General features: G+C 33.7%; 63 protein-coding genes and 4 pseudogenes (1 of these 67 running past the window's edge). 59 read left to right on the top strand and 8 right to left on the bottom strand.

Annotated elements, in window-relative coordinates:
• Positions 1-864: RNA-guided endonuclease InsQ/TnpB family protein (locus BR72_RS24260; protein ID WP_035437965.1), on the top strand; the 864-nt coding region annotated here is incomplete at its 5' end.
• A gap of 161 nt (positions 865-1,025) precedes the next feature.
• Positions 1,026-1,676: pseudogene (locus BR72_RS24255) on the top strand (alpha/beta fold hydrolase); the annotation flags it as partial.
• Positions 1,677-1,743: 67 nt separating this feature from the next.
• On the opposite strand, the gene adhP reads toward BR72_RS24255, so the two are convergent.
• Positions 1,744-2,787, bottom strand: coding sequence for an alcohol dehydrogenase AdhP (gene adhP / locus BR72_RS24250; RefSeq protein ID WP_035437962.1), 1,044 nt, complete (start codon positions 2,785-2,787; stop codon positions 1,744-1,746).
• Positions 2,788-3,481: 694 nt separating this feature from the next.
• The gene (locus tag BR72_RS24245) at positions 3,482-4,834 is read right to left on the bottom strand and encodes a patatin-like phospholipase family protein (protein WP_035437960.1); all 1,353 of its coding nucleotides are present in this window, start codon (positions 4,832-4,834) and stop codon (positions 3,482-3,484) included.
• 1,120 nt (positions 4,835-5,954) lie between these two features.
• On the opposite strand from BR72_RS24245, the gene licT reads away from it, so the two are divergent.
• From licT to BR72_RS24150, 20 genes and pseudogenes are all read left to right on the top strand, one after another.
• Complete coding sequence (licT, locus tag BR72_RS24240; RefSeq protein WP_081904993.1) at positions 5,955-6,899, top strand: BglG family transcription antiterminator LicT; 945 nt, start codon at positions 5,955-5,957, stop codon at positions 6,897-6,899.
• Positions 6,900-7,066: 167 nt separating this feature from the next.
• Positions 7,067-8,989 carry a beta-glucoside-specific PTS transporter subunit IIABC gene (locus tag BR72_RS24235; protein WP_035437958.1) on the top strand — a complete coding sequence of 641 codons (1,923 nt, stop codon included), beginning with the start codon at positions 7,067-7,069 and terminating at the stop codon, positions 8,987-8,989.
• A 43-nt stretch (positions 8,990-9,032) separates the two neighbouring features.
• Positions 9,033-10,469, top strand: a complete 1,437-nt coding sequence (locus BR72_RS24230) for a 6-phospho-beta-glucosidase (RefSeq protein ID WP_035437957.1) — start codon at positions 9,033-9,035, stop codon at positions 10,467-10,469.
• A gap of 83 nt (positions 10,470-10,552) precedes the next feature.
• Complete coding sequence (locus tag BR72_RS24225; protein WP_035437955.1) at positions 10,553-11,998, top strand: glycoside hydrolase family 1 protein; 1,446 nt, start codon at positions 10,553-10,555, stop codon at positions 11,996-11,998.
• Positions 11,999-12,504: 506 nt separating this feature from the next.
• Positions 12,505-13,257 carry a class I SAM-dependent methyltransferase gene (locus tag BR72_RS24220; protein ID WP_035437953.1) on the top strand — a complete coding sequence of 251 codons (753 nt, stop codon included), beginning with the start codon at positions 12,505-12,507 and terminating at the stop codon, positions 13,255-13,257.
• A 422-nt stretch (positions 13,258-13,679) separates the two neighbouring features.
• Complete coding sequence (locus BR72_RS24215) at positions 13,680-13,985, top strand: TIGR04197 family type VII secretion effector (RefSeq protein WP_035437951.1); 306 nt, start codon at positions 13,680-13,682, stop codon at positions 13,983-13,985.
• A gap of 34 nt (positions 13,986-14,019) precedes the next feature.
• Entirely contained in the window at positions 14,020-14,382 is a 363-nt protein-coding gene (locus tag BR72_RS24210) for a DUF3958 family protein (protein ID WP_035437949.1), read from the top strand.
• On the top strand, positions 14,379-15,914 hold the full coding sequence (locus BR72_RS24205) for a T7SS effector LXG polymorphic toxin (protein ID WP_051957425.1): 1,536 nt from the start codon (positions 14,379-14,381) through the stop codon (positions 15,912-15,914). Before BR72_RS24210 ends, BR72_RS24205 begins: the two co-directional genes overlap by 4 nt.
• A gap of 19 nt (positions 15,915-15,933) precedes the next feature.
• Positions 15,934-16,530 carry a pentapeptide repeat-containing protein gene (locus BR72_RS24200; RefSeq protein WP_035437947.1) on the top strand — a complete coding sequence of 199 codons (597 nt, stop codon included), beginning with the start codon at positions 15,934-15,936 and terminating at the stop codon, positions 16,528-16,530.
• 328 nt (positions 16,531-16,858) lie between these two features.
• Positions 16,859-17,386: pseudogene (locus BR72_RS27540) on the top strand (polymorphic toxin type 50 domain-containing protein); the annotation flags it as partial.
• A 16-nt stretch (positions 17,387-17,402) separates the two neighbouring features.
• Positions 17,403-17,741, top strand: a complete 339-nt coding sequence (locus BR72_RS24190) for a hypothetical protein (protein WP_035437943.1) — start codon at positions 17,403-17,405, stop codon at positions 17,739-17,741.
• Between the two features lie 369 nt (positions 17,742-18,110).
• Positions 18,111-18,323 (top strand): annotated as a pseudogene (locus tag BR72_RS26110) (CPCC family cysteine-rich protein); the annotation flags it as partial.
• Positions 18,324-18,398: 75 nt separating this feature from the next.
• Positions 18,399-18,980 (top strand): suppressor of fused domain protein, encoded by a 582-nt coding sequence (locus tag BR72_RS24185; RefSeq protein ID WP_035438022.1) that lies wholly within the window; start codon positions 18,399-18,401, stop codon positions 18,978-18,980.
• A gap of 19 nt (positions 18,981-18,999) precedes the next feature.
• Positions 19,000-19,395 carry a ribonuclease toxin immunity protein CdiI gene (gene cdiI, locus BR72_RS24180; protein ID WP_035437941.1) on the top strand — a complete coding sequence of 132 codons (396 nt, stop codon included), beginning with the start codon at positions 19,000-19,002 and terminating at the stop codon, positions 19,393-19,395.
• A 60-nt stretch (positions 19,396-19,455) separates the two neighbouring features.
• Positions 19,456-19,806, top strand: coding sequence for a hypothetical protein (locus BR72_RS24175; RefSeq protein ID WP_035437939.1), 351 nt, complete (start codon positions 19,456-19,458; stop codon positions 19,804-19,806).
• On the top strand, positions 19,807-20,163 hold the full coding sequence (locus BR72_RS24170) for a hypothetical protein (RefSeq protein ID WP_035437938.1): 357 nt from the start codon (positions 19,807-19,809) through the stop codon (positions 20,161-20,163). It begins immediately after the preceding gene.
• Positions 20,164-20,295: 132 nt separating this feature from the next.
• Complete coding sequence (locus BR72_RS24165; protein WP_035437936.1) at positions 20,296-20,583, top strand: hypothetical protein; 288 nt, start codon at positions 20,296-20,298, stop codon at positions 20,581-20,583.
• A gap of 11 nt (positions 20,584-20,594) precedes the next feature.
• On the top strand, positions 20,595-21,188 hold the full coding sequence (locus BR72_RS24160; protein ID WP_035437934.1) for a pentapeptide repeat-containing protein: 594 nt from the start codon (positions 20,595-20,597) through the stop codon (positions 21,186-21,188).
• 411 nt (positions 21,189-21,599) lie between these two features.
• Positions 21,600-22,514, top strand: a complete 915-nt coding sequence (locus tag BR72_RS27275) for a hypothetical protein (protein WP_051957423.1) — start codon at positions 21,600-21,602, stop codon at positions 22,512-22,514.
• A gap of 4 nt (positions 22,515-22,518) precedes the next feature.
• Positions 22,519-22,998, top strand: coding sequence for a DUF2247 family protein (locus BR72_RS24150; protein WP_035437932.1), 480 nt, complete (start codon positions 22,519-22,521; stop codon positions 22,996-22,998).
• 168 nt (positions 22,999-23,166) lie between these two features.
• Here BR72_RS24150 and BR72_RS27705 read toward each other — a convergent pair whose 3' ends face one another.
• Positions 23,167-23,292, bottom strand: coding sequence for an IS3 family transposase (locus BR72_RS27705; protein ID WP_371261872.1), 126 nt, complete (start codon positions 23,290-23,292; stop codon positions 23,167-23,169).
• A gap of 32 nt (positions 23,293-23,324) precedes the next feature.
• Here BR72_RS27705 and BR72_RS24145 point away from each other — a divergent pair, with 32 nt between their 5' ends.
• From BR72_RS24145 to cdiI (BR72_RS24065), 19 genes and pseudogenes are all read left to right on the top strand, one after another.
• Positions 23,325-23,828 carry a hypothetical protein gene (locus tag BR72_RS24145; protein WP_035437930.1) on the top strand — a complete coding sequence of 168 codons (504 nt, stop codon included), beginning with the start codon at positions 23,325-23,327 and terminating at the stop codon, positions 23,826-23,828.
• A gap of 338 nt (positions 23,829-24,166) precedes the next feature.
• Positions 24,167-24,805 (top strand): DUF5984 family protein, encoded by a 639-nt coding sequence (locus BR72_RS24140; RefSeq protein ID WP_231559768.1) that lies wholly within the window; start codon positions 24,167-24,169, stop codon positions 24,803-24,805.
• A 103-nt stretch (positions 24,806-24,908) separates the two neighbouring features.
• Complete coding sequence (locus tag BR72_RS24135) at positions 24,909-25,385, top strand: hypothetical protein (protein WP_035437927.1); 477 nt, start codon at positions 24,909-24,911, stop codon at positions 25,383-25,385.
• A 529-nt stretch (positions 25,386-25,914) separates the two neighbouring features.
• Positions 25,915-26,277, top strand: a complete 363-nt coding sequence (locus BR72_RS24130; protein WP_035437925.1) for a hypothetical protein — start codon at positions 25,915-25,917, stop codon at positions 26,275-26,277.
• A gap of 123 nt (positions 26,278-26,400) precedes the next feature.
• On the top strand, positions 26,401-26,598 hold the full coding sequence (locus BR72_RS27400) for an HNH/endonuclease VII fold putative polymorphic toxin (protein WP_269320434.1): 198 nt from the start codon (positions 26,401-26,403) through the stop codon (positions 26,596-26,598).
• A 15-nt stretch (positions 26,599-26,613) separates the two neighbouring features.
• A complete protein-coding gene (locus BR72_RS24125; RefSeq protein WP_035437923.1) occupies positions 26,614-27,294 on the top strand; it encodes a hypothetical protein in 681 nt (226 codons plus the stop codon).
• Between the two features lie 304 nt (positions 27,295-27,598).
• Positions 27,599-28,168, top strand: coding sequence for a hypothetical protein (locus BR72_RS24120; RefSeq protein WP_035437921.1), 570 nt, complete (start codon positions 27,599-27,601; stop codon positions 28,166-28,168).
• A gap of 285 nt (positions 28,169-28,453) precedes the next feature.
• A pseudogene (locus BR72_RS27395) lies at positions 28,454-28,582 on the top strand (polymorphic toxin type 50 domain-containing protein); the annotation flags it as partial.
• A 16-nt stretch (positions 28,583-28,598) separates the two neighbouring features.
• On the top strand, positions 28,599-28,937 hold the full coding sequence (locus BR72_RS24110; protein ID WP_035437919.1) for a hypothetical protein: 339 nt from the start codon (positions 28,599-28,601) through the stop codon (positions 28,935-28,937).
• 279 nt (positions 28,938-29,216) lie between these two features.
• Positions 29,217-29,558, top strand: a complete 342-nt coding sequence (locus BR72_RS24105; RefSeq protein WP_035437918.1) for a hypothetical protein — start codon at positions 29,217-29,219, stop codon at positions 29,556-29,558.
• A 62-nt stretch (positions 29,559-29,620) separates the two neighbouring features.
• Positions 29,621-29,761, top strand: coding sequence for a hypothetical protein (locus tag BR72_RS26895; protein ID WP_197059969.1), 141 nt, complete (start codon positions 29,621-29,623; stop codon positions 29,759-29,761).
• A gap of 24 nt (positions 29,762-29,785) precedes the next feature.
• Positions 29,786-30,199 (top strand): hypothetical protein, encoded by a 414-nt coding sequence (locus BR72_RS24100; RefSeq protein ID WP_035437916.1) that lies wholly within the window; start codon positions 29,786-29,788, stop codon positions 30,197-30,199.
• 228 nt (positions 30,200-30,427) lie between these two features.
• Complete coding sequence (locus tag BR72_RS24095) at positions 30,428-30,925, top strand: hypothetical protein (RefSeq protein ID WP_035437914.1); 498 nt, start codon at positions 30,428-30,430, stop codon at positions 30,923-30,925.
• 328 nt (positions 30,926-31,253) lie between these two features.
• The gene (locus BR72_RS24090) at positions 31,254-31,769 is read left to right on the top strand and encodes a hypothetical protein (RefSeq protein ID WP_051957422.1); all 516 of its coding nucleotides are present in this window, start codon (positions 31,254-31,256) and stop codon (positions 31,767-31,769) included.
• 166 nt (positions 31,770-31,935) lie between these two features.
• Entirely contained in the window at positions 31,936-32,469 is a 534-nt protein-coding gene (locus BR72_RS24085; protein WP_035437912.1) for a hypothetical protein, read from the top strand.
• 343 nt (positions 32,470-32,812) lie between these two features.
• A complete protein-coding gene (locus BR72_RS24080) occupies positions 32,813-33,205 on the top strand; it encodes an immunity 50 family protein (RefSeq protein WP_035438018.1) in 393 nt (130 codons plus the stop codon).
• Positions 33,206-33,354: 149 nt separating this feature from the next.
• Positions 33,355-33,744 (top strand): Imm50 family immunity protein, encoded by a 390-nt coding sequence (locus BR72_RS24075; protein ID WP_035437910.1) that lies wholly within the window; start codon positions 33,355-33,357, stop codon positions 33,742-33,744.
• A 345-nt stretch (positions 33,745-34,089) separates the two neighbouring features.
• Positions 34,090-34,614, top strand: a complete 525-nt coding sequence (locus BR72_RS24070; protein ID WP_035437908.1) for a hypothetical protein — start codon at positions 34,090-34,092, stop codon at positions 34,612-34,614.
• A 76-nt stretch (positions 34,615-34,690) separates the two neighbouring features.
• Positions 34,691-35,095 carry a ribonuclease toxin immunity protein CdiI gene (cdiI, locus tag BR72_RS24065; protein ID WP_035437906.1) on the top strand — a complete coding sequence of 135 codons (405 nt, stop codon included), beginning with the start codon at positions 34,691-34,693 and terminating at the stop codon, positions 35,093-35,095.
• Positions 35,096-35,580: 485 nt separating this feature from the next.
• Here the strand turns inward: cdiI (BR72_RS24065) and BR72_RS24060 are convergent, their stop codons facing one another.
• From BR72_RS24060 to BR72_RS27265, 3 genes are all read right to left on the bottom strand, one after another.
• Positions 35,581-36,279, bottom strand: coding sequence for an ABC transporter ATP-binding protein (locus BR72_RS24060; RefSeq protein WP_035437904.1), 699 nt, complete (start codon positions 36,277-36,279; stop codon positions 35,581-35,583).
• Positions 36,279-37,343, bottom strand: coding sequence for an ABC transporter permease (locus BR72_RS24055; protein ID WP_035437902.1), 1,065 nt, complete (start codon positions 37,341-37,343; stop codon positions 36,279-36,281). The genes BR72_RS24060 and BR72_RS24055 overlap by 1 nt, the downstream gene beginning before the upstream one ends.
• A 664-nt stretch (positions 37,344-38,007) precedes the next feature.
• Positions 38,008-38,184: an MFS transporter gene (locus tag BR72_RS27265; RefSeq protein ID WP_231559766.1), complete on the bottom strand. Its 177-nt coding sequence runs from the start codon at positions 38,182-38,184 to the stop codon at positions 38,008-38,010.
• 793 nt (positions 38,185-38,977) lie between these two features.
• Here BR72_RS27265 and BR72_RS24045 point away from each other — a divergent pair.
• From BR72_RS24045 to BR72_RS23960, 18 genes are all read left to right on the top strand, one after another.
• Positions 38,978-39,349, top strand: coding sequence for a hypothetical protein (locus tag BR72_RS24045; protein WP_035437900.1), 372 nt, complete (start codon positions 38,978-38,980; stop codon positions 39,347-39,349).
• Positions 39,350-39,716: 367 nt separating this feature from the next.
• Positions 39,717-40,022, top strand: a complete 306-nt coding sequence (locus BR72_RS24040; RefSeq protein WP_051957421.1) for a hypothetical protein — start codon at positions 39,717-39,719, stop codon at positions 40,020-40,022.
• A 137-nt stretch (positions 40,023-40,159) separates the two neighbouring features.
• The gene (locus BR72_RS24035; protein ID WP_035437897.1) at positions 40,160-40,576 is read left to right on the top strand and encodes a tetratricopeptide repeat protein; all 417 of its coding nucleotides are present in this window, start codon (positions 40,160-40,162) and stop codon (positions 40,574-40,576) included.
• 11 nt (positions 40,577-40,587) lie between these two features.
• Complete coding sequence (locus tag BR72_RS24030) at positions 40,588-41,010, top strand: hypothetical protein (RefSeq protein WP_051957419.1); 423 nt, start codon at positions 40,588-40,590, stop codon at positions 41,008-41,010.
• 186 nt (positions 41,011-41,196) lie between these two features.
• Positions 41,197-41,553 carry a hypothetical protein gene (locus tag BR72_RS24025; RefSeq protein WP_035437895.1) on the top strand — a complete coding sequence of 119 codons (357 nt, stop codon included), beginning with the start codon at positions 41,197-41,199 and terminating at the stop codon, positions 41,551-41,553.
• 344 nt (positions 41,554-41,897) lie between these two features.
• A complete protein-coding gene (locus tag BR72_RS24020; RefSeq protein ID WP_035437893.1) occupies positions 41,898-42,350 on the top strand; it encodes a YrhA family protein in 453 nt (150 codons plus the stop codon).
• 423 nt (positions 42,351-42,773) lie between these two features.
• Complete coding sequence (locus BR72_RS24015; RefSeq protein ID WP_035437891.1) at positions 42,774-43,031, top strand: hypothetical protein; 258 nt, start codon at positions 42,774-42,776, stop codon at positions 43,029-43,031.
• Between the two features lie 222 nt (positions 43,032-43,253).
• The gene (locus BR72_RS24010; RefSeq protein WP_035437889.1) at positions 43,254-43,562 is read left to right on the top strand and encodes a hypothetical protein; all 309 of its coding nucleotides are present in this window, start codon (positions 43,254-43,256) and stop codon (positions 43,560-43,562) included.
• A gap of 218 nt (positions 43,563-43,780) precedes the next feature.
• Positions 43,781-44,038 carry a hypothetical protein gene (locus BR72_RS24005; RefSeq protein WP_035437888.1) on the top strand — a complete coding sequence of 86 codons (258 nt, stop codon included), beginning with the start codon at positions 43,781-43,783 and terminating at the stop codon, positions 44,036-44,038.
• Positions 44,039-44,347: 309 nt separating this feature from the next.
• Positions 44,348-44,872: a suppressor of fused domain protein gene (locus BR72_RS24000; protein ID WP_051957418.1), complete on the top strand. Its 525-nt coding sequence runs from the start codon at positions 44,348-44,350 to the stop codon at positions 44,870-44,872.
• Positions 44,873-45,461: 589 nt separating this feature from the next.
• On the top strand, positions 45,462-46,490 hold the full coding sequence (locus BR72_RS23995; RefSeq protein ID WP_035437887.1) for a hypothetical protein: 1,029 nt from the start codon (positions 45,462-45,464) through the stop codon (positions 46,488-46,490).
• Positions 46,491-46,948: 458 nt separating this feature from the next.
• Positions 46,949-47,353 carry a PH domain-containing protein gene (locus tag BR72_RS23990; RefSeq protein ID WP_035437886.1) on the top strand — a complete coding sequence of 135 codons (405 nt, stop codon included), beginning with the start codon at positions 46,949-46,951 and terminating at the stop codon, positions 47,351-47,353.
• Between the two features lie 67 nt (positions 47,354-47,420).
• Complete coding sequence (locus BR72_RS23985) at positions 47,421-47,843, top strand: hypothetical protein (RefSeq protein ID WP_035437885.1); 423 nt, start codon at positions 47,421-47,423, stop codon at positions 47,841-47,843.
• A 242-nt stretch (positions 47,844-48,085) separates the two neighbouring features.
• Positions 48,086-49,027, top strand: a complete 942-nt coding sequence (locus BR72_RS23980) for a DUF7018 domain-containing (lipo)protein (protein ID WP_035437884.1) — start codon at positions 48,086-48,088, stop codon at positions 49,025-49,027.
• Between the two features lie 32 nt (positions 49,028-49,059).
• Positions 49,060-49,599, top strand: a complete 540-nt coding sequence (locus tag BR72_RS23975; RefSeq protein ID WP_035437883.1) for a DUF7018 domain-containing (lipo)protein — start codon at positions 49,060-49,062, stop codon at positions 49,597-49,599.
• Positions 49,600-49,633: 34 nt separating this feature from the next.
• Positions 49,634-50,614: a DUF7018 domain-containing (lipo)protein gene (locus tag BR72_RS23970; protein WP_231559764.1), complete on the top strand. Its 981-nt coding sequence runs from the start codon at positions 49,634-49,636 to the stop codon at positions 50,612-50,614.
• An 18-nt stretch (positions 50,615-50,632) separates the two neighbouring features.
• Complete coding sequence (locus BR72_RS23965) at positions 50,633-50,821, top strand: hypothetical protein (RefSeq protein ID WP_035437880.1); 189 nt, start codon at positions 50,633-50,635, stop codon at positions 50,819-50,821.
• 67 nt (positions 50,822-50,888) lie between these two features.
• Positions 50,889-51,623 (top strand): DUF975 family protein, encoded by a 735-nt coding sequence (locus BR72_RS23960; RefSeq protein ID WP_035437878.1) that lies wholly within the window; start codon positions 50,889-50,891, stop codon positions 51,621-51,623.
• Between the two features lie 215 nt (positions 51,624-51,838).
• Here the strand turns inward: BR72_RS23960 and BR72_RS23955 are convergent, their stop codons facing one another.
• Positions 51,839-53,704 (bottom strand): ABC transporter ATP-binding protein, encoded by a 1,866-nt coding sequence (locus BR72_RS23955; protein WP_035437877.1) that lies wholly within the window; start codon positions 53,702-53,704, stop codon positions 51,839-51,841.
• Positions 53,701-54,430 carry the 3' portion of an ABC transporter ATP-binding protein gene (locus BR72_RS23950; RefSeq protein WP_035437875.1) on the bottom strand. Its footprint extends 1,490 nt past the window's final position, so 730 of the gene's 2,220 nt are visible here — the last part of the coding sequence; the start codon falls outside the window, past its right edge; the stop codon is at positions 53,701-53,703. The genes BR72_RS23955 and BR72_RS23950 overlap by 4 nt, the downstream gene beginning before the upstream one ends.

Below are 54,430 nucleotides of genomic sequence, written 5' to 3'. Positions count from 1 at the left end.
TTTGATCATTTCTTTCGTAAAGATGCAAAGTATCCAAAACAGAAAAAGTATAAAGACTACAATAGTATGACGTTTCCGCAATTTGGATTCAAACCAAACGGAAAGCATCGTTATGCAATGTCTTTCTCTGATCACGGTAAGTTATACAATAAAAAATTGGGAGAAATAGAAATCCTACTTCATAGACCACTCGAAGGAGCAATTAAGCAACTGATTCTCAAACGTCAAGGGAAAAGATGGTACGCTATTTTCTGTGTCGAAAGACAAGTGGTACCATCTGATATCGATACCAATCGTGCGATAGGAATTGACGTGGGATTACATAAGTATGCCGTTCTTTCTAATGGTTCAGAGTTTGAAAACCCTAGATTTCTCCGTGAAAAAGAAAAGCAACTACAGAAAGCACAGCGAAAACTTTCTAAGAAGAAAAAAGGTTCTGCTAATTTCATAAAACAAGCCCGGCGTGTTCGCAAGCTACATGAAAAAGTAGCGAACCAGCGCAGAGATTTTCTTCATAAACTCAGTTATAATTTAGCGAAAGAGCATTCTGTTATTGTTGTAGAAAATCTTAATATTCGTAACATGGTTAAAAATAGAAAATTATCGAAGTCTATTTCTGATGCTGGGTGGGGAATGTTTCGAAACATGCTTGCTTACAAATGTGAAAATCATGGCGGTGTACTCATTAAAGTAGAACCGCAGTATACTTCACAGGACTGTTCTGTTTGTGGGAATCGTGTGAAGAAGTCTCTCTCTATTCGTACTCACATTTGTACAAAGTGTGGAACGGTATTGGATCGGGACTATAACGCGAGCCGTAACATCTTACAAAAAGGATTAGAAGAATTGCTTGCCACAAACTAAAGTCTACAAACTGTAGGGCAAGGTTATGTCCGAACAGTATAATCTACGCCTGTGGAGACTGTGTAAGACGCAGTGGGTCCCCCTGCTATGCAACGGTCTATGAAACAGGAAGCCTCTTCTTCAATCAGACCGTAAGGTGGATAAGGAGGGGTTATTCACCAAATTGGGTAGTAGCATTACTCGAGAAGATTGGAAGAGAGACATTTCATATAGTAGCACATTCATGGGGAGCGAGTGTTGCGCTTCACTACGCAGCGGAATGTCCGAAAAAGGTTCGTAAAATGGTTCTTTTAGATGGCGGTTATCATCATGGTGAGATGAATAGGAATTATTTTGCGGAATTATATAAAGAGGCAAAAGAGGGAGACGTTCCACCGCGCTCGTTAGAAGAGGAAATTACCCACTACGAAAAAGATTTTGATGAATATATTTTTGATAGTAAAGAAGAATTTATCCAATCAGAAAAAAAGGCTTACAGCAGATGGTCACCATTGATAGAAAGTGCTGTGTATGATTTAATGCGAGAAGAAGATGGGAAAGTGAAATGGCACGCTACTGGTAATACGGCTAGAGGTGTAGTTAAATTTCAGTATACAGTGTATAAAACGTTGAAGTTGCACAAGGTTAAGAGTGACATACTCTTATTGTATTGTGATCTTCCTCATGATTATTTAAAAATAAGAGAATTGCAGGTTGCTGAATTTAAGAAACATATCGATATAACGACTAAGTTGTACAAAGAAACGGGGCATTTAATGCACTGGGATAGACCGAATGAAGTTGCTGAAGATGTTGTCAATTGGTTGAGATAACGAGAAAAAAGTACGGTGTTCAAAATTGAAACCGTACTTTTTGTTTTTTGATCATATTGTTTATAAATTATTTACAACCGCAATTACATTTGTTTTGTTTAAAGTCGATTACCATACGACCTTGGATCTTACCTTGTTCCATGTCTTCGAATACATTTTGTACGTCATCTAGTGGGCAAGTTTGAACAACTGGCACGACTTTGCCTTCTGCACCGAACATAAATGCCTCTTCTAGGTCCATACGAGTACCAACTAGAGAACCAACTACTTCAATTCCGTCTAGTACAAGTCGTGGAATGTTTAAGTCCATCGTTTCTACTGGTAAACCGACCGCAACTATTTTACCGCAAGCACGTACTGCATCAACTGCTGAGTTGAAGGCTACTTTAGAAACCGCTGTTACGACAGCAGCATAAGCGCCGCCAAGCGTCTCTTGAATCATTTTATCAGCAGGACCTTGCGTAATTGGATTGATTGTTATATCAGCACCAACTTCTTTAGCTAATGCTAATTTGTCGTCATTAATATCTACTGCAATTACCTTTGCACCAAATACATTTTTAGCATATTGGATCGCAAGGTTACCTAATCCACCACAACCGTAGATTACGATAGGTTGACCAGGTTTAATGCCTGATACTTTAATAGCTTTGTATGTAGTTACGCCTGCACATGTAATTGATGATGCCTGGGCAGGATCTAATCCTTCTGGTACTTTAACCGCATAATCAGCAGTAACGATACATTGTTCAGCCATGCCGCCATCTACTGAATAACCAGCATTCTTAACTTCACGACAGAATGTTTCTCTACCAGTTACGCAATACTCACAACGGCCACAAGATTGGAACATCCATGCGATACTTACACGATCACCAACTTTAAGTGAAGTAACATCATCAGCAATTTTCGTTACAATACCAATACCCTCGTGACCAAGGATGCGGCCATCTGTGTTACCAAAATCATGATTCGCAACGTGTAAGTCAGTGTGACAAACTCCGCAATACTCTACATCTACTAATGCTTCCCCTGAGCATAACGGACGCAATTCTTTATCAATAACTTCAATGTTTGCTTTTTTGTTTTTATTAACGACTACTGCTTTCATATGTAATCTCCCCTTTAATGTGTTAGAAATGTAATGAGTTCATCTCACAACTTTTGTTCTCACTTATGGCCAATTATTGTACCAAGTTCAAGTGTTTACTCATCATTACCAATTAATCGTAGCATAAAATTTGGAAAAATGAGTTATGGAATATTGAACAAATTTTGAAATATTATGTAAAGTGTCATATTGGCACTTTCACGAAATATCGACCGCTTTTTAAAATATATCGGCGCTTTTTACGAAATATCGACCACTTTTTGAAACATATCAGCGCTTTTCACAATATATCGGCGCTTCGACACGATATAAAGACGCCTCGACGATATTCGACACGAAAGTGGTCAATCCGCTGAACTGAATCATATCGAAAAGTGAAGGAGCTGACTAAAAAGTCCACTTTTCGGTTAGTTCCTTATATATGAAAAAACATACTAATTTTAGTATGTTTTTTATAAATTATCAGTCTTTATTTATCCCGCATTAACGGGCAGTAATACTCCCACCTCAAAATTCGGCAAAAGCAAAGAAGTTAGGTGGGAGATAAACTGCCCGTAAAAGCCCGATTGGTTCAACTAATAATCAGTGGGGGATGAAGAAAACCCCCACTGATTAAAGTTTCACTTTATCTATATCCTCTTTTTCACACGCCAATTGCCTATATGTTATGTAAGAATAATTTCCTTACCTTCCCTCAATCTTCCCTCATATCATGAAGTTTTTGAAAAAGGCTGCCAGCTAAGCGATGTTTTCCACCTGACCGTAGTGTGTCTGAAAGTTGTTTCATATCTTCCGATGCGAATGTAGGGACTGATATGTTTTGTAAACTCTTCATATAATCTGGTAGTAATGTTCGCAAGGCAATGTCCATTCGAATTTCACCGGCACGTATTAATGTTTGAATTTCACTATCATGGAATCCATCCAAATCCGTTCGAAGTCCCGCTAATAATTTTTCGATATGTTCTTGATCAGAAGAAGGCGAATAAAAATGGTAGTCTGGTAAGGAAACATTTTCAGTATAAAAAGGGTTGTTGCTTGAGTCTAATAAAGTTTGAATTGGCTTGCTAAGAATAAGCTGTAATCCTGAATATGTATCGGGATCTAGGTTACGCAGCATTTTCCTTCTTAATGTCACAATTTGACTATTCGATGTATCGAAAATGCGTTTGTTTAATTCAAAATGTGTTGGTTTTTCAGTTTCTTTCCACTCTTTTTCAGCTGCAGAAGCATCTAACACTAAGTATATTTCATTGGGGTTTTTAGGGATAAATTTCATAGGTTCTTTTCGATGCTTTGCTAGATGAGGATAGCTATGTTTCGTATTATCAGATACGTCCTGATCTGATAATATCAATGGTTCCGTTCCAATATTATCGAAAACGCCTCCGTCGGAAAACCAAAGGGTGTCATATTTTTCTAATGGCCTTCCTTGCATGCGATTGTCTGGATCGGTAAAGATTCGATTTGCTGCTGATAAAGACATAGGAGCAAATAATAACGGAAAAGCCGCTGAAGTAGCTACAGCATAAGAAACGGAGATATCATCTATTTGATTTGTTTGTCCTATAAATGTGCCATACATATGATCACTTGAAAAATAAAACATCCGCATCGTATCTAAACAAGTTGTATTACAATACCAGGTGATCGGAAGGTTTTGTAGTTCCTCCATTCGGACGCCGCCGCAAAGGTATTCATCAAGTAATGTTGGAAGTGCGTTACTACATTTCTCACGAAGAGATTTCAAAGATAAAATCTGCTTTGTAAAAGAGTCTGTAATCAATTTTGTGCGAAGATCGACCTGTCCTAATTTAACTAAGGGAGTAATCACACGCTCTTCAAAATCAATCCCATTTCGAAATTCGCCCCCTTTATATAAGGCAAGCATAATAGCTGCAGCAGTAATACTCCCTCCAGAAACAGAACTGATGCTAGATACATGTCTGTCCAACTTACATTCAACTAGCCGTTTATATCCCCCTAATGCATAAAATGAAGCCCGAAACCCACCGCCAGAAAATGCTAATTTTAGTTTTTTATCCAAAATGAATCCCCTTCTTTCATTGCTCAAATCTGTATATTTGAAATAATCTCCAACTGTAGGAGTAAGTATGCAGTGGATGTATTTAATAGGAAGTTTTTAAAAAATTCCTTGCATGTCGGGGGCAATTCTTTTATAGGAAGGATTGCTTTTCTTATGATTTGACAAACGTATGCTGCTAAATCGCTAGTTGAAATGTACAAGGGGGATGGGATCGTCCGGAGGAAAAAAATACGGCCGAAAGACTTTTGTAACATTTATGAAAGTAAATTGAAATATATATATACTAAGATAAGTGTATCGAAAGTAAGTTCATATTAAGCCGAAGTAAAAAAGTATAAGCAATGTACAGTATAATTTCATTTTTGTAATTTTGTCGAAGTGATAAAGGGAAGGGAGAGAGGATATAAATTATAAAAAAAGTGATTACAGCAACATCATATTAAGTTACTGCTGAATATAGTCTAAAGCAGTTGCTGGTGTTGTAAATAAAACAGTAAATTCACCTTTTGCACAGCTCTGGAAAGGTGGAGGCTATTATAGGATACAGCTACGACAGTTAACCCATCATCTACTTCCACAGGTGTAATTAAAACAGATGATTTAAAACTAGTTCGTTCAGATGTGTTAGAAAAATAAAATTGACCAAGTCGAGCTTCCCCCTCAAGCTCCTTTTAAATGACAAAAAACCACAGAGAATATTCTTTGTGGGTTTTTGTTATGTTTTGAAACCCCGCTTCAAGATTCAGAGAGAAAGATTACAATGTTATCATAAACAGAATTTTTCAGCATATAGATTGCTGCCTTTCTTTGTTTTAAAACTTTGCACGTGGCAGGAAAAGGCCCTGACCGCTCCGGTGCATTGCCAGTCCATCTCGACCATTTAAAAAATGCTTTTCTGTCAGTTTTTCATAGAGTGACTGAGTAGTTACAAAAGCATGTCCAAAGGGAATCCTTCTATGAAATTCTAATGTCATTCGTTGATAGGGGGGAAGAGAGAGGTTTTCCCTGTCTTCTTGACAAGTATAAAACGATACGATATAGTAAAGAAAACGTTTACAAATTGAATTGTGGATTGTTACTGTTCGGCAGGCAAAACCTAAGTTTGTATGAGAATGACGAAATGGTTATTCTTGTGTCCAAATTTAGGTTTTTTTTATTTCATTTTCAGTCAGTCTACAAAATAATTCAATCGAGGACGAGTGCCAATGGAAATAAAAAAATTTTAAATAATAATGTTGCTGTTACGCATAATGAATTGAATCAAGAAATTGTTGTCATGGGTAGAGGACTAGTTTTTCAGAAGAAAGTTGGAGAGGAAATTGATGCTTCAAAAATAGAGAAGACTTTTGTATTGGAGAAGCATGGAATTTCTGAGAAGCTTGCTAAATTATTGGAAGATACTTCTGAATTATATTTGAACATTTCTACGAAAATCTTGAACTATGCACAATCTCAACTTTCATATAAATTGGATGAATATTTATATGTTGCGTTAACAGATCATTTAAGTTTCGCAATTAGTAGGTATAAACAAGGGATTCAGCTAAAGAATGCATTGTTATGGGAAATTCAAAAGTATTATAAGCAGGAGTTTCAAATTGCTTTAAAAGCGTTGGATATGATTGAAAGTGATACTGGTATTCGGCTTGGGGAGGACGAAGCGGCTTCGATTGCCTTACATTTAGTTAACAGTCAGTTATCAAGTGAAAATATGGCGGCTGCAGTGCAAGCAACTGAAATGGTTAATAACATCTTGAATATTGTAAAATATCATTTCAAAATCGAAATAGACGAAAATTCGGTGAATTACGAGCGTTTTTTAACACATCTTCGTTTCTTTTCCATACGATTTATTCGGAAAGAAAAAGAGGCTGAAAGTAATGATCAATTTCTATATGAGCAAGTAAAACAGAAATATCAAACTGCATTTCAATGTAGTCAAAAAGTTAAGATCTATTTGGAGAATACCTATAATTGGGTGATATCAAACGATGAGGTCGTGTATTTAACATTACATATTCATCGGGTGATCAGTCGACATGAATTTTATCGTGCATCAGAGTAAAGTAGTTTAAGAGATAGAATAACTTCTCTTTGAAAATTAAATATTCGTAGGAATGTTACCAATACTGGGCATAACCTGAGTCAATGTGAATACACACACTATTTTTGTGTGCTCACATTGGCTCAGGTTTTTTATTTCTAAAAATATCATAGAAAGTAGGGAGCATCATGAAATATGAACAATTGGCAAAAGACATTATTGAAAATGTCGGCGGTAACGAAAATGTTAATAGTGTTGTTCATTGTATCACCCGTTTGCGCTTTAAGTTGAAAGATGAAGGGAAAGCAAAGACAGATGTTTTGAAAAATATGGATGGCGTCGTTACTGTTATGAAAAGCGGTGGTCAGTATCAAGTCGTCATTGGAAATCATGTGCCCGATGTCTATAAAGCAGTTGTAGAAATTGGTAGTTTTCATACACAAGCACCTGTAGAAGCAGATGATAATAAAAGTAAAGGCGTATTTAATACATTTATTGATGTCATTTCTGGCATTTTCACTCCGATTCTCGGTGTTTTAGCGGCAACTGGGATGATCAAAGGTTTTAATGCGCTGTTAGTAGCTTTAGGTTGGCTGAGTAATACTTCAGGGACGTATCAAATATTAAATGCTGTTGGCGATTCGCTGTTTTATTTCTTCCCAATCTTCCTAGGGTATACAGCTAGTAAGAAGTTTGGCGGAAATGTTTTCATCGGTATGGCAATAGGTGGTGCACTCGTTTATCCAGCACTTTCCGGATTAACAACTGCTAAACCACTTTACACATTATTTGCAGGCACGATGTTTGAATCACCAATTCATATTACTTTCTTGGGAATTCCCGTTATTTTAATGAGCTATGCATCATCGGTTATTCCAATTATTCTTGCGACTTATTTCGGAGCAAAAGTAGAAAGTGGGTTTAAAAAGATCATTCCAGATGTTGTGAAAACTTTCTTAGTACCGTTTCTTACATTACTTGTAGTTGTACCAATCACATTTTTAGTTATTGGACCAATTGCAACATGGGCTGGTCAGCTTTTAGGACATGGAACAGTTTGGGTTTATCAATTAAGTCCAGTAGTAGCAGGTCTTTTAATCGGTGGACTTTGGCAGGTGATGGTTATTTTTGGTCTGCACTGGGGAGTTGTTCCAATTGCAATCAATAATATTACCACTATGGGAGCAGATCCAATTTTAGCATTGATGTTTGGAGCTTCATTTGCACAAATCGGTGCTGTTCTTGCAGTGTGGTTAAAAACGAAACAACAAAAATTGAAAACGCTTAGTATTCCGGCATTTATTTCAGGTATTTTTGGTGTGACAGAGCCAGCCATTTATGGAGTTACTCTTCCTTTGAAAAAGCCGTTTATTATGAGCTGTATTGCAGGAGCTATCGGCGGAGGAATCATAGGAGCAGCTGGTGCAAAGATATACATGATTGGCGGTTTTGGAATCTTTGGTATCCCAACTTATATTAGTCCAAAAGAAGGGCTCACTTTTGCGTTTTGGGGGTTAATTATATCCATTGTTGTTTCTTTCGTACTTGGGTTTATTCTTACTTATTTATTTGGATTAGGAAAAGAAAAAGGAGCTGCTGATGAAACAGCGGTTACACAAAAAGATGCTAATCGTGAAGAAACTGTGGTGAAAGCAAAAAGTACTGTGATTGCTAGCCCGTTTAACGGTGAAGTAATGGCTTTATCTACTATTAAAGATGCAGCATTTGCATCGGGTGCACTTGGAAAAGGAGTTGCGATTGAACCTTTAGAAGGTAAATTATTTTCGCCAGTTTCCGGAACAGTTTCTGCATTATTTCCAACAAACCATGCGATTGGAATTACAAGCGATCAAGGAGTTGAATTGTTGATTCATATTGGGATGGATACGGTTCAGCTTGGTGGAAAACATTTCACTGCACATATCGCACAAGGTGCTCATGTAGAAAAAGGGCAACTGCTTATTGAATTTGATATCGCGGCAATTCAAGCAGAGGGATATAAGGTGACAACACCAGTAGTGATAACAAATCCTGATGAATACAATCTAGTGATATCAGAAGGAAAGAAAATTACAGTTGGTGAACGTTTAATGGAGCTGGGGAATAAATAAGCGGGGAGTCATCTAATTTAAATAGAAGTAAAGGAGTGTTACTATGTCTAATTACGTATTTCCGAAAGGATTTTTATGGGGCGGTGCAATCGCTGCTAATCAAGCAGAAGGAGCATATTTAGAAGGAGGAAAGGGATTAACAACGGTTGATTTGTTACCAACGGGGGAAAAACGTTGGGAAGTTATGACTGGGAAAATCAATTCCTTTAGACCTGTCGAAGGAGAATTTTATCCTTCCCATGAATCAATTGACTTTTATCATCGTTTTAAAGAAGATATTGCTCTATTTGCAGAAATGGGATTTAAGGCGTTGCGTGTTTCGATTGCTTGGACACGAATTTTTCCAAATGGTGATGAACTGGAGCCAAATGAAGCAGGTTTACAGTTTTATGATGATGTATTTGATGAACTATTAAAATATGGAATTGAGCCGGTTGTTACGATTGCCCATTTTGATGTGCCTGTACATTTGGTTGAAAAATATGGAAGTTGGAGAAATAGAAAACTCGTACATTTCTTTGAGACTTATGCCAAAACTATTTTTAATAGATATAAAGATAAAGTGAAATACTGGATGACGTTTAATGAAGTTAATATACTTCTCCATTTGCCGTTTGTAGGTGCGGGCCTTGTATTTCAAGATGGAGAGAATAAAACACAAATCCAATATCAAGCAGCACATCACCAGCTTGTTGCAAGCGCACTTGCTGTAAAAGCCTGTCACGAAATGATACCGGATGCCAAAATTGGTTGCATGCTAGCAGCGGGGGCTACCTACCCATATACATGTAATCCAGAAGACATTTTTGATGCGATGGAAAAAGATCGTAAGTCCTTTTTCTTCATTGATGTACAGGCACGAGGTAAATATCCGGGTTATGCAAAGCGATTTTTTAAAGATCATAATTTGACGATTGAGATGGAACAAGATGATGAAGAGATTTTGAAAAATCATATAGTTGATTACATTGGATTTAGTTATTATTCAAGTAGACTAACAAGTAAGGATCCCGAAGTATTAAAAAATATGACAAGCGGGAATGTATTTAGATCTATTGAAAATCCGTACCTAGAAAAATCAGAATGGGGTTGGACGATTGACCCTAAAGGATTCCGAATTACGGCGAACCAGTTGTATGATCGCTATCAAAAGCCCCTGTTTGTGGTTGAAAATGGGCTAGGGGCTGTTGATGAGGTAACTCCTGAAGGGGAAATCAATGATGATTATCGAATTGAATATTTAAAACAACATATCAGAGAGATGGCTGAGGCTATCCAGGATGGAGTAGACATTATCGGATATACAAGTTGGGGACCAATTGACCTTGTCAGCGCCTCTACGGGGGAAATGAAAAAACGTTATGGCTATATTTATGTGGATAAAGATAATGCAGGTAAAGGATCACTAAAGAGAATGAAAAAGAAGAGCTTTCACTGGTACAAGAAAGTGATTGAATCAAATGGAGAACAACTCGATTAACCAAACGATCTAAGTTTAGGAGATCAAATCTATTTTTAGTAATTTCGTATTGATGAAGTTAAAAATTGAGGGAGTGGATTGTAATGGAGAAACAAACGAGAAAATTTCCTAAAGGATTTTTATGGGGTGGTGCTACCGCTGCGAACCAGATGGAAGGTGGATTTAATGAAGGCAATAAAGGATTAAGTATTGCAGATGCTCTTCCAGGAGGAAAGGGACGAAAAAAGATATTACAAGGGCCTGGATTTAATTTTGAAATTGATAAAACAAAATATACTTATCCAAACCATGAAGGAATTGATTTCTATCATCGTTATAAAGAAGATATTGCATTGTTTGCGGAAATGGGTTTTAAAGCTTTTCGAATGTCCATTGCTTGGACAAGAATTTTCCCAAATGGTGATGAACTGGAGCCAAATGAGGAAGGGTTGGTTTTCTATGATCGCGTGTTTGATGAATTGGAGAAACACGGGATTGAACCAGTTGTTACGATTTCTCATTATGAAATGCCGCTAAATCTTGTGAAGAAATATGGTGGCTGGAGAAGTCGTGAAGTGGTTACGTTCTTTGAAAGATATGTGAACGCTATTTTCAATCGTTATAAAAATAAAGTGAAATATTGGATGACATTTAATGAAATTAACGGTGGTTTAGTTGCGCCGATTATGAGTCTTGGATTTTTAGCAAAAAAAGAGGAGGATAAATATCAGCCGACTTTTCAAGCACTCCACCATCAATTTGTTGCCAGCAGCATTGCTGTAAAAGCTTGTCATGAGATTATTCCAGATTCAAAAATAGGCTGTATGATTTTGTTTGCACCAGTATATTCATATGACTGTAATCCGAAAAATGAACTGTATGCATTTCAGGAAGAGCGTCTGTTCAATTATTTCTGTACGGATGTTCAAGTGAGAGGAGAATATCCAGCATTCATCAAGTCTTATTTTGAAAAGCATGGTATTGAGCTGGACATGCAAGAAGGTGATTTAGAATTAATTAAGCAACATACAGTAGACTATATTGGTTTCAGTTACTACATGTCTCGTACGGAGAAAAAAGAAAAAACGGAACAAGAAAAAGCGCAAGGAAATATTCTGTCGGGTATGAAAAATCCATTCCTGAAAGCAAGTGACTGGGGATGGGAAATTGATCCAACCGGTTTAAGAATTTCATTAAATAAATTGTATGATAGATATGAAGTGCCGCTTTTTGTAGTTGAAAATGGGCTCGGGGCTTATGATCAGGTCGAAGAAGATGGCACGATCAATGATGAATATCGCATTGATTACTTGCGAGAGCATATTGCAGCAATGCGTGATGCAATACATGAAGATGGTGTTGAAATGATAGGCTATACGAGCTGGGGCTGCATCGATTTAGTAAGTGCTTCAACAGGAGAAATGTCGAAGCGCTACGGCTACATTTACGTCGACAAGCATGATGATGGCACTGGAACGTTGGAACGGAAGAAGAAAAAATCTTTCTTCTGGTATAAAGATGTGATCGCATCGAATGGAGAGAAGATGTAACGTTATTTCTTACGAAAGGACCTGCCTAAAAAGTCCACTTTTTAGGCAGGTCCTTTACTTTTCGGCATGATTCAGCTCAGCGGATTGACTACTTTTGCGTCGAATATCGTCGAGGAATCTTTAAATTGTGTCGAAGCGCCGATATATTGTGAAAAGCGCTGATATATTCTAAAAAGTGGTCGATATATCGTGAAAAGCGCCGATATATTGCAAAGAACGGTGAGTATGCCGTTTCTTTTTTTTATCTAATAGTATGAATTTTACAATGTACACAAAAAATGTCATAGAGTATAATTAATATAAATCTTTCAAATGGGGTGAAGTGGATGGCTTTCCGTATTGTTCGAAGTAATTAGTTTTCGGGTTGGGTAAAACGCGTACCAGCCATCAAGGGAGAAGTTTGCCCTTTTTCGGAAATATAAACTTTGAATCTGTTTCGGGAGTCACTTCATGAACAAGTCTTATAACCTTAGACTTTATACTCTTTTGGAAGGTGGATATACAAAATGAATGAATTAGATTACAAAAACTTTTATGATACAGTCGGAAGATCAAATGGCTGGGATTTTAGTAAACTCAAATGCGTAACTGAAGGTGCCACGTGGGAGTTTTATGAAGAAGTAATTGGGAGATGCAAACCCTCAGATGTTTTGCTGGATGTTGGTACAGGTGGGGGAGAAAATATACTAAAAATTGCATCGGCTGCTTTATTCATGATTGGGATTGATAATTCAAGTGGAATGATAGAAAAAGCACAGTCTAACTTAGAAAAAGCACGTGTTTCAAACGTTAGATTTTGCAAAATGGAATCCGAAGATTTGCTGTTTCCGCATTCCTTTTTTGACATTGTGTCTAGTTGTCACGCCCCTTTTGTAGCGGCAGAAGTAGCAAGAGTGATCAAAAAGAACGGCATCTTCTTCACGCAGCAAGTTAGTGAACATGATAAATTGAACGTAAAAGAAGCGTTTGGAAGAGGGCAATGCTTAGGAGAAAAAGACGGCACATTAAAAGAAAAATATGTCCGTGAGCTAGTACATGCGGGTTTTGCTGATGTGCAAATCTTAGAGTATGATGCGATTGATTATTACCAAACACCTGAAGACCTCATTTTCCTATTAAAACACACACCGATCATACCAAGATTTGGTGAAACGAAAGAGGACTTTGACATTTTGCAAAAATTTATCGCATCAAACAAAACTGAAAAAGGGATCCGTACAAATTCAAAACGTTTTATGATCATAGCTAATAAATCTTAATCCTTGTTACATGAACAGGGGTGTTTATAATACATTACAAAAGCCGATTTCCATTGTTTATAGGAGAACGGCTTTTTTTGCATGCAGTTCAAAAGCCTAACTTGATAGCACTGTGGAAGTTCTCCATTTATTCCTATAACGTAAAACCTCAGTTATTAGTATTCTAATTTCTTCTTCTGAAAACCTTTTAAAGCTTGCCCAGCATCTAAAACTACATAATCCGTTGCCGAAGCGTTTGGCGGAGATGGAAACAGGATCCATCAAATGAAATGTTTTGAGAAGGAACAAAAAAGAAAAATATACAATCATTGGAATTTTTTATATGATATAATTTTCATAGTTTACTAATTTATTGATAAATTCGAAATATTTCGAACGAATTCTGAAAGGCTCGACAGAAAAAGAGAGAGAGGATTCAAGTGATGGGACAATTTCAAAGTAATTTTCAAACGGCAGGACAAATCGCAACGCAAATGGGAACAGCTGCCAATACGATTCAAAATGCCACAAGTAGATCCATAACCAAATCGTCACGTACAACGTTATCCGTCAACGCCAAAGCACAAGAAGCGAATCAACAAGCTTTGGAATTAACGAAACAATTTTATAGCGCCTTTCAACAAGCCGTTAGCAACATTCATTCTGTAGCTAACGAGTTCGAGCGTATGGATAACGCACTTCAAAACAATTTTTCACAATTATCCTTTCATAAAAGCCCCTTTAACTGATACCTATGTGAACTAAAAAAGTAGGAGGGAAAAGATGAGTCAAGATATAGAGAAACAAATGAAGCAACTGAACGAAAAATTAAGAAGTCTATCTGAAGAACAATATCAAAATCAATGCGCGATTCAAAAGCAAGAACAAGCGGAAGTAGACTTTTATCAATGGAAAGGGCAAAGCTATCGCTTGTTTGACCGTATATTAGAAACTTGGCATAATGATAGAGAACTAGGACAATTCTTCCATAATTTGCGTCAAGATGCAGGGCAAATTGAGCGAAAGGTTACCTACGAATTGGAAGACCAAAAAGAAACGTTGCTAAAGGAAAAGCAAAACTTAAGTAACCTAGAAAATGATCTTCACCATCAGCGCCAAAAGTTAGCACTGGAGGTGAGATCATGAGCCTAGACATGTATCTAGGAGAAGTGCAATCTCAAACACAAAGTATGAATGCTATGTGCACTGCAACGATTCAAGGTATGGAACAAGCCATCAATTCGATTGACGCTTTTGTATTCGATGCTGTTTTGCAAGGGCAAACTTACGACAGTGCAAAAGCATTCTTCGCTCAAACATTCCGTCCTTTAGCGCAAGGGATTATTTACTTGTGTGAAGAATTGATCTATCAAAATGATGCCTTTCCAAACGATTTTCAATCCAAAGTAGCTTCAACAGATGTAATCGAACAAGAAATAGAAGAACAAATTCGGGGGATTGACCAAACGAAAGCAGGTATGGAGGTAATTAGTAATACCCTTCCCGGCATGCAAGCTATGATGGGTATTTTTGATTTAATGAAACAAAAGCTGCAAGAAAAGCTAAACCATCTGCGTGAATTCAATTCTACTTCTAGTAGTAATTATGATACAGCACTCCAACTAGCTGCGAGCATTGCGCAAGGTCTTGCGGAAGTTCAAAGCGGAAAAGGTTTTAGCCCCGCATCAGGCACATTTAGTACGCAAGGGTTGCATATGGAGTGGACGGGGCCTATTCAAAAAATTGCAGAAGAGAAAGCTCGTGAAGCTGAAATTGAAAAAGAAATTGAAGAAGAAATGGCCTTAGAAGAACAAGAAGCCAATAAACCATGGTATCAAAAAACAGGTACCGCTGCTTTGGAATTTCTACAAGGTATTCCCGGATTTTCTCAAGGTTTTGACATTGCAATTGTCGAAAACGTTTTTGGATTAACACCACCTGTAAGTGATGAATTAGAAAACAGTACAAGCTATCAAGCTGGAAAGCTTACGGGACATGTTTTATCTGGGGCGTGGTCTATTGTAGAAATGTTTGCTGGTCTTACCCTCATAGGAGGCTCTAATTTTTTAACCCTAGCAGCGGGATTAGTGACTGCTGGGGGAGCAATACCAATTGCTGTCCCGGTTAATGGCGTTCTTACAGTAGCTGGAGCTACTGCTGCTGGCCATGGTGGATTTGTCTGGTATAATACAATTCAAAATGGTAAGGATACTCTTCAAAAATTCCAGTCTTCTGGTGGAGGAAAAGGAAGTAGTGGGGCTAACAAAGTTTCTAGAACAGCAGAAGAATTGGAAGGCTTAGCTAGAGATCCATCTCATGGAGGAAAAATAACTGAAGGTGCTAAAATTGAACGAGAAGTAGGATTAGCATTGGAAGAAAGAGGGGATTTGGGGCATATTGTCAGGGATTCCAATCCAAAAGGTGGAGCAGAGTTTATTGATAAAACTACTGGGAAAAAGTACGATGTAAAAAGCTTTAAATCTTATCCAAATGGTCAAACTTCTCCGAAAAAAGGCGCTTTTACTGTTGACAAAGCACTTAAAAATATAAAAAAGGAATTTGATAGAGGATATGATGTAATTATTAATACAACTGATTTAACGAATGAACATAAGGTAGAATTAATTAAAGCTTTGAAAGAAAAAGGGTGGATTAATAAAGTTATATTCTATCCGTAAAAAAGAGGTGAAAATTAAAATGAATATAGACTTAACTAAGAAATTAGAAAAACATAATTTGTTTGTTAAAAGCGCTGGAGATCATGGAGAAAAGTTAGTACTAGATGAATTTGATTTAAGAGAATTAAATTTTTATAATATAGATTTATCAGAAAGTATGTTAATTGATTGTAATTTAGAAGATATAAAGGTTGATAATGTAGATTTTTATGGTGCTGAACTGTATTCTTCAAGTTTTCAAAACTCAATTATTACGCAAAGTGGTTTTGTTAAAGCGAAAGCAGATTATACGTCATTTAGAAATACTAAAATATATGAAACTAACTTTTCTAAAGCAGACTTAATGGAAGTCGATTTTTCTTCAACAATTATTCAAGATAGTGGATTTGTTTTTAGCAACTTATATAAAGCAGATTTTAGTAATTCAGAGTTAACAAATGTGGATTTTGAATCAGTTTTCTTAGAGGAGACACTATTTAATCATACTAAATTAAGTAGTTTATTAAATTTGGAAAAAGCATTAATAAGATCCATTAATATAGGAACAGCTGATAATCCTGTAATTTTAGCAGAAAAAACAGCAGAAAAATGGTTGAAGGAAAATAGTAATTTGTAATTTACAATGATATGTTAGATATAATATGAAAAAATGAAACTTTAAAGAGCTAGACCAAGAAAAAGTGCTTGAGGATAATCAAAGTGCTAGTTCTATCATGTTAATGGGACATAGAGATTACGGTGGTTGAGATTGTTAAGATAGAATTAAACTAAGGAAAATCCGGCTCCCAAGAGCCGGATTTCTTCATTATCTAAACTACCTCACATATTCCTCATTAAAATACATCCAGATACCTTCTTTTAACCCACCACCATTTACAAAAATCCAATTTTCATAATCATAATGTACATCATATGCTCCAGGATTTTTAATCTGCTCAACAACAGCATCACCAATTGCTCTTCCAGCTAATGCAGTTCTTACATTAGCCGGAGCAGGTGTTGCTACACATGGTGGATTTGTCTGGTATAATACCGTTCAAAATAGTATTGATACTCTTCAAAGGTTCCAGTCTTCTGGTGGAGGTAAGGGTACGGTTAATCGTATACCTTCTTATGGAAAAGATTCTGTACCTAAAGGTCCATACCGTGAAGTACATGGTTACCCATTAAAAGTGAAAGCTGGAGCTCAAGAAAAATATATTCCTAATACACCTAACTACAAACAAGAGGTTGCAAATGGAAAAAACAAGAGTATTTTGTATGGTGATAATAAAACAGCACAAGAATTGCTTGATAAGTTTGCCAGGAAAGGTACAGTATTAAAAAACGGTAGAGAAAGAGTAGACTTTGGTCAAGTAATAGGGAAATACTATGATATGCAAACTGGGAAATATATAGAGACTACTAGAGGCATGATACATTATGGAAAAGATGGTGCGCACATAGTTCCTTCAAAACCATTAGAACCATAAGAAAAGGATGATACAAATGGAATATAATTCTTTAATAAAAACACTAGATGAGTATGGAGGTAGTAAACTGATAATAGAATGGCAAAGTGGATTAAAGATTATCGGTAAACCAGACACACTCTTTGAAACAGACAATGGGTTGGATGACGATGATGTGAATTATACAGAATATGATGCAGTTGCATTTCAAGTAAATCGTATTTTATCCCATCCTGCTACTAACGAAGGTAGTGTATATGATTGGTTAAGACAAGAGAGAAGTTCATTGGTTGAAATTTCTCTCTATGATGATCCACCAAGTGCAGTATTTTTAACCGAAGGAAAGAAAGTATGGGAAAGGGAAATACATAAATAATAATCGCTATTTAAACTTTGACCTTGATTGGCTTTTAGCCTTTCAAGGTTTTTTATAGTTATAAAAAGTTTTATAGTTAAATGATAAGGGTAAGAGTACTTTAGAAAAGCATGCTGAAAAACATGATTATGATTCATCAGAGGAATATCTACAGGATACAGAGAATTTTTTGGGAAAATATTCAAAATCAACAACTCAAATTTTTGTTTCTAATGAAGGGACATATTTTAGATATGACAATGCCATAAATGGGTTTGGAATTATTAACCAATATGGAGGGCATCAACATATTTCAAACCGGCAGATGGAATTGATTACTGGTTAAAACAAATTAAATTATATGCTCCAAAGTAAAGAGAGGTGGTTAAAATGACAGCAAAAAAATGTCTATGTTGTGGGTACTTTACGATTGAGGATGACTATGATATTTGTGAAGTTTGTTATTGGGAATATGATACAGTGGCACATAATATGCCAAATGTTGTAATTGGTCCAAATGGTGTTTCTTTAAACCAAGCACAAAAAAATTATAAAGGCTTTGGTGCTTCAGAAAAGAAGTTTATTGATGAGGTTAGAGCTCCTGAAGCAGAAGAATTCCCAGAAAATAATCTTGAAAACAAATTATTAAGAAGTATTAGCGAAGTGGAGGAGAGCATAATGGGGATACCAAATGAAAGTAAAATAATTGCTAAATCAGCTTTAAAAGCGTTTGGAGGTAATCCTGCTGTTTCTAAATATTGGGATGATAATGATATAAGTAATATAGATATTTTATCAACAGGGGATAGACCTTGTGAGGGTATTACATCGTATTCTACTATTGGCTTGTATATGCATTCAATAGGACGATCTATAGATGAAAAGTCTTTGCGAGTAGAAATTGTTGGTGCGAGTGCAACAGCTTATAAAGATTATGCAAATGTACTAGCAACATGTGCTTTTTGTGTAATCAACTCAAAAATGCCAATCTATCCAGGTCAAATATTTTTGGATGTGTTGAAGTTTTATTATCCTAACAGTGAAATGAAACATATGCTTTTTGTGCCACCATTTCTGTGGGAAGATCAGTTACAAACAATCGATTTTCTAGAGAAAAAAGTCGCGTGGTTGCTTTCAGTTCCAATATCAGAAAAAGAATATTTATTTGCTCAACAAAATGGTTCAGATAAGCTTGAAGACTTATTTGTGCAAAATGAGATAGACATTTTCAATATTGAACGAGGGTCTGTACTATTATAGATTAAGGAGTAGAGGCATAATGGAGTACAAATTGATTACCGATAAAAATGAATTAGATATTTTAATGAAGGATTATTTTTTTGAGATATCAGATGTTAGAAATAAATTGCAAGAAGCATTACATTATTTTAGTAAAAAAGAAGGTTTCGGAAGTGGTGGAAAATCAATTTTATTTGCAAATGATTTAGGTGAATCTGATGAGGCATTTTTTGAATTGCAAAATAACAAGGTATTGTTTTCTGTTAACCAAGCTACTTCGAGTGCTAATGAGGATAGTGAGGTATATTTAAGTTTTCAAGAGTTCTATGAATATTTGAAAGGCCAAGTAGAAAAAGTAAGCGCAGAGAAACCTGAAGAGAAAGAAGAATTAGAAAGGTTATTATTTCAAGTAAAACAAGGGTTATCAATAGAATGAACAAAAAATACGAATGGTTATCTAATTAATTGTAAAATAGGTAAAAAAATTAATAAAGCGTTGAAATCAAAAGATCCTGCATTAAAGATTGAAGGTGAAGTAGCAGATGCTATAAAAGAACGTGTAATAGCATTCAGAAAAAATATAGATACACCAAATGGTAGAATAGATGAAATTGATGTAGAAACAGATAAATATATTATTGATGCATTTAATGGTAAGAAATCTAAAGAATCATCTACATTTGCTAAGTATTTTGATGAAAGAGCACGATATATTAATCCGGAAGGGAGAGGTGTAATACTTTACGCACCAAATATATCACCTACAAAGATTCCAGGAATAGAGTTAACTGGAGTTAAAGTTATACAAAATCTTGAAGAACTTAAAAAGTTAATAGGAGGGAAATAAGTGAGCAGAAATTATCAAGTATTTTCAGAAGAGTTTATAGAAGACAAGGATTTAACAGACATAATCAAGGATTTGAATGGGTACAAAAATGATATTGGTGATTTTACAATTCAGAATAAAGATGCTTCAGTTTGGATAAGTTATTCAGGAAAAGGATTAGATAAAGATTATTATCAAGAGGAAATTGAAGAGGTATTATTAAATCATGATATAAAAATTAAGCGTGTTATAACTATAGAATTAAGTAGTGATGATAACTGTGAATTAATAGTAAATGAATTTTATATGAGACTGAGGAAAAAATATACTAAACTAATATTGATGAATCAAGATGGGGAATATTTTACTTCAGCATAAATATTCTATATTAACTAATAGAAAATTCATAGTTTATCCTGACTTAAAAGGGGAATAAACTTATAAAGTAAATTCAACAGAAAAAATTATACGTTTCACTATATAATTTTAATAATATAGCTAAAAGAAAAAGTGAAAATATTAAAGAAGCTGCTCCAATACAAAGGAGCGGAATTTATTAATACAACAACTGGTTTGAAATGGGATGTAAAAAGTTTTGAATCGTATCCTCATGGTTATACTTCACCTAAAAAAGGTGCTTTTACAGTTCAAAGAACTATGGATAAAATATACAAAGAATTTGACAAAGGTAATCATGTCATTATTGATATAAGAAAATTGGTACCTGAACATATTGGACAACTAAAAAAAGCAATTGATGAAGCAGGAATAGCAGATAAAATAATATGGTATCCATAAGGAGGAAGTAAATGGGGAGTAATGTTGCTAGTAAGTTTGAATTACACAAGAGATGGGTTGAGACAATTGGCGAAGAAGGAGATCAATTAAATTTAGATGAAGTAGATTTTAGAAATATAGATTGTTCTAAAAGTTTGTTAGAACAGTCATATTTGACAGGGTGTATCTTTGATGGTCTTAATTTAAAGAATGTTGATTTTCATGGATCAGTTTTATGTTCATCAACTTATAAAAAAACTAATTTAGATTCTTGTGATTTTTATAAATCAGATTTGGGATATACTAATTTTTCTTATGCAATTTTAAAAAATGTTAATTTCAGCAAATCTGATTTTTGGGAAGCACTATTTAACAATGCTAATTTAACAGAATGTAACCTGTCAGATACTAACTTCTCATCAACTGATTTTAGCAATGTAAGATTAAGTAATGTGGATATAAGTTTATCAAGATTTGAAAATACTTTATTTAGTGGAGCAACATTAGAAAATATCAAAGGAATTGAAGAGGCATTTTTTCATAGTATTAATATTGGTACATTGGAGCAACCCATCCTATTGGAACGAGAACAAGCAAAGAAATGGGTAATAGAAAATTGTTTGTAGTGATAGTAAAAAAAGTCAATTTAGCTACAAAATAATATAAATACACCGTAATGTAATTTAGACTTTAAAGGAACATGTAAAAGTATTAGAGAGCCATCCCCTTTGTATTGGAGCAGTTCTCTTCATTATCTAAGCCAACTTACATATGATTCATTAAAATACATCTAACCGCCTTCTTTTAACCCACCACCATTTACAAAAATCCAATTTTCATAACGATAGTGTACATCATATGCTCCAGCATTATTAATCTGTTCAACAATGACATCACCTGTGCTAGCATCTTCTCTAAGATTGATTCCTGTGCCAGATAATCAAACAACGTCTGCTGTTTTACCGTCTTTATTAATTTTATAAACATCAGCACGTAAACGGCGTAATTCATCGATAAAAGCTTGTGTACCAGCTTACATGTTGTCCATTGTTTTCACTTCAACGGCACCCGAGAATAATGCGTCAGCTTTACAAGAACAAGAAGCCAATAGACGATGGTATCAAAAAATAGCTATCGGTGCTTGGGGGGTTATGCAAGGTTTTATCGGGTTTTTTCAAGGTGCTGGTAATGCGATTTTCGAAAACGCTACTGGACTAAAATCATCTGATGATGATGAATTAGAAAGCAATCTAACCTATCAAACTGGAAAGCTTACGGGAAATGTCTTATCAGGAGCGTTGTCTATTGTAGAAATTTTAGGTGGTTATGCTCTTGTAACAGGATCTAATATTGGAACCGTATTGTTAGGAGGAATAACTGGTGGGGCAGCATTACCAATTGCTCTTCCAGCTAATGCAGTTCTTACATTAGCCGGAGCAGGTGTTGCTACACATGGTGGATTTGTTTGGAGTAAGACGGTTCAAAATGGTAAGGATACTCTTCAAAAAATCCAGTCTTCTTCGTCTGATGGTGGGTCTGTTAAGAAAGTTAAAGAGACTAATAAGCTTGATAAAGGAGGACATGGTACTAAGGGGACGGATGAACTTAAGCATCCTGTTTTAGATAATACTCGAGTGGGTAGTGCATTAAAAGATAATTTTTACCATAGCTTCAATGATATAATTGATAACTATGCAGTTGATGCTCAAAGATTTGATTTACCAAATAAAAAAGGGCATATGGATTCGTTGTATCAGATAGAAGGTTCAATGGTGAAGTATGACACGAAATATGTAAAGGTTAAGAATAACGCCCCTGAAGTGTTACAGACGAAAAAAACAATAAATGGCGTGTTTGAATGGGTGGTCGACCCTACGACTAACAAAGTAACACATAGAACATTTATACCTGACGGAAAAGTTACAGGAAAAATAAATCAGTGGGGGAGATAGAAGAATGTATACAGTTGAAATAATTAAGAAAAATGGATTTGATTGTAACTGGACTACTTTGTTTATTGGTAGACAGTTTAAGTTAATTTCTTCTTTAGAAGTAACAAATTATGCTGTTACATATCTAGAGAATAATCCTACTGTTAATTCTGAGGATATCCTTGAATTGGCGTGGGAACAAGCAGAAGATAAAGTAGATGATTTACTTAAAAGAATAATCTCTGACAGTTCTTCGGAAGTCATGAATAAAGAGTATCATAAGTGGCTATATAGCATTATGAAAGAGATATATAATAACTCTTCTGGTGATAATATGTTTAGGGATATTGAAAATATTTTTTCAATACTTAATACGCCCCAAAATATGTATGAATTTTTTAGAAAAGTATCGGATGCATTTTATTATCCTTCTGATTCAAAATATACAATAAAAGAACTTGTTGAGGAGTTTTTGGATACTGAGAAGCAACTAATACTAGATTAATTATTAATAAGAGAACGATGGACTAATACGCCATCGTTTTCTTTTAAGCGAGGCTACCGAGTGCGGATAAATAGCTTTTTATAAAGAGAAGTAGTGAAATTACTGCACATGATAAACATTATATAGCGGTTAATAGATAGGGAATAGGTTTAAGTGAAGCAGATTTAATTAAGTGAAGTGACCCCATAAAGTTAGACAGGTTATTTTATTAGGTAACTTCTTGGGCATGGGCTTGTATTGTACCGGGTTCATGCTTTTTCGTTTAGCTTTAACTCGTTTGTTGTTGTAAAACATGCTCGATATAATACGCAGAATGGAGGAAAATAATGCTTAAGTTAGTAGATCTTATTGATATACAAAAATGTAATATAGAGATTGACTATTATGTGCCATTCTCTGTTGAAATTGGTGAGCAGAAAACTTACGTTGAAAATAAAGTGTACTGGCGAACAGGTAATATACAAAATTCATTACTTGAAATAGGTTTAGGGGAAAAAACAGGAACATTAAGGAGTATCACTCTAACTGCTGTAAACCAATCAAAATTGGAAGAGATGCCATTGCAAGAGATAAAAGTGATTGAAGGTAACCCGATTTTCGATATTTCAATGATAAATGGAAATATCTTTGATTATAAAGCTGAATTTAATGTGTACCTTGGGGAAAACGATATAACTATTTTATTAGGTTCAGTAGACAAAACTAAGACTATAGTTGAAATAAACAGAGTTGAGATGGGTTTTAATTCAGAGGAGGAACTTCAATTTATCAAAATTAAAGAACTGGTAAAAGAGGAATATTCCGAATTGAAAGCTAGTCTGAATCTATAACTTAAAACCCACAATGACAATAAAATTCGCTGTCGTTGCGGGTTTTCTTATTACTTTAAAAAAGACAGGGGTACAATATATAATTGCTTGTTTGAAGATGAGTATTGAAGATTACATCAAATAGAAAAATTGAACGACTCAAAGAATAAACAACTTTATAATGTTGACGAGGGAAAACTTATTAAATTTCAACCAGACGACGAAACAGGCTGGCATCCGTATGAAGTGAAAAATCCTGCAAAAGAAGTACTTACCGATGTATTAAGATAGATGTTTAAAAATGGTAAGATTACAAAGGTTGAATACAATAAATTTCCAAAGAACAAATGAGGTGTTTCATGGTGAAAGTTTTTGGTGAGAAAAACACATTTGCAATTCAATATGAGTTTCTCAATAATCCTTTTAATGAAAGAGGTTGGATTGGTGAAACATGGGGGAGCTTTCAATTTTTTGTTAATGGAAAGGATATTTGTCAATATAAACGTAAGGATACAATCGTAAACTATCAATGGAACGTAATGTATATAGTCGAGTGGTTTAGCGAAAACCTAAAGCATATATTGAGTACTGAACCATTCCCTCTTCCTGTTGAAGGAAGGCATTCTATTGAATTACTAGAAAATTGTTTGGAGTTTGATTCAGATAATGAGGATGAATTTGATGAGTGGTTCGACAAAAAACAAGATTGGGAATTTAAACATTCTTGGTTTTCAAGTAGAGCTGGTTCATTTTTTCCAGATGTATTTTTCAGAAGAGTTGGAGATGAAATAGAGATTGCTTGGAATAATGAGTCGACTTATATCTCAGAAGGTGTTTCATTTATTAATTCAATGGGATTTGAATATGTACCAAGTAGTATATTTGAAGTTTCCGTAAAAAATTTCATAGAAAATTTCTTGGATAATCTTATGCAGAATTCTAAGCATAAAATTAATGCTAAAGAAATTTGTGGAAAAATAAAGAAATCAGTAGAGTAACTATTTTCGTTGAAAAGCAAATCCAAATGGGATTTAAAGAATTTAAAAGAGCTACTCATAGTTAAAGATAGAGTCGTTACAAGAGTATTCGGAGGTTAATTTTATGGATTGTGAATTATTTCTGTTATCGGATTTAAGTCATAAGTCGTTGGGACAAGAAATAGAAAGTATCTCCAAAAAAATATTAAATGAAGATGTTACTATAAAAGAAAATACAGAGGAAATTCATATAGCTTACAAATACTTTTCGATGGATATAGAAATTGAAGACATTTCAGATATAGAATTTATAAGGAGTCACTATGAGCTAAATGTCAATAAGTCCATTCGAGTACTAATATTCGGTAACACATTTAATGAGGGCTTAAATGTTTTGTTTAAAGTGATTGGAAAATTAATGAATAGGTTTGAAATGAACTTGTTATTACTAGAGAATGGATCTGATCAACTTATTAGAAAAGAAAATGACATTTTAATTGTTAACACTGAATTGGATCAATATCAATCAAATTATCTTTCTAAAAAACTACTTGAATTACTTGATTATCCATATATTGAAAGGAAGTTATCAAAAAGATAGCGAAATATAAATGTTGCCACGGAATTATGTATCTGTGGCATTTTTTAAGTTAAATCTTTTCTCCGCTTTCTCTGAATGTAAAAACTTCAACTGCTAGTAGGTCTGTTAGCGGAGTTACGGGTGGTAGAGGGGCTACAATATCCATTGAAAAATTAATGAGAGACCAAATAAGACAGGTCATGGAAAAGCTATTGAATGAAAGGTAAATTAATCTTGATGATCTAAGATTAACGATTCCATTAGTCAGGAGCACCATATTGATAGCTTGATACTACATGAAATCCAAGAAACCATGGATGAGGTTGGAGAAAGCATAGCCAATCCATATCATGACCTTGAAAAATTCAAATAATGTTAAAGGGTTTATTAGTTAAAACAAGCATTCCTCCAACAAATTTGCAGCCGTACACTATTGAAGTAACTCCATAAAGTTGGACAGGTTATTTCGTTAGGCAGATTTTTGGGCATAAGATCGCGCGGTATGTATGGACAGTTTATCCTGTTCCAACACCGTAAAGGAGTTATTGTTATGTGTGAGTCCAAAGTAAAAGAGATATTGAAAAGGTACAGTTTTAGAGAATTGAGTAAAATAAACGATTTCTTAATCCTAGAAATTGACGATGACAATTTAGAAGAAACAATAAATTTTGTAAAAAGCAATGATAAGGAAAAACAGAAGAACTTTGACGATATCCTTTATTCTGGTGATAAATATATTGGATTTTTTTTAGAGGGAAATCAATATCTAATAGGAAGCACTGAAAATAAAGGAATTATTATTGATTTTATTGGTGAAGCAGATACTAGATTAATGTTACCAATAAAAGATTTTATTTTTATGATTTCTCACAAGAAACAAGTATTAAATGATATAGATGCAATAAGAGACTAAAATAATCAAAATGGTAATTTATATAAGGTGCTATCGAGTTTTTTCAAGGGGCTGGCGATGTAACTTTCGAAAACTATACTGAAATAAAACCAAATGTAAGTGATAAATTAGAAAGCAAGCGGTATTCCTGTTAATGAACAGCCAACTAAGGTTACACCAGCTGTAGATAAAAGAGGGAACCCTATACCTGGAAGAGACTATTATTTCAAAGATGGTAAGATTATAAGAGAGCATTCAGGCGGTCATACTTACCCAGATGATCCATCCAAAAATAGAGGGTCACATTTTAGTGATATACATGGAAATCATTATGACCATTAAAATTGAGGTGGGAAGATGAAGTGTTGGAATGAAGTAAAAGAAGATGCATTCTCATACTACAAATGGTTTAGTAAAGATGAAGCAATTAAAAGAGTTGGTAATTTACCAAATTTAAGTGTATACAGTGTTAATGGCTCCATGTTATTTAGCCCAGATGAAAAGAATCAATTCAAAGAAGTATGTGGCACTGAAATCAAGCAAGTATGTATGAAACATGATTTAACTTATGTCTACAAATTCTACTTGCTTGCAGTTATTGAAATCAAAGACACGAACTCTAAGATTGAAAAATACCGAAAAGTATGGAAGGCTCTTCAAACCAAATGGAAACTTGAGGTATTTCATAAGGGTCCAGAAGTTGAGATGGAAGTTGGAGGGAAAACTTTCTACTCAAGTATTGCAGAGTTTTGTCTTGAGAAACTTCCAGCTGCCATTGAAATAGTTTCTAGTAACCCTAAAAGATTTACAATCATTGCAAGTAAAAGTAGTGATATGCTTACGGAAGAAAACATTAGCGGAATCTTCGGAAAAGCATTTAATGAATATAATCAATGGAAAGATGAAATAGATTATTTTAATCTTTCCATTCATCTCTGCCCAAAAGGTGATATAGTTTTTAGATGGGGGGATTCATTAGAGGAAGCAGAAATAGCTGCTATATTTAAAAGAGATATGCTTATCCTTTTAAATAGCTAACTGCAAAACTTTGCTAGAAGTCACTGCATTTCAATTAATAATTATAATATTTTAATAGAGTTAAAGAAAATCCGACTTGCAAGAGCCGGATTTTTTCATTATCTAAGCCAACTTACATATTCCTTATCAAAATACATCCAACCACCAGTTTTCAATTCGTCACCATTTGCGAAAATCTAATTTTCATAGCGATAGAAATGAAGAATTAGAAAGTAAGCTAACCTATCAAGCTGGAGGGTTTGTGGGAAATGGTGTTACTGGATTATGGAAAATTAAATTTATAGAGTAAAAGGGAGTGTATTTGTTGATAAATGAAATTACTAATGAAAATACTAAACAGGATTTAATGCATACTTTTGAGAAAATTTTTATGAGCACCAATCCTTTTCAATATGTGTTTACTAAAAATATAAAGGAAGTAATAATTTTATTTCCAACTGATGGCTATTATTTAACTGAGAAGCAGTTTATTGCACTTCAAGAAACTATGGTTACTTTTAAAGAAAATGAATTTTACATTTCTGAGGTTGAGGGAACAGATATTTTTAAAAATGTTGAGAAGACAAATAGTTATCAAAGTAGACATTGGATAATAGATGACGTTACAAGTTTACATGATTATGATGAAGTCCAATTATTTTTAGAGAATGCTATATATTCAACTCAAGGAAAATGGGGACTTATTGTTTCACATGAAGAACATGCATTACTAGGAGGAACAAGTGAGTTTATTAGGCGGTTTAAGATGAATTATCCAGAATGGGAAGAGTGTACAAATAATCTTTTAAAACAATGGAAGGATAATGAAAGGTTATATGGGGCAAGTTCTATTTGGGTTGATAATTTAATTAAGTCTATTAAATCTATTAAATAAAAAGTATTGCATATCTCCATGAACACAAACAAAAAACAATGGGTATATATGAGTATCTAGGTACGTCTAATTAGAGGTACATGAAGAATAAATTTAGAAATTACTAAAGAATGATTACAGTTCAAAAACGTAGTCTTATTGAAAAGAGAGTGAAGGCTCGTTCGATTAGAAAATAGTTCTTGTAATCGGATAAAAAAGTATAATTTACATCCTTGTATAATATTGAATATAAATTTTTATCTAAAAACAGCTACCGCTGCTCTGGAATTTCTACAAGGTGTTGCCGAATTTGGTCAAGTAATAGGAAAATACTATGATATGCAAACTGGGAAATATCTAGAAACTACTAGAGGCATGATACATTATGGAAAAGATGGTGCGCACATAGTTCCTTCAAAACCATTAGAACCATAAGAAAAGGATGATACAAATGGAATATAATTCTTTAATAAAAACACTAGATGAGTATGGAGGTAGTAAACTGATAATAGAATGGCAAAGTGGATTAAAGATTATCGGTAAACCAGACACACTCTTTGAAACAGACAATGGGTTGGATGACGATGATGTGAATTATACAGAATATGATGCAGTTGCATTTCAAGTAAATCATATTATATCCCATCCTGCTACTAACGAAGGTAGTGTATATGATTGGTTAAGACAAGGGAGAAGTTCATTGATTGAAATTTCTCTCTATGATGATCCACCAGGTGCAGTATTTTTAATCGACGGAAAGAAAGTATGGGAAAGGGAAATACATAAATAATAGTCGCTATTTAAACTTTGACCTTGATTGGCCTTTAACCTTTCAAGGTTTTTTAAAGTTAAATGAAATGTAAATCGATATTTGAATCAAAAGACCACGAAGATAACAAACGTGCGAGATTAATTGCAATGCCTAAAAAACTTATTATTTGATTTATACTTTAAACACGATAGTGACAAAGCTCGTGAAGATGAAATTGAAAAAGAAATTGAAGAAGTAATAGCTATAGAAAATAATGAGATAATAACAGCATATCCTATTCATACGAGGAGGTGAAAAATGAAATATACATATGAATTTTATCGTGATGGGCTTGGGGGATTGAGAATACGTTTACCAAAAGAAATTTTTATTATCTCTCATTTTTTAGAAGATACTTTAGACGATGAGGTAGATGAATATGTACAGATTTTAGATAATGTAGTAGACAAAAAATTTCCACATTATGAAATAGAGGGGAATATAGCAGCTGTTTATATAGAATCTAATTATACAAGTGCAATTAACCTTTTTATGAGCCCTCCAAATAACCAGTGTAGAATTGAAACCTCTGAATTTAGAAAATTACTAGTATTATGGAGAGATAAGGTAGTAGAAGAAGGGAAAGATATAGAATTGTAAAAGAAGACCTCTAAGAGTTTTTAGGCTATGTTGTAACTCATTTGGACGAGAAATTACTTGCTATGTGGAATGTCTTATCAGATTCCTTTTGGTATAGAGCAATAATAAATGGAATTGAGATTGATGTTATCAAAATTGCTGCTGATGTAACTAGCGGTTACTCAACAGGAAGTGTGAGTGCACCTCGTTCATCGGGATTTTAAGATTTAAATGGAAAGGTGATAAAAATGTATAGAGAATTAGATGATCTTTTATCTGCGAATACAACTGAGGACGCATGGTACGATGATGGTTGTATAATTGCAAGCGAGATATTATTAGAGTTTAGCCAAAAAGATTGGGAGGAATTAGCAAGTAAGGCACTTACTAAACCGATAGAATGGCAGAAAAAACTGGCATACTGTATGGATAGTAACTGTAATGTGTATGAATTCGGAATATTACTATCATTGCTTAGCATTGAAGATGAAGAACTATTTGTGATATGTATAGATACCCTAAGAAGCTTTACGACTCTAGAAAACAAGCAAATGCTATTGAACGATCCATCCATACTGCATCGAATAAATGAAATACTTCCAAAGGCAAGCAAACCGGTAAAGAAAATACTCGAAGATTTCCTCGTGAAGATTGATTCTTAAAGAATCTAATTGTTTACAACCAATAAATTCAAACATTAAAATCCTTAGCAAATAATTGATAACCTTTTTAAAGTTTATTCCCACACGAATCATATATAGGAATAAGCTTTCCGCATTGAGCCAGTTTCATATGAGAGTGGTTGCGGTGACATTTACATAAAACTTACTATATCAAGCTTTAATGTTTTCACTCTATTTGTGAAAGCAGGGGCTTTTGGGGGAGCATGAGTGGACAATTTAGAGATTATATTAACTGATTTTAATAAGAGAAAAATTGATACGTTAATTTACGAAGAACTTAAATTGTCTATATTAAAAGTTAAATCATCACATTTTTATGATAATGCTTCTGGAAAAGATATGGACTTTTCTCAAGTGAAAAGCATAGAAGAGATTTTATCACCAAAAGGTACAGGAAATATATTTTTAGAAGAATTGCAGTTAGGTATTTCATTAAAAAACGTAGTAATAGTTCTCTCGTTTGATGAACAATATGGTGACATTGTATTTAACTTTCCCGAAAATGAAATATTAAAAGGTAAGAGATACGATAACAAGTTAAGGTTAAAAGGGCTAGTACATTATCTAGTTGATTTGAAAAAAAGTTATGATATTCCAAAAGTTATAGTTGGTTACGAGCCTGCAACTGATGAAGATACTGTGTTAATAGAAATTAATAACACGATAAATAATTATGAAAAAGAAATAGAAAAAATATTTTCTTAATTTATGAGTCTTAAGGATTTTTTAGGGATGGAGTGTCGAATAGAATCAGCTATTCGTGACATGTAGCGATAACCGTTGCTAGGTTGTGATATTATCTCAAATTAAAAAGTATGTCTTATTTCATATTTATTATTTTCAGCATATATTCAAAATAGCAACAGTTACCACCATTCCTATTCTTCAATACCCTATTTCCTCTTTCCCTTTCCTTTTAAAAAGGTACTAATGGCATGTATTAAATTACTAGGAAAGTAAATGGAGTTAAATATGTTGTTGGTTTTAAAAACGGGAAAGTAGGATGATTTTATAAAAAATAGGTGGTATCAAAATGTTTATATGTCATTCGTATATGAAAAGACCTGAAGTAATAATTAGAGATTTAAATAAAGATCTCGAAAATTATTTTATTCATATTTGCAAGACAGATGAAATGAATAGGATAAAAAAAGATATCGACTTAGATTACTTAGAAGGTGTGATTTACTTAAAATACTTCGATAACATTATAATGGATTTCAGATACTGGGATTTAGTTGACCAATTATGGGCGTATATACTCGATATGATTGAGGGATTTCTTGTTAATGATACAGCTGAAACTTATTTTCCAGACCAACCTATTTTGCTTAGTTTCAAGAGTATTTCAAAGAATTACATGCTCTTAAGTATAGATGGGAATGTAAAGAAGAGTTGGACTTTGCCGAAACAAGAGTTTTTAAATACTTTAATTGCTTCTGCAGAAGAGTTTTTTACAGAAATGACAAAAATTTTCTCTTCAGATGTGCAATATGGCTTAGAGCTTGAGAAAATGAAAAGACTAAAGACTAGCATTAATAAGAGTTAGTAGCCATGTGGAATTTTTGGGGTATTCTGGAGTAAATACAGGAGAAATAGCTTTAATAATTTACCAGGTAAGAAAACTCAATGGTTTGAAAGGGACTCAATTAAAGATCCATATTGCTAAAAAGGGTAACATCCATGGCTACTCGGTAAAATAATGGAGGCTATTTATGAAACAAAAAGTTTTAAATACCATTGGAGGACTTTACCATTGTGGTGATTTTGGGTATGTTTTGCATAATTATATCGATCCTAATGTTTGGACTAATAAATTCACTCATGAAATTAAGGATATTCACATTGATAATCTTACAGATTTTAATTACTCCAAATGTTTTACGCTATATATTCAATCTTCAATACACCCTAGATTACAAATAGGTACCCATAAGTTTAATTCATATATTAGAGAGAATGTGTATTTAAATGGGGTATTAGTTTATATCTCGGCAATCGCTCCATATGCTGCAATACAATATATTAAATATGAGTATGTTGAAGATGATGTTGAAATACAAGAACAATATGAGCCATTCGATGAAGCTACAAAACAAATTGGTAATGAGATTTTGAAGTATTTAGAGAGTGAAGGAATACAACTACTTGAAAAGAATGTACTAGAAATAGAAATACCTAATATTTCATTAGAACTTAGAGAGGAAAATGTAACAGTATTTCACTGCTTATTTGAAGACGGTTATTAAAAGATACTTATAAGATAGGAATAAGGCGCTTGATTGTTTTTTAGGCAAAAGGTGCTTTTTTGTTATATAGAATGCAATAGTTGAAAAGTTCTTCTATTTAATTCTAGAGAACAACATGAATGATAAATTCCTGACATCCATAACTTATGAAGGTAGTAGCATCATAGAGTTTTATTTTAATACTGGGCTAGGAAGAAAATCGTGAGAATTAGGCAAGATAGTATTGGAGAAAGCCGCTTTATCATAGTGTAAGGCCTGAATACAATACACGAACAGGACAGATAGATGGGATGGTGAATCATTATTATTTTGAGAAGAGAAATAAAAAATGGGGAGTATCAAAATGAGTAATCCATTTAAAGTTTTAAATCCACAGGCGCTAATTAGTGTTTTTGGAAAAATACCAAAATTTGAAGAGTCAGAGCTATTAGATGTGCGTCTTAAAAGAGACGGTCCTACGTTAGTTATTCAATTGATGACAAAAGAACATGTCGAAAATAAGCCAAAACGATGGAATAAGTGGGATGTAATTTATATAGAAATAGCTTTCTTTACTATTCGTAACTTAACAATAGAAGGTTTAGGTGCAGAGAATATCATTGATCATTTTGAAATACATACGACAGAAGAAGAGAGTTTATTAAAAATTAAGTGTAAGAATCAAATGATAGTTGAATGTTTATTTGAGTGGGCGAGAGTAGAAGGGGTAACTCCAGGTTTAATAGGATTATCATAACTTTGATGAGAAACAGATAATTCGGTTTATAGTGCACACCACTCTAAAGGTGGGGACTGGTAGACCTGCAGATAAACCTCGAACAGGTAAATTTGAAGGCACAGAAGAGCACATTGTCCATTTAATAAACAATATATGGAAGTGATCATATGTGGTACAGTGATTTAGAAGGAAATAGATTTATATCCACTTTATATAAAGAGGCTCCTTCATTGTTAGATGTACGTATTGTAGCAGTTAAAATTGAAGATGAAGGCAAAAAAGTTTCTATAAATTTTAATATGCCTAAATTCGCAGATAATCCTCCGGAAAAATGGGAACAGTTAAATTATAATACTGTATTTGTCCAACTAGACTTTTTTGATATACAGGAATTAACATTGAAATCTTCCAATGATAAATACAGAGGAGATATTCATATCGAATTAGACAAGGATGGGAAATTTAATATTAACATATCAGGTTCTGTAAGTATGAATCTTAAAGCTGACTACGGTATCATACAATCTGTCAGTGGCTATATTGATACAATTGAATAGTTATCCTTAATTGACTCGATGTTTTTCAAGTTTTTTAATAGATGAGCATAGCAATTTATATATATACAACTTAAAAACCCGACATAAAAACCTCTTTCTTTTTAGGGGAGGACGAGAGCATCTGGCCGTGCATAGAAGCGGTCAGGGCCCTTTCCTGCCACATGCAATGTTTTAAAACAAGGGGAGAAAGTGAATACAGGTCGTGTTGCAGTCTGTATAATAGCAACCTCGACCTATATGTCGAAAAATTAAAATGGATTTATATAGATTTGGAAATTGAATGAATACAGTTCTTTATCTTAAATGTAAAACACAAAATCCACATGATTCGAGAGTGAAATAAAAATGAGTAAATCGGTACTTGAAAAAATAGAATTAGTTAAAAATATTTTAGGTGATGATCCATTTAGTTTGGTTATTGGTGAAATTATAGAGGAAGAAAAACCAATAAATAAAGAATTAGAAGATAATATTCTAAAAGATTATTATTTTATTACAAGAAAATATAAAATATTGAATGGTGGTGTAATTACTATATACGGCCATCAAAGACTTGAAAGTATTCAATTTTATGTGGAAGACATACCAGGTGGTACTGAGAAATGGATTTGTATAGGAACAATAGAAAATTATCCATTATGTATTAATAAAATTAATGGGGATGTATCTTGTTTGTTTGGAGATTTAATTGACCAAAATTTTGTTATTGAATTATATGGTGATTTTAATAATTTCTTACAAAATTATTATTTAGGAAAAAAATATTGCGAATTAGGTAATACGTTTGTTCAATCTGGAGGTACTAGTAATACAGTAGGTAGCAAAGATGATGATTGGTACCAATTACTAGAAGATAATAATTTATTGTAATTAAGTTGATAAGTTATTAATAGATTTTAGATTAGAATTTAGAGAAATAAAATAGTGAGAGAGTGTGGTTACTAAAATGTCTGATGGCTTATATGATGAATTAAAGTTATTAAAACAAAATTTTATCAATAAAAATTTAGAAAAAGAATTTGTAATAGCTGTGCTAGGAAGGTTAGTTCTACAATTTGATTTTATAGATATACTTGAGAGATTTCTCAAAGAAGATGTTATTAGAAGAGACACAATTGGTATCGTATATTCTGATGAGTTTGAATCGTACGAGGAGGAGTATTTTGGAGAAAATAAAGTTTTATTCTACTATGGTGTAGACGAAGATTGGGAAGATATTGTAACCCATAAGGAACTATGTGAATATCTGCAAACTGCCTGTGAATTTTACATTGAAAGACACCCAGATCATACTGTGGAGGTTGAAAAGCTCTTAGTAAAAATAAAAGAAAAATATAATATAAAAGATTAATAATTTTTTTCTTGATTGGCTGTATGCCTTTCAAGTTTTTTTGTATTTTAAAGATCTTTAGGATTAAATTACCAAATATTTAATTAAAATAAGCAGGATGTGTAATGTCCGGATAAATAGAAGCCCATCCTATGAGTGGGGGGCATCGCTCCTGAAATACTTCTAAATTATATTGATTATGCTTCTTATTATTAAACTATCAAGTTGTTTAGTTTGATAAAAGGAGAATACATAGTATATATGACTAATATGTACTCTCCTTTAATTTTTATCATTTAGCTCTTGATAATACACGATATCAGTATTTTGTCAGTAGTACCCATATTTATGAAGCTAATATTTTGAGATATCCCTAAAAAATTTTATATCTCCATAGTTTGGGAATTCAGCTCATTTTTTTGTTTAGAGGACAACCTCTTCTGTTAGCTTGACGAGCATGCGGCAGGCCACCTATTATTGTACATGTGCTCGTACACTTCGTTTTCTCATAGTAATTTTCCATCGCGAAGTGTTAAAATTCGATCACATACATCAAGCATTTTTTCATCGTGTGTAATCATAATCGCTGCTTTTTTATTTTTCTTCACTTCTTGTTTCATTAATTCAACGACTTCTCTTGCACGTTTTGAATCAAGACTAGCAGTAGGTTCATCAGCTAAGATTAAATCTGGGTTATTCATGAACGCACGAGCAATAGCTACCCGTTGTTTTTCCCCGCCTGAAAGTTGATTTGGATAACGATTTATTCGGTGTGATAATCCAAATGTTTCTAGTAATTTCTCTGCAAATTTACCAGCTTCTTTTTTATCTTCTCCCTTTAACTTAGCGATATACAGAAGTTGTTCTTTCACCGTTAAGAACGGTACGAGATTCGCGAATTGGAATATAAACCCAATTTTTCTTAAGCGAATATCTGTCATCTCTTTTCCCGATAATTTTGCTATGTTTTGATCAGAAATATAAATATTTCCTTTCGAAGGAGAGAGCAGTGCACCTGCAATGGAAAGCAAAGTGCTTTTTCCTGAACCAGATGGACCAACAATGCCAATGAATTCTCCTTCCTTTACATCCAATGTAATTGGGTGTAAAGCTGTTACTTCTGTATCTCCTTCTCCATATACTTTACTTACTTGATCGAGCTTTAATAATGATGATGTATTTTCCCATTTCACTTCCGTTACCATCACATGCCGCCTCCAATTGCTTCTAATGCATCTACTTTCAATACATGATATAGAGAGAACAATGTACCTAATATACTAATTACAATAAAAATACCTGAAAATTGCGCGATTGTTGTTGCTGTTAATAAAAACGGCATAGTGGCTGGCAAAACAGTCCGGACTGCAAGGACTAAACTGATGCTGATTACAACGGAAATGCTAGTTAAAAATACAGATTGTATAACTAAAGCCTTTACTAAATATGAATTTTTTGTTCCGATTGCTTTTAATACACCTAGTTGGTGTGTTTTTTGTAATGTAATGACATAGAAAAAAACGCCAATTAATAATGCTGCAATGACAATTAAAAACGCAATAATCATCGTTAATGTCTGTTGTTGTTCTTTATGACCTGGAATACCTTTCAATACTTCTTTTTTATCTACAACTTTTGCATTCTTAATTTCTTTATCCGTATTTAAAGCGATTACGTTATAATCTTTTTGATGTGGCATTGCAATGCTATCCCATACAGCTTCATTCATGCGAACAACAGGTGTATGGCTAAATATTTGATTTTTTGTAAATCCGACAACTTTGAACACTTTATTAGAAATAGGTTCTACAAGTTCGTCTCCAAGATTTACTCCTTTTTCTTTAATAGATTCATCCGCAATGATTTCATTGTTTTCTAAAGGGGTATTTTTTCCTTCAATTACTTTTGGAGCAATAAATGAATCTGGTTTACTTGAAAAAATAGCAGCATCAACTTTTTTTGAACTTCCTTCTTTTTCAAATGTTGACACTTTCATATACATTGGAACTGCATCTTTTTCATCAACCTGTGCCAATATGTTTTTAACATCCTCTTTTTTAATTTGAGAACGCAACAATTTCCCCTCGGCATCATCGGATAATATAAATTTTTCTGCCTTCATTTCTATAATAGAAGAAGCACTGTCATGAGATAAACCATTTGCTAAACCTGATATGATAAGTACAAGAAATGATAATAATATCATAATTGTACCAACTAATCCGTATCGTAATTTCGATTGTTTTAATTCTTTAAGTGCTAAAAACATTAAGGTCGTTCCTCCTTGTTTCCTGTTATGTACTTATTATAAAGGGGACAGCCGAGATGCATGTAAAAACGGACTATAAACTGTATTTTATTATAAAGTGAAACTTTAATCAGTGGGGGTTTTCTTCATCCCCCACTGATTATTAGTTGAACCAATCGGGCTTTTACGGGCAGTTTATCTCCCACCTAACTTCTTTGCTTTCGCCGAATTTTGAGGTGGGAGTATTACTGCCCGTTAATGCGGGATAAATAAATAGGAACAGAAAAATAGACCATCATCCAGCCACAGAAATAACTTGTCCAATTATAATGCAACTTTTTTCCTCTCCGTTACAAATGTAGCACATCAATCCGTCTTGTATACATGCGTTTACTAATCCGTTCGCAAAAAAATGTTCCCAAATTGAAATGGTGTAATTTTAATTGCTTCTTTTCCAAACAATTGAAATGTGTTCTCTAATCCAGCTAACCATGAAAATAATAAAAGTAACAAAAAATAACCCGATTGCCGGGATTGGTAAACAAAATCCATTTCTTAAGTAAGGATTCCTTGCTTTCTTCTTCTCTTGCACTCACACTCTCTTTGAAGGCAAAGAACGTATATAGGAATAAAAGTAAAAGAAGAGCGCTAACGATTTGGAATGGAACAGCATATCAAATTCGACTTAACATCCCCCAATTGCTGTTCCAATAATAAAGTCCATCCCCATACATGCACCAATCATTCCCATATAACGATTACGGTTCGTTTCAGTCGTCATATCGATAACAGATGCTGTTGCGGCGGTGTATAATGCACCTACGAAGAAACCATTAATAATTCTTGATATGTACAGCCCCACTAATTTATCAATAAAGATGCCTGTTAAGATAAACCTAATAATCTAATATAGCGATAAAAAGCGTAGGACACCGACTTATTCGATCAGAAATTATTCTCCAAAACTGAGCTGTTAGGAAAGAGGGAACCGAGTAACAAGATAACCGTAATCCTAAATTACATGAATTTACATCTAAATTTACAATCACCTATGGGAGGAGAATAGGAAAAATTATGCTGAAACCTAAAAAGATAAAAAATTAAACAATCATTAGCGGGATTATACTATTTTTATCATATCCTCCTTTACTTTTATTATAAAAAGAGAAAATATGACTAAAAAGTCATATTTTTATACTAACGGTTTATTAAAATTTTACAAGCGATATAATAAAATTGAAACAAATTATGCATAATTTACAAGCGAAGTTAGGAGTGTTTACTCAAATTAAAGCCGTATAATCAACGATATTGTATGGGCTTTAAGATTACTGTAGATTTGAAATAAAATCTTATTATTTATAAAAAAGATGTATCGCGTTGAAAAACAGTGCAACTTTATTTCAAACCAACAATAAGCAGATGGAACTACATATAAAAAGTGTTCATGAAGTAAATGAATTACATATAGAGAACTTTATATCACTTTTTTCGTTTTGGGAGACAACCAATTTTTCAACTTAAAAAAAACGTATTTTTACAACAATAAATATGTATCAAAAGTGATAGTAAAGAGGCAAGAGTTTTTGGAAGATGTTACATGATAAAACTGTACAAGAAATGAATCCTGTAGAATAAGGAAAGGGGGATCTATAGTGAGATATGAGGTGTTAGTTAAGGAGATAGACTCATGTATTGAGGAAGAAATTGTAGTGAAAATTAAAGATATTGAATTAACCGGCTTTGCAAATATTTTTCCATATGAGATAAAAATCGGGGGAATCTACCCTGTGGAATTAAGTCTTTGGTTTCTAGATGATTTTGCAATTGATATACAAGATAGTCAAGAAAAGCAAATTACAAAGCTAGGTGAAGGTTTTAAATATGAGCTTAAAGGCTTACTTACTTCAGATGGGATGTTTGATATAGGAATACGAATTGAGGATGAGATTTTAGAGGATTATGAATACCTATATGGGAAATATATTAAGTTAATAGTTGATAGAATAAATATAGAATTTCTATAATGTGTAAAATTCAAATGCTATATTTAAAAGCAAAAAGGTAAATTATAATGATTACAGGTCGAAACTATTGAAAAGAACTTAGAATAAAGATAAACCGAATCAGGAATAAAGTGATCCCATAAAGTTAGAGCGGTTATTTCACGAGGAAACTTTTTGGGGATGGTCTCGGTATTGTACCAATCAATCATGGTTACCCGAATCTCGGATAAGAGATGATATAAAAATGCAGGGGATTTACCTGGAAATGTAAAAACACCTGATGGAGTACCGGTTTGGAGAGAATACAAGGTTGTTAGGGTTGACGAAATAAAAACTGTAACGATTTTCCCAGATACTGCACAACCATAACTTAATAGGCGGTGAGAAAGTGTTAATTGATTGTGTGAAAGAAGTAATTAGTGAAAGGATGTCAATAGATCCAGAAGATTGCTTTAGAATAGAGCATTGTTGGAATAAGCTCACAAACTTATTGAGTGAAGATACTCAAAAAACAATCGAAGTTCTTAAAGAATTAGATGAAGAGCAGGTTCTTTATGTAAGTGAAGTGTTTGAAGATATAGCTTATAATTTGCAAAGTCAAGACTACATTAATGAACTTGAAAAACTAGAAAAAAAATTTCCTAATCTAAATCTTGCATCTTTTGTAGAGACGGCTAAAGATTTCATGAATTAAAACAAGTATTCGTAAGGGAATTTTTGTGTGAACCTGATAATTATTACCTAGAGCACCAAAGTATTAATCGCTCGGAAGATGGTAAAAGGACTGAAATCTATTTACCGCCAGAATAGGTTGAAAAAAGGAGGATAATTATGGAACTTTCAAATGAAGCTTATGAAAAAATACAACTACTATGTTTGGAAGGAGATACTTTAGTAGAACAAGACTTGTTTGATCAGGCAATTGCTAGGTATCTAGATGCATTGTTCTTGGTTCCTGAACCTAAAACTGATTGGGATACAAGTACTTGGATTTATACTGCTTTAGGTGATACTTGCTATTTAAAAGTAGATTATACACAGGCGGTGGAGTATTTTTATGAAGCATTGAATTGCCCAGAAGGTATAACAAATCCGTTTATACTCTTGAGACTTGGCGAAAGTCTCACTGAGTTAGGTGAAAAGGATAAAGCAAAAGAATATTTACTAAGGGCTTATATGCTTGAAGGATATGGGATTTTTTATGATGAAGATGATAAATATTTAGATGTAATTAAAAACGAAATTTAGGAGTGATGAAGTTGGCTTATGTACCTGGGGAACAAGGAGCCTATATTGAAAAATTAATGGATCAATCTAATGATGAATGGGATAAAAACAATTTCGAGAAGAGCATTTTGCTTTTAGAAGAAGCATGGGAGGAGATTCCTGAAGATAAAAATATTTATGATGAGAGTTTTTTAATTGTATGGGGGATTTTAGAAATCTCAATTCAAATAGGTGATTATGATAGACTTAGGCACTGGGTAGATAGAATATTTACAGCTGACCCTGAAAGAGGAGATTTTGGAGAAAGGGAAATGTGGGCGGGGAGAGTGGCTTATGAACTTGGAGAATTTTCTAAAGCGAAAAAGTATATTGAAATTGCCGTTACGAAGTCAAGAGGTAAATGTTTTAGCTCAAAGGATGATGGGAAATATTTAAAATTTTATAAAGAGAATTGATTGTTGTTACGTCGATTTTCTATGGATTGGTTCCCATTTTTCCAATTTTGATAAAAGTATCATTTATGATACTGGTAACTCAACTAGTTGAAGTAGAAGAGGACTTATAAGTGGAAATATATATCATGGAAATTTAATTGTTGGAGATAGATTACATAACTAGAAATCACTAAAGAGGTTATGATTATGAGAAAATATGTTAAGTTAGAGGTTCCTGAAGTAAATATTCATCCCTTGAGAATAACAGAAGGATGGAAAGTGAACTATAACAATTTTTTTGAAATAGATCCACGAAATTTGGAACCTGATGACGATTGCTGGTTTATGTTTACTGAGAGTTTGTTGCAGCTTTATCATGAGAAATCATCGATCACATTGGATCTCGGGTGGAATCTTGATATTTCTCCTGATGGTAATTACCTAGTTTTGATTATAAAAAACATGGACTGGGAAAACCCTATTCACGAATTTACATCTGATAACTATAAAAAAGTTATTGAATATATTGAATTTTATTTGAAACAAATTACATCTACATGGTGAAAATATAATTGTTATTGGCTGCAGTGATAAAGATATAAAACGGCTATCTTACTATTTAATTTATATTTGGATACGAGAATGACAAAGCCTGTGGTACTAGATGAAGGAAGACATAGGTACATAAGGCAAGTTAACAAAAAATAAATAAAGGATTTATGTATGGGATAACAAGAACGATGGTTCCATGAAATTCATAATTCATGACGCTTGTACCATCATGGATCTTTGTTTTAATACTAAGATAGTATAACAGGTACGAGAATTAGGCGAGATGAAATTTCATTATTCAAGTTTTATCATTATCTTATAAATATTTGGCAGTTTTTGAGAAAGAAGGTCTTGATGTGTGGAAAAATATGATTTTAGAAATCGAAAAAATAGAGAAAAGCTTCAATGGTAAACTGAATACACCTGCAACAGATACTGAAGTTCAGAGATTGAGAGAACGTGTGAAAGAGAATTTTAATGTTGATTTACCGAGTGAATACGAAGAGTTTCTTAAAACTGTAAATGGTTTAGATTTTGATGGACTGGTACTTTACGGAGTTGATCCTTCTTTACTAGAAACAGAAAGAGAGGAACAAATTTGCGGACTTATAGAAACAAATGAGATTTGGTATGAAAATGAATTTCAAAAAGAGTATCTTTTCCTTGGAGATTCAAATATAGCATGGTTTTGTAAAAACTTATCTGATGGTACGTATCTAGAACTTGACAAACCATCTGGTACAGTGATGGAAACATATGATGATTGTAATACAATGCTTGAAGAAGCATTAAAAGTAACTCTTCTTTAAATGAAGGGATAGAAGCGCTGATGTCTCTTCCTTCTTGTTGCGAATACATACTGATACCGTCCAGCAACAACCATTGCGTATGCCCTACGATATTCAGATAACACTTCTTATCGCCTTAGTAAACCAACATGGCTAGCCTCTCTTCGGTACCAGCTATCGTCCGTTGTCTGTCGATCAACATAGAACACTGCTTATGCACGATAGATTTCGAAGGTAAATACATCATTTCCGTGTTTAATTTTCACATGATACAACTATAAAATCGGGTAGTCCCTGAAAAATGCCTGATATATCATTTATCAGCGCTTTTTTCAATATATCGGCGATTCGACACAATATAAAGACCGTTCGACCACGTTCGACATGCGAGTAGCCCAGCCACCGACACTCCATGATAAAGGATAAAAATAAAGGAGATAAACCATGGCAATTCATATCACAATGAATAAAGAATTTGAAGATGAAGAAATAGTTGTTTATCAGTTCTATCCGTCAGAATATCCAGATAAAGTTGGGAAAATGTACTTTCATAAAAAAGAGCAGATGTTTCATGAAATAGATCCTGTTCCAGTAAAATCAGATGCAACAAGCGAACATTACTTTTATTGTGCATGTTCCAGAATAGTAATATGCCTTAGAAAGGGTGGGGAATTTTTAGAAGAAATGACATACGGAGTATAGTCAAATAAACGAGTGTATAAAAAGCCGGAAAAATTCAATTTAATAAACTAGAAAAAAAGTCCATAGAATTAGAACCAGCTAAAGGTGAAGGTGCAAATTACTATTTTCTTAAAGCCGTTGGTGCTGTGCAAAAATATGTTAGAAACGCATCAAACTTAGATGAATTTCCTGAATTTCTATTTTCACAGTCATAAAATTTTTAATTAAGGAGTGTTTGGAACAATGGGAAGATATCCACTGATTGCAATAATCAAAGAGAATGAGAATAAAGCAAATGTAATTTACAGTTTTGGTCCAGATATTCATTCTTGTGAGAGATATCCACAACTTTATAGGAGATGGAGTTTTAAAGTTTTAAAGAATGAAACTAACCCCGATGAAGCATTTGTTTTACTCAATGATATGCCTAAGGAACATGTTTCCTTATTATATAAATGTATTCATAAAGTATATGTTCACGTAAAAGAAAATGGTGGCATGGAAAATATGAATAATATAGAATTTCCAGAATACCTTGAGTTTATCGTGTAAACTTTATAAACATAAGCTACTAAAAGAACTGGCGATAAGTACAAGTAGTGAATATTTAGTAGAAATATTAAATGATCGTGGTATCGCAGATGTATGAAATAGTAATAGAGAGAATATCGGTAAGTAAGTATGAGGAAATAAGAAAATCGACTCCTGATATTAAAGCTATAGCTAAAAATACTGGAATACATGAAAGACATATAAGGAGGCCTTTATATATGGCGGTATGTTTAGTAATGACGAAAGAATTTGAAGATGGAGAAATAGTTGTTTATCAATATTATCCCTCTGAATCACCCGATAAAGTCGGAAAAATGTATTTTAATAAAAAGGAAAGAATGTTTTATGATTTAGAACAAGCTCCAGTGAACTCAGAAACAATGAGACAACATTATTTTGATTGTGCATGTACTAGAATTGTCCGATGTCTGAAAAGGAATGAAGGCTTTCCTGATCGCATGGCATATGAAGCATAATAAAGTGAACAAATATAAAGGTTGGGTTCACCTGATAAATATTTTAAAATCTCTTTAGATAAAGCGTTTGCTTAATTAAGGAGTGAATTGAATTGGGAAGATATCCAACGATTATAATAACGAAAGAATTAGACAATAGCGAATATGCAATTTACAGTTTTGGTCCTAGTATTGATATGTGTGATTAATTCCCAGAAATGTACGAAAGATGGAGTTTTAAGATTTCGAAAGATAAGTAAACTAAAAAACTTGATTTTATAGGAGGGGGAGGTTGCTATAAAGAGTAGAGCTGAGGTTTTTATAGACGGATTGGAAGAATTATTTGGAAAAGCGGATGTTATTAGGGAAATGAATCTTGAAAATGGAGATACACCTATCCACGTTTTCTTTTATCGTGATTTACCAGAAACCGGCATGATGACATCTATTACGTATGGGCTATCAGAAGGACATCATCCAGATTGGAAGAATGGAAGACCAGAAATCATTTTAACGCTGGAAACGCAAGATGAAAGTTGGGGATTAGCGACAGCCTATTTTGCATCACAGTTTAAGGGAGAGAAAAGTTTTTCTTACGGTTCGTTGTTTACTTTTGATAAACAGATTTCAGCTGAATCTGAGATGGTAGGATTTTTTGTTTTTGCTCCGGCAATCTTAAGTAAAGAGTATGCAGAAATTAAAACATATGATGGATCAATACATTTAGTCGGTATGTACCCAATTTATAAAGAGGAAATTCAACTATATCAGACGATTGGGTTAAAGAGCTTTTGGCATATGGAAGGGTTTGATCTATATGACACAAAAAGGAAAAATTTAGGATTAGGAATATAAAATGCCATAATCAAGAATAGTAATTTGCTAATTATATATTTCTAAGTGTGGAAGATTCCTCCTGAATTAATTGATTAGCCATTAATATATGAAGAAATAATGAGTAAGGTAATATAAGTGAATGATAAAAAAGCCTTTATCGGTGACAATATAATAAAATCTTCAATTAATTAGTAAAAAAATAACCCATAACTATATGAAAAGAATATGTGAAGTGACCTTATTGCCATTAACTTAAGAAATTCTTTATCAAACACCTAAATCAACAGTTTCGCTCCAGTAGGCTTCACCGTCTCTATCGATTTTTATCATAATATCCTCCATTCTGCTGCTATCGCCTCAAACTCACGTTTCAATTAGCTTTTTATGTCCATCTAAATGTTTTCCTATCGACTTATAATTCTTTCTTCCTATAACTATATATGGATTGAGCGGAATTATAAACGTAAGACTTTGTTACCTCCTCAACGAGTATTGTGTAATCCGCTCATAAAAATAGGCTCTATTCTTAAAGAATGCTACTAATGGAGCAACAAATATATTGAAAATCCCACCCAAGATAATAGTATAATCATTGGGGAGGGAGATTATGAAGAAAATAGGGATTGTCATTTGCATCGTCACCTTGTTTATTATTCTATTCATTGGGAGTATAGGCGGCTTTATCTATTTTTTATATAAAAGTCAAAGTAACGATAAAATAGAAACGTACATAAAAAATAAATATGGAATAGATGTAATTGTATCAAGCCGAGGTGCTATTCATGAAGGGAATATGGGTCATACTTGGCATACTGTTCAAGTAAAAAACAACAAAAATATTCAGTTCCGTGTGGAAGTAGATGGGCTATTTTATTCATCAATTCTTGGTGATGAATACGAAGATGGGTTACATACTTATGAAGCATATAAATCATTTAAACCGATTTTGGGGCAAATTGGAAAACTAGGGTATGAGCCTGCTCAAGGTGAAAATGTGCTGCAGTATAGAATTGATGAAAGAAGTTCAGTTGATGAAAAGCCAACATCCGAGTTGTTTTTAACACTAAAAACAATTCCAAAACTAGATTTTAGCCAATTTGAAACAAACGAACTAGATCGTTTATTTGCACTCATACAACTCGTTCAAAAAAACAACCAACTAATCACTGGAATTGAAATATTAGATAACGAAAGTCGTCTTACTGACTTTCGTTTGGAAGACATTCAAAATATTACTACAAAAGAACAACTTTTATTAGTCATGAAAAATAAGTCTGAAGAGTATTGGACGTATCTTATTAGAAAGCAATTGGATGGGAAAACCAATGGTGTTGAAAATGAATATTTAGCATTCAAAGAGATATCTTGTTCCCATGTTGAAGACAGTGATTGTGAGGCTTATGCTGTTACTTTGCAGTTTAGCAATGATATGCTGCAGTTTAAGAAAAACCCGCAGCTGATTGATGATATATATAATGTTTTTTCTTTTTTACAATCTGAAATACCAAATAAAACATTTCGTATGAAATTCCTTAACAAAGGAAAAACATCATACCAACGAAATTTTTCCTTTGAATATTTAACCACGAGAGAAAAAGTTGAATTTATCGTGAAAAAATATTTACAAGAAGAATAGTCATGAAAGGGTCGAGTTCTTAATGACTACGAAATTGCCCCATCATATTTTATAAACAAAAATTAAAAATTGTAGTACTTAATGATTCCGTTCACTTAGACTCATTCTTACTAAAACAATTATTTTTAAAATCATAAGAGAATAGGTCTGTAATTAACCATTATTATTTCGAATGTATTAATTTGTTAGACCTAGGTAATTATGAATTGAATGAAATCAAAGGCATACCAGATTTAGACACGCATCGTGTTGGACAAAAAGCATTCATGCTGTCACTATAAAACTTACAAACCTAAAGCATTTGCTCATCTACCATAGACAAGCAAGTGCTTTTTTATATTTAAATTGACATGTGGATTTGTGGAATATATGGTAACTATAGTGCTTAATTCTGGTTGTTTTAAATATTTAAGGGGGAAATAACCATTTTTTCGTTATAAAAGAGGGGAGAATAAAAGATGTTAACTAACAAAAATGCAGACAAAGTATTCGATAAACTAATGGTAGAAGGTGAGACTTATGTTCATTACTTCTACGTAATGAACATGGCATCTCATTCTCAATACTTAGTTTTTGGCTTGGGTGCACTCGCTTTAAATAAACATTACCTTGTAGGATTCACAAATAAGAGAGTCATACTAATAGAGTTAAGTCCTACAACTGGTGATCCTACTGAAAATATTGTTTATTTAGAATTAGATAAAGTAGAGAAAGTAAGTGTAAAGAGAGGTATGATTAAATCCAATGTCACTATAAAGTTAATAGAGGACAAAGGGGTACTCGAAATGAAGCCGAACAGTTTTACAGTTGGCTTATCAAACCACAAAAAGAGCTTAGTAGAGTTAGAAAAATTGTATGGTTAATGAAAAGTAATGGACGGCGACATCTAAGATTTCTAATTAAACGAATAGGTATGAGAGAGGGATTACATTGCTACCAACAGCATTAGATTATGCAGTTAGAAGTTTATTCTTTGTTCTTCAAACGTTCATTATAGCATTAGCATTAAAATATTGGATTCAAAAAAAATACATAAACGAGTCAGCGTTAATTTGGATATTTACGATCGTGGCAATGATTGGTGTAGTGGTAGTTATATCTTTAAACAAATCTCTAGATTTAACTCAAACAACTTTAGGTATTTTAAGTTTTAGCATGATGCTAAATCAATTTCTTTTTGGATACTACATAATATCATGGGCAATAAAACGTTTTAAAGACTTTAAACTATTTAATAAGATACTTAAATTTGTAAACATAGTGAATGTGGTAATGATAACCATTATTTATATTGGTTACTTATTGTTTTTTGTTTTAAGTTGGTTTGAGTCTAGTTTGAATTCAGGCTTATAGCGGGTTGAATTCTTATTTTTAAGCAATAAAATACAATGGATAATTATAGGTGATAATATCTAAAATTCATTGTTTCATAGAATTTCTCTTTCTTCTGGCAAGTTGCTTTTTTTCAAACGAGACAAGAAATAATCTTGCCTCATGCTCAACTTTACAAGTATAGAAGATTTTTTGACTACGAAATAGGTGAATGATACGATGAATGAGGATGGGGAATAAAAACAAAAAAGGTAGGTATATCCATGAAGAAAGCAAATAAGTTACTATGTTTTGCAATTCCGTTAATGGTATTAGGGGGTTGCGGAACAAATTCATCAGCAGACAAGCCAAAAGATAAAGTAGAAGCAAAACAAGAAACGAAAGAGAAGTTATCAAAAGAGTTATACCCAACACGTATGACTGGTTTATCATCTGAGTTAATGGGTAAAATCGCTACCATAACAGAGTTAGCAATGGATAAGAACAAAGATGAGAAGACGTTAACAAAAGAGATTTTAAAAGAAGAAGAAAACTTACAAAAGATAATCAAGAAGTTCCATCAAATTGAACCACCTAAAGAGTATGCAGACGCTCATAAGACAATCTTAAAAGGGGTAGATTGTTATTCAGAAGCATATGCCAAACAGGCTAAGATTGCAAAAGATGGGTCTACTGATAAAGAAACGGCAAAAGAGTTAATGCAAAAGATTAAAGAAGGTAACGACTATATGGTGGAGGGGTATAAACCACTTCAAGAAGCAAATATAGATAAAGCAAACTCCATAAGTGACAAAACAGGAGTAAAGTTTGATACTCCAACTACAAAGTCAGACACGAAAGCAGATAACGGAAGTGAAATTACAATTTCAGAAGAGGGCAGTGAGTGGTATGGTTCTTGGGGTCGTTATGATGGAACTGTATTCCACAAAGCATTAGAGTTTAGAGAAGACCATACATTCACTGGATTTGATGATACAGGTAAAGGTAAGGCATATGAAGACAACCATATGACAGGTGAGTGGTACTACAATGCAGACGAGAAGAAACTGAAGTTATACCCAAAAGAGTTTGTAAAAGACGGTAAGACATACAGTGAAAACGAGATGAGAGGTCTAGTACCATATACAGTTAAGTCATTCACTGGTAACTCATTTGAAATCGTAGATGATAAAGGTACAGCGATAACGGCAGTAAAGAAAAAATAATTTAATATTAAAGTACTAAGAGGTACATATTTATGAATGCAAAGAAACTAGTAATTTTTGTCCTCCCAATTATGCTATTGGGAGGTTGTGGAACAGATTCAACTGACAAAGTAGAAAAGAAATTAGGCTCTAAGATAGAGTCAAAAGAGGAAAAAACAGTAAATTCAACTAGGAAACTAAAAGTTGAAGAATACGCACCTGCTTTAATAGAGCCAATGACTGACGCAACTAAAATTTTTACTGATATTGAAAACCTACTTAAAACAGATAAACCTTATGAAGAGTTTAAGGCAGACCACCAAGTAATGGTGACGTCATTAAATAAAGACTTCAAAAAGATAAAAGAAATCAACCCACCTAATGAATTTGTGGAAGAGCAAAAACAGATGGTTAAAGTAATGGAAACGTATGAAGAAGCATGTAGATTACAAACTGAAGCCTTTTCTGAAAAGAATAAAGAAAAGATGGAATTATCCAAGCAGAAAATGTATGAAGCAGGTAAACTCTCAAAAGAGATAACTACACGAATAGGTGATAGATTAGGAGAAATGGAAAGACAAGGTAAAGGTTAATCTAGAAAATCTAATAAGTCAAACAAAGGGGTATATGTTTATGAAAGCAAAGAAACTGGTAACTTTAGCACTTCCTATTATGTTATTAGGTGGTTGTGGAACAGTAGAGAAACCTTCTAAAGAAGCAAAGACTGAGTCTAAATCAGAGTCAAAAGCAGAAGCAAAAGAGTCTAGTAAAGATGTTCAGAAAGTAAGAGTTTTAGCAGAAGACTACCCTCAATACTTAATAGACTTAGGTAATGAGTTTGAAGCATCATTTAAAACTTTAACTACTAATATAAATGATTCTCTTGACGGCAAGAAATCAAAGCAAGACATTCTATCTAGTATAGACAAAGCAAATAAGGTAATCGCTAAGTTTGAGGCAATTGACCCACCTAATAAATATGTAGATACACAAAAGGATATTGAAAAGGCAGTTGTAAAGTATAAGAAATCATTATCTTTGTTAAAAGACGCTTATACAAGAGATAAGTCAAACTCAAATGATAAGAGAACAGACAAGGAAATCGTTGAACAGGCTGAACAGATTTTACATGAAGGTGATAAGTACTGGATTGCAGTCTACAAAGAGATGAAAAACGAAGTAACAAAATCAAAAGGTGGAGGGGTAGAGTCTCAAGACCTAAAAGATTCCACTACAGATGCAGGGGTAGACTACAATGCAGTTAAAAAGAACGTACTAGATGGTACGGAGTTAATTGCTAATTGGGGTGTAACTCGTGATGGTAAGTTTAACCCGTTATTTATCTTAAAAGGCGGGAGTCCTAAGACATTTGAGGTATATACCGCAGGTGATTATCCAAATAAAACAAACTATATCGAAGGTACATGGGAGTACGATAAGTCTAATATGATGTTAAAACTACATATCTCAAAACAAATGGCAAATGGAGTAGTAGCAGAAGTTGTCCATAAAGACATAAACTATAAAGTGCAAAACTACGATACAAAGAGTTTACAATTGTACAATGAGGATTCAAAAGCTATAACTCGATATGTGAAACAAAAGTAGTGCAAGAGGTATGAAAACGTGCTAAAACGTGAGGAAGTACTATCAAGTGAATTAAAGTTAATTATAAAGAAAGCATATCAAGACGGAGAATCTTTCATACCACAAAGAAGTGACGTATCATATAAAGTCCAAAACTTTACAGATAGTAAAATGCAACTATTTGATGGTGATTCTTTCCAAACATACCGTTTTACAAAGCAAAAATAAATGAATGTTGTTAAAAAATACTATTATTATCCATATAATAACAAATTAAAGGAAAGGTGAGGTTAAATTGATCAGTGACTTTAAAAATGCAGCTTTATCTTCATTAAAAGGTAAATGGGGATTAGGAGCAGGGGCATCGTTTTTGTATTATATTATTTCTACTATTGGCACGTTTATTATCGGATTTCCGCTTTTCTTCCTAGGCCTCTTATTCAGTGAAATTATGAATGTTATTGCTTCCCCTACAGGAGATGAGAGGTTGAATGCAGTAGGTGCTACTTCTTATGTACTTACTTTCGTGATTATATCTGTTGTTTTGATAGGTTTACAAAGCATTATGAGTTATGGATATTGTAATCTTACATTACGTTTAGCGAAAAGAGAATCTACTACAATTGATGATTTGTTTGAGGGATTTCGAAAAAAGAATATATTTAAATCTATAAAGCTAGCTCTGTTAATGAGTGTATACGTATTTTTATGGAGCTTATTGCTGATTGTTCCAGGTATTATAAAATGTTTCTCTTATTCTATGGCTTACTATATTATGTTAGATCATCCAGAATATACGGCGAGCGAAGCGCTTAAAAAGAGCCAAGAAATGATGAAAGGGCACAAATTCGATTTATTTATACTGTCTTTAAGTTTTATCGGATGGTTCATTTTAGGGGCTGTTATTCTATTTTTCACAATTGGTATTCCGTTTCTTTGGATTTATCCATATTACTTTACAACAATATCGCACTTCTACTTGAATTTAGTGAATAGAGATACAGCTATGGAAGAGAAAACAGTTATCTAGAAGGAGAATATGGTTTATTTCGTGCTTCTTCACGATAACAGTACAATTGAAATATCATATAAAAGAGGCTATCCAAAAAAGTGAAACTTTTGGATAGCCTCTTGTTTTGTATGTGCTTTTTGATCTGATTATGTCTTCAATGAATTTGATAAAAGAGCTTCAATTACTAAAAAGAGAACACTCCTCTTAAAAAACAGAGGAGTGTCCCATCAATCTCAAGAAGCATCCGCACTCTCAAACTGACTATTATAAAGCGAAGCATAGAAACCATCAGCTTTCAACAACTCTTCATGATTACCTTGTTCTACAATATCCCCGTCTTTCATCACAAGGATTAAATCGGCATCACGGATTGTTGATAATCTATGAGCGATGATGAAGCTTGTTCGGTCTTTCATGAGGTTTTCCATCGCTTTTTGAATGAGTACTTCTGTACGCGTATCGATGGAGCTAGTTGCTTCGTCGAGTATTAATATTTTCGGATCCGCTAGAAGGGCGCGGGCAATTGTTAATAATTGCTTTTGTCCTTGGGATACGTTGCTTGCTTCTTCGTTTAGTTCCATGTTGTATCTATTTGGTAATGTTTTGACGAAGCTGTGCACGTGAGCGGCCTTCGCTGCTTCGATGACTTCTTCGTCCGTTGCATCAAGTCTGCCGTAACGGATGTTTTCCATGATGGATCCGTTAAATAGCCAAGTGTCTTGCAGTACCATTCCGAACATACTGCGCAAGTCTTCACGAGTGAAGTCTTTTATATCGTGACCGTCTATACAGATTGCACCGCTATTTATGTCGTAGAAACGCATTAATAGTTTTACGATTGTCGTTTTTCCTGCTCCGGTTGGACCGACGATTGCGACCTTTTGGCCAGGTTTGATAGTAGCAGAGAAGTTGTTGATGATCGTTTTGTCTGCATTGTAACCAAACTCAACATCTTTGAAGGTAACTTCTCCGTTTACTTTTTGCAGATTCACTGGATTTTCTGATTCTGGCACTTCTTCTTCTTCCTCTAAAAATTCAAAAACTCTTTCAGCAGCAGCAGCTGTCGATTGAAGTACGTTCGCGATTTGCGCGACTTGAGCGATTGGCTGCGTAAAGTTTCTTACATATTGTACAAAGGCTAAAATGTCCCCAACTGCGATGGTTCTTTTTACCGCAAGCCATCCACCTAAAATCGATACAGCGACATAACCAATATTCCCGATAAACATCATAATCGGCATCATCATTCCAGATAAAAATTGCGACTTCCATGCCGAGTGGTAAAGGGTATCATTTACCTCTTCGAATTTCTTCACTTCTTCTTCTTCTTTGTTAAAGGCTTTAACGATATTGTGACCACTATAAATTTCTTCAACTTGCCCGTTTACGTGTCCTAAATATTCTTGCTGGGATTTGAAGTATTTTTGTGATCGTTTTACGACTGCCATAATGAGAATCATCGATACTGGCAAGATTAACAGTGCGACTAATGTCATTTGCCAGCTAATTGATAACATCATGATAAATACACCGATAATTGTAATGACTGATGTGATGATTTGCGACATACTTTGATTTAACGTTTGGCTCACTGTATCTACGTCATTTGTAATTCTTGATAATACTTCTCCGTGCGTTGTTTTATCAAAGTATTTCAGCGGCATCCGGTTAATTTTTTCATCGATTTCTTTTCTGAAGTTATAAGATACCTTTTGGGCTACCCCGGAAATGATATAGCCTTGGATAATGCCAAACGCAGCGCTCAGTATATATAATCCAAGAAGTAACAAGGCGATGTTTCCGATATAGGTAAAGTCAATTGCCGCACTGGTTGCTCCTGTTACTTTATCTACAAGTCCTTCGAAAAGTTTTGTTGTTGCTTTTCCTAAAATTTTTGGACCGACGATTGTAAAGGCTGCACTACCGATCGCGAAAAAGATAACGACTAAGATTGATAATTTATAAGGTTTCAAGTACTCGAGGAGCTTACTCATCGTTCCTTTGAAGTTTTTTGCTTTCTCAATCTTTTGCATGCCGCCGCCCATATGACCGCCGCCATGACCACCTTGTTTGTTGTGCTCTATTTTTCGTTTGCTCATGATGACAACTCCTCTCTTGAAAGTTGTGATAAAGCAATTTGCTTATAAACTTCACAGTTTTCCATAAGCTCTTCATGCGTACCAGTTCCGACGATTTTTCCTTCATCCAGTACAATGATCTTATCTGCATTCATAATCGTACTGATTCTTTGCGCAATAAGTAAAAGAGTACTTCCTGCAATTTCATTGTTTAAAGCTCTGCGAAGCGCAGCGTCTGTCTTAAAGTCAAGAGCTGAGAAACTATCATCAAATATGAAGATTTCCGATTTTTTCGTAAGAGCACGGGCAATCGAAAGCCTTTGTTTTTGACCACCAGAAACGTTCGTACCACCTTGTGATATCTCTGTCTTGAAACTTTCAGGTTTTTCGTTAATAAACTCCATCGCTTGCGCAATTTCTGACGCTTTTACTAATTCTTCTTCACTTGCTTCTTTCTTACCGTATTTCAAGTTACTTTCAATCGTACCGGAGAATAAAACTCCTTTTTGCGGTACATAACCAATTTTTTCTCTTAATTCCTTTTGAGATACTTCTTTAACATTCGTACCATCTATTAAGATTTCCCCGCTTGTGACGTCGTAAAAGCGCGGAATTAAGTTGATTAATGTTGATTTCCCGCTACCTGTACTTCCAATGAAAGCTGTCGTTTCACCAGGTTTTGCAGTAAAGGTGATATTGGAAAGTACATCTTCTTCTGCACCTGGATATCTAAAGCTAACATTTTTA

Source organism: Bacillus sp. UNC322MFChir4.1 (assembly GCF_000746135.1).
Classification (GTDB): Bacteria; Bacillota; Bacilli; order Bacillales; family Bacillaceae_G; genus Bacillus_A.
Note: the sequence above shows the minus strand (reverse complement) of the source record. Positions and strands in the feature narration are given on the sequence as shown.

What these genes read in the sequence shown, in the direction of transcription:
- adhP (WP_035437962.1), bottom strand. Translation starts at nt 2,787, where the DNA reads ATGAAAGCAGTAGTCGTTAATAAAAACAAAAAAGCAAACATTGAAGTT.
- licT (WP_081904993.1), top strand. Translation starts at nt 5,955, where the DNA reads ATGGTTATTCTTGTGTCCAAATTTAGGTTTTTTTTATTTCATTTTCAG.
- BR72_RS24235 (WP_035437958.1), top strand. Translation starts at nt 7,067, where the DNA reads ATGAAATATGAACAATTGGCAAAAGACATTATTGAAAATGTCGGCGGT.
- BR72_RS24230 (WP_035437957.1), top strand. Translation starts at nt 9,033, where the DNA reads ATGTCTAATTACGTATTTCCGAAAGGATTTTTATGGGGCGGTGCAATC.
- BR72_RS24225 (WP_035437955.1), top strand. Translation starts at nt 10,553, where the DNA reads ATGGAGAAACAAACGAGAAAATTTCCTAAAGGATTTTTATGGGGTGGT.
- BR72_RS24220 (WP_035437953.1), top strand. Translation starts at nt 12,505, where the DNA reads ATGAATGAATTAGATTACAAAAACTTTTATGATACAGTCGGAAGATCA.
- BR72_RS24215 (WP_035437951.1), top strand. Translation starts at nt 13,680, where the DNA reads ATGGGACAATTTCAAAGTAATTTTCAAACGGCAGGACAAATCGCAACG.
- BR72_RS24210 (WP_035437949.1), top strand. Translation starts at nt 14,020, where the DNA reads ATGAGTCAAGATATAGAGAAACAAATGAAGCAACTGAACGAAAAATTA.
- BR72_RS24205 (WP_051957425.1), top strand. Translation starts at nt 14,379, where the DNA reads ATGAGCCTAGACATGTATCTAGGAGAAGTGCAATCTCAAACACAAAGT.
- BR72_RS24200 (WP_035437947.1), top strand. Translation starts at nt 15,934, where the DNA reads ATGAATATAGACTTAACTAAGAAATTAGAAAAACATAATTTGTTTGTT.
- BR72_RS24190 (WP_035437943.1), top strand. Translation starts at nt 17,403, where the DNA reads ATGGAATATAATTCTTTAATAAAAACACTAGATGAGTATGGAGGTAGT.
- BR72_RS24185 (WP_035438022.1), top strand. Translation starts at nt 18,399, where the DNA reads ATGGGGATACCAAATGAAAGTAAAATAATTGCTAAATCAGCTTTAAAA.
- cdiI (WP_035437941.1), top strand. Translation starts at nt 19,000, where the DNA reads ATGGAGTACAAATTGATTACCGATAAAAATGAATTAGATATTTTAATG.
- BR72_RS24160 (WP_035437934.1), top strand. Translation starts at nt 20,595, where the DNA reads ATGGGGAGTAATGTTGCTAGTAAGTTTGAATTACACAAGAGATGGGTT.
- BR72_RS27275 (WP_051957423.1), top strand. Translation starts at nt 21,600, where the DNA reads ATGTTGTCCATTGTTTTCACTTCAACGGCACCCGAGAATAATGCGTCA.
- BR72_RS24150 (WP_035437932.1), top strand. Translation starts at nt 22,519, where the DNA reads ATGTATACAGTTGAAATAATTAAGAAAAATGGATTTGATTGTAACTGG.
- BR72_RS27705 (WP_371261872.1), bottom strand. Translation starts at nt 23,292, where the DNA reads ATGTTTTACAACAACAAACGAGTTAAAGCTAAACGAAAAAGCATGAAC.
- BR72_RS24145 (WP_035437930.1), top strand. Translation starts at nt 23,325, where the DNA reads ATGCTTAAGTTAGTAGATCTTATTGATATACAAAAATGTAATATAGAG.
- BR72_RS24140 (WP_231559768.1), top strand. Translation starts at nt 24,167, where the DNA reads ATGGTGAAAGTTTTTGGTGAGAAAAACACATTTGCAATTCAATATGAG.
- BR72_RS24135 (WP_035437927.1), top strand. Translation starts at nt 24,909, where the DNA reads ATGGATTGTGAATTATTTCTGTTATCGGATTTAAGTCATAAGTCGTTG.
- BR72_RS24130 (WP_035437925.1), top strand. Translation starts at nt 25,915, where the DNA reads ATGTGTGAGTCCAAAGTAAAAGAGATATTGAAAAGGTACAGTTTTAGA.
- BR72_RS24125 (WP_035437923.1), top strand. Translation starts at nt 26,614, where the DNA reads ATGAAGTGTTGGAATGAAGTAAAAGAAGATGCATTCTCATACTACAAA.
- BR72_RS24110 (WP_035437919.1), top strand. Translation starts at nt 28,599, where the DNA reads ATGGAATATAATTCTTTAATAAAAACACTAGATGAGTATGGAGGTAGT.
- BR72_RS24105 (WP_035437918.1), top strand. Translation starts at nt 29,217, where the DNA reads ATGAAATATACATATGAATTTTATCGTGATGGGCTTGGGGGATTGAGA.
- BR72_RS26895 (WP_197059969.1), top strand. Translation starts at nt 29,621, where the DNA reads ATGTGGAATGTCTTATCAGATTCCTTTTGGTATAGAGCAATAATAAAT.
- BR72_RS24100 (WP_035437916.1), top strand. Translation starts at nt 29,786, where the DNA reads ATGTATAGAGAATTAGATGATCTTTTATCTGCGAATACAACTGAGGAC.
- BR72_RS24090 (WP_051957422.1), top strand. Translation starts at nt 31,254, where the DNA reads ATGTTTATATGTCATTCGTATATGAAAAGACCTGAAGTAATAATTAGA.
- BR72_RS24085 (WP_035437912.1), top strand. Translation starts at nt 31,936, where the DNA reads ATGAAACAAAAAGTTTTAAATACCATTGGAGGACTTTACCATTGTGGT.
- BR72_RS24080 (WP_035438018.1), top strand. Translation starts at nt 32,813, where the DNA reads ATGAGTAATCCATTTAAAGTTTTAAATCCACAGGCGCTAATTAGTGTT.
- BR72_RS24075 (WP_035437910.1), top strand. Translation starts at nt 33,355, where the DNA reads ATGTGGTACAGTGATTTAGAAGGAAATAGATTTATATCCACTTTATAT.
- BR72_RS24070 (WP_035437908.1), top strand. Translation starts at nt 34,090, where the DNA reads ATGAGTAAATCGGTACTTGAAAAAATAGAATTAGTTAAAAATATTTTA.
- cdiI (WP_035437906.1), top strand. Translation starts at nt 34,691, where the DNA reads ATGTCTGATGGCTTATATGATGAATTAAAGTTATTAAAACAAAATTTT.
- BR72_RS24060 (WP_035437904.1), bottom strand. Translation starts at nt 36,279, where the DNA reads ATGGTAACGGAAGTGAAATGGGAAAATACATCATCATTATTAAAGCTC.
- BR72_RS24055 (WP_035437902.1), bottom strand. Translation starts at nt 37,343, where the DNA reads ATGTTTTTAGCACTTAAAGAATTAAAACAATCGAAATTACGATACGGA.
- BR72_RS24035 (WP_035437897.1), top strand. Translation starts at nt 40,160, where the DNA reads ATGGAACTTTCAAATGAAGCTTATGAAAAAATACAACTACTATGTTTG.
- BR72_RS24025 (WP_035437895.1), top strand. Translation starts at nt 41,197, where the DNA reads ATGAGAAAATATGTTAAGTTAGAGGTTCCTGAAGTAAATATTCATCCC.
- BR72_RS24015 (WP_035437891.1), top strand. Translation starts at nt 42,774, where the DNA reads ATGGCAATTCATATCACAATGAATAAAGAATTTGAAGATGAAGAAATA.
- BR72_RS24010 (WP_035437889.1), top strand. Translation starts at nt 43,254, where the DNA reads ATGGGAAGATATCCACTGATTGCAATAATCAAAGAGAATGAGAATAAA.
- BR72_RS24005 (WP_035437888.1), top strand. Translation starts at nt 43,781, where the DNA reads ATGGCGGTATGTTTAGTAATGACGAAAGAATTTGAAGATGGAGAAATA.
- BR72_RS23995 (WP_035437887.1), top strand. Translation starts at nt 45,462, where the DNA reads ATGAAGAAAATAGGGATTGTCATTTGCATCGTCACCTTGTTTATTATT.
- BR72_RS23990 (WP_035437886.1), top strand. Translation starts at nt 46,949, where the DNA reads ATGTTAACTAACAAAAATGCAGACAAAGTATTCGATAAACTAATGGTA.
- BR72_RS23980 (WP_035437884.1), top strand. Translation starts at nt 48,086, where the DNA reads ATGAAGAAAGCAAATAAGTTACTATGTTTTGCAATTCCGTTAATGGTA.
- BR72_RS23975 (WP_035437883.1), top strand. Translation starts at nt 49,060, where the DNA reads ATGAATGCAAAGAAACTAGTAATTTTTGTCCTCCCAATTATGCTATTG.
- BR72_RS23970 (WP_231559764.1), top strand. Translation starts at nt 49,634, where the DNA reads ATGTTTATGAAAGCAAAGAAACTGGTAACTTTAGCACTTCCTATTATG.
- BR72_RS23955 (WP_035437877.1), bottom strand. Translation starts at nt 53,704, where the DNA reads ATGAGCAAACGAAAAATAGAGCACAACAAACAAGGTGGTCATGGCGGC.